This window comes from Streptomyces sp. NPDC051578 (genome assembly GCF_044454045.1).
Lineage (GTDB): Bacteria > Actinomycetota > Actinomycetes > Streptomycetales > Streptomycetaceae > Streptomyces.
In genome coordinates this window covers 363,791-409,971 of record NZ_JBITDH010000004.1, presented here as the reverse complement: position 1 = coordinate 409,971, position 46,181 = coordinate 363,791, and the positions used below count along the sequence as shown (strand labels likewise).

Here is a 46,181-nt window from a genome sequence, read left to right as displayed (position 1 = left end):
CGGGCCCATGCCCAACCGGTGCGGTACGTCCAGCCGATGCCGACATGCCCGCTGGTGCAGGCACGTCCGGTCGGCGCAGGCACGCCTGGTCGGCGCAAGCACGTCCGGTCGGCGCAAGCACGCCCAGTGGCGCGGGCCCATGCCCAACCGGTGCGGTACGTCCAGCCGATGCCGACATGCCCGCTGGTGCAGGCACGTCCGGTCGGCGCAGGCACGCCTGGTCGGCGCAGGCGCGCCTGGTTGGTGCGGGGCACGCCCGGTCGGTGCGGGCACGACCAGGACCTGGGCGGGCCGTCTGCTCGGGCGCGCGGCGTCGGCTACGGCAGCTCCCCGGGTACGCCCGGTACGGGGGTCTCCGCCGCGGGTCGGGCCGGGGCTAGTGGGAGAGCGCCTCGACCGCCTGCTTGGCCTCCAGCAGGTCGGAGCCGGTGGCGCGGCGGTGGGCGCGGATGGCCTCGACCGTGCGGCCGTCGCGGGCCAGCGCCCGTACCTCGTCCATCCCCGCCGGCTCCGGCTCCTCGATGCCGAAGTGCTCCAGCACCAGGCCCAGGCGGCGCTCCAGGCGGTCCGCCCGGCGCTCCAGGGCCTTCATCCGGAGGGTCACCGTCGAGGTGACCCACGCCGTCGTGACGATCAGCGCGAGCAGCAGGTACAGCACGGTCATTCGGGTCCTCCGGGGATCAGTCCGTGATCTTGAAGGTACTCCAGCTGCGCCCGAACGGACCATTCCGCGATCGGCCAGAGCGACCGGTCGACATCTGCGTACACGTAGGCCACGACCGCCTCCGGGGTGAGGAAACCGTTCTCCACGGCGGTCTCGACCTGCGCGAGGCGGTGCGCGCGGTGGGCCAGGTAGAACTCGACGGCCCCCTGCGCGTCGTCCAGGACCGGCCCGTGACCCGGGAGCACCGTGTGGACCCCGTCGTCGACGGTCAGCGAGCGCAGGCGGCGCAGGGAGTCCAGGTAGTCGCCGAGCCGGCCGTCGGGGTGGGCTACGACGGTCGTGCCGCGCCCGAGGATGGTGTCGCCGGTCAGGACGGCACGGTCGGCGGGCAGGTGGAAGGAGAGCGAGTCGGAGGTGTGGCCGGGCGTCGCCACGACGCGCAGCTCCAGGCCGCCGACCCGGATGCCCTGGCCCGCCGAGAGTCCCTCGTCGCCCAGGCGCAGCGCCGGGTCGAGGGCGCGCACCTTGGTGCCGGTGAGCTCGGCGAAGCGGCCGGCGCCCTCCGCGTGGTCGGGGTGGCCGTGCGTGAGCAGGGTCAGGGCGACCCGCTTGCCCGCCTCCTCGGCGGTACGGATGACCGCCCGCAGGTGCCCCTCGTCCAGCGGGCCCGGGTCGATGACGACGGCCAGGTCGGAGTCCGGCTCCGAGAGGAGCCAGGTGTTGGTGCCGTCCAGGGTCATGGCCGAGGCGTTGGGGGCCAGGACGTTGACCGCGCGGGCGGTGGCGGGCCCGGAGGAGACCACTCCGCGGGGCTGGCCCGGCAGGCTTGCGGCGTCGGTCATGCGGTGGCACCTCCGGGGCGTCCGAAGCGGACGCGCTTGGTGAACTCATCGTGCCCCGGCCAGCTGAGCACCACATCCCCGCCCTCCAGGGCGGCCTGCGCGAGGACCGGGGTCAGGTCCTGGCCCGCGGCACCGGCCAGGGCGTGGGCAGCGCTCTCGTAGGGCTCCAGGGACCGCAGGGTGGAGATGGTCGGCGGCATCATCAGCAACTCGCCCTTGTCGTAGCCGGCGGCCGCGTCGGCAGGGCGGATCCACACGGTCCGGTCGGCCTCGGTGGAGGCGTTGCGGGTGCGCTGACCCTCGGGGAGGGCGGCGACGAAGAACCAGGTGTCGTAGCGGCGGGGTTCGAAAGCGGGGGTGATCCAGCGGGCCCAGGCCCCGAGCAGGTCCGAGCGCAGCAGCAGGCCGCGGCGGTCGAGGAACTCGGCGAACGACAGCTCGCGCGCCACGAGGGCCAGCCGGTCGGCCTCCCAGTCCTCGCCGGTGGTGTCCCCGACGACGGTGTCGGGGGCTTCGCCGGCGAGCAGGACGCCGGCTTCCTCGAAGGTCTCGCGGACGGCTCCGCAGACGATCGCCTGGGCGGTACGGGGATCCGTGCCGAGCCGGTCCGACCAGTCCGCGAGGCCGGGTCCCGCCCAGCCGACGAGGTGGTCCTCGTCGCGGGGGTCGACCCCGCCGCCGGGGTAGGCGTAGGCGCCGCCGGCGAAGGCCATGGATGTGCGGCGGCGCAGCATGTGCACGACGGGACCGTCGTCGGTGTCGCGCAGCAGCATCACGGTGGCGGCGCGTCTGGGTTCGACGGGGGTGAGGGTGCCGTCCGCGAGCGCGCGGATGCGGTCGGGCCACTCCGGCGGGTACCACTGGCCGCCGGCGGGCGTGGCTCCCTGCGGATGCGGCTGCTGCTGTCCCTGCTCACCGTTGGGCATGGCCGGATGCTACGGCCATCCGCGCCGATGTTCGAGGCCCACCCCGGCCGGCCCGACCCGCGGGGGCCGCTTCGGTACGAGCCTCGGACCGCGGCCCGGGTCCGCCGCCGGGGTCCGTCCCGGGCCCTGGGGGCGAAGGCCTGCGCGGCCGGCGACCGGACAGGTTGCGCCTGTCCGGAGCCACGCAGGAGCGGAGCCGGGCCCGAAGCCCGCACGGCGGTGACGTCGGTCCACGTTCGGAGGCCGCAGGCGCCGGAACAGCCAAAGGTCCGGGCCACGACCCGGACACTCCCAAGCACCCCCAGGCTCGGCGCCCCCGGAGTCCGGAGCCGACCTGGGCCGCAGCCCAGGAGCCCGCTCGTGCCGAAGCAGGGCCCTGCGGCCCGGAGCCAGACTGGTCCGAACCCACGAGCCGGAGCCACGCCGGGCCGCAGCCCCGCGAGCCCGCTCGGGCCGACAGGCACCGCATCCCGCAGCGCGGTAGCCGCCTCGGGCCGAATGGGCCCTGTGGGCCGGGGCCCGGGCCGGTAGGCGGCGCGGGTGTGGCCCGCGCGGGTTGCCGGACGCGGGTGGGCCTCCGGGGGTCAGGCCTCCGGGGTGAGTTCGACCTGGATCTCGACCTCGACCGGGGCGTCCAGGGGGAGGACCGCCACGCCGACCGCGCTGCGGGCGTGGACGCCCTTGTCGCCGAGCACCGCGCCCAGCAGCTCGCTCGCACCGTTCAGCACGCCCGGCTGCCCGGTGAAGTCGGGGGCCGAGGCCACGAAGCCGACGACCTTCACGACACGCGCGATCTTGTCGAGGTCGCCGATCAGCGACTTGACGGCCGCCAGGGCGTTCAGCGCGCAGGTCGCCGCCAGCTCCTTGGCCTGCTCCGCCGAGACCTCGGCGCCGACCTTGCCGGTGACCGGCAGGCTGCCCTTGACCATCGGGAGCTGGCCGGCGGTGTACACGTACACGCCCGACCGCACGGCCGGCTGGTACGTGGCCAGCGGCGGCACGACCTCCGGCAGGGTCAGGCCGAGCTCGGCCAGCTTCGCCTCGACCGTCCCGCTCATGCGGCCTTCTCCCGCTTCATGTAGGCCACGAGCTGCTCGGGGTTGTTCGGCCCGGGCACGACCTGGACGAGCTCCCAGCCGTCCTCGCCCCAGGTGTCCAGGATCTGCTTGGTGGCGTGTACCAGCAGCGGGACCGTCGCGTATTCGAACTTCTTGGTCATGGGAGCGAGGGTAGTGCCTGTCGCCCGGGCCCCCCGCCCGCCCTCGTCGCACGGCCCGCACGACGGCCCGGGAGCGACCCGCGGACGACCGGGGAGCGACCCGGAACCCGCCCCGGGATCCGACCCGGGATCCGACCCGGGACCTGAACCGGAAAGCGGCCCGGAAAGCGGCCCGCGACACGAACCGTCCGACCGACTCGTTAGGCTCGGACGCTGTGAGCAGGCTCCAGGTGGTCAGCGGCAAGGGCGGCACCGGCAAGACCACGGTCGCCGCCGCACTCGCTCTCGCCCTCGCGCGCGAGGGCAGACGGACTCTGTTGGTGGAGGTCGAGGGCAGGCAGGGCATCGCACAGCTCTTCGGGGCGGAGGCGCTCCCGTACGAGGAGCGGAAGATCGCCGTGGCGCCGGGCGGCGGCGGTGAGGTGTACGCGCTCGCGATCGACGCCGAGCGGGCGCTGCTGGACTACCTCCAGATGTTCTACAAGCTGGGCTCGGCCGGCCGCGCCCTCAAGAAGCTCGGTGCGATCGACTTCGCGACGACCATCGCGCCCGGCCTGCGCGACGTCCTGCTGACGGGCAAGGCCTGCGAGGCGGTGCGGCGCAAGGACAAGACCGGGCGGTACGTCTACGACCACGTGATCATGGACGCCCCGCCGACCGGGCGCATCACCCGCTTCCTGAACGTCAACGACGAGGTGGCGGGCCTGGCCCGGTTCGGGCCGATCCACAACCAGGCGCAGGCCGTCATGAAGGTGCTCAAGTCCCCCGAGACGGCCGTCCACCTGGTCACCCTGCTGGAGGAGATGCCCGTCCAGGAGACGGCGGACGGGATCGCCGAACTGGAGGCTGCGGGGCTCCCCGTGGGTCGGGTCGTCGTCAACATGGTCCGCCCGCACCATCTGGACGAGGAAGCCCTGGGCGCGGCGGCCGGCGAACGGCGCGCCGACGTGGCCAAGGCCCTGTCCCGCGCGGGTCTGGGCGGCTCGCGCCGTGGCGGCCTGGCCGAGCGGCTGGTGGACCCGCTGCTGGCGCAGGCCGCGGAACACACGGGCCGGGTGAAGCTGGAGCGGGAGCAACGGACGGTGCTGGAGGGGCTGGACGTGCCGACGTACGAACTCCCCTTGCTCGGCACGGGCATGGATCTGGCCGGGCTGTACGAGCTGGCGACGGAACTGCGCAAGCAGGCGGTCGACGCATGAGCGGGCCGACGACGAGCGAGAAGCCGGTGGGTGACGAGATGGGCCTGGACACTCCGCCCGTGCTGGCGGTCGACGCGCTGCTGGACGACTTGAAGACCCGGATCATCGTGTGCTGCGGCTCGGGCGGCGTCGGCAAGACCACCACCGCTGCCGCACTCGGCGTACGGGCGGCGGAGCGCGGCCGGAAGGTGGTCGTGCTGACCATCGACCCGGCGCGCCGGCTGGCCCAGTCGATGGGGATCGCCTCGCTGGACAACACGCCCCGCAAGGTCGCGGGCGTGTCGGGGGACGGCGGCGAACTGCACGCCATGATGCTCGACATGAAGCGCACGTTCGACGAGATCGTCGAGGCGCACGCGGACGGCGAGCGGGCCCGGGCCATCCTGGCGAACCCCTTCTACCAGTCCCTGTCGGCCGGTTTCGCCGGTACGCAGGAGTACATGGCGATGGAGAAGCTGGGTCAGCTGCGGGCGCGGGACGACTGGGACCTGATCGTGGTCGACACCCCGCCGAGCCGGTCCGCGCTGGACTTCCTCGACGCGCCGAAGCGTCTGGGGTCCTTCCTGGACGGGAAGTTCATCCGGGTGCTGATGGCTCCGGCGAAGGTCGGCGGGCGGGCCGGGATGAAGTTCCTCAACGTCGGCATGTCGCTGATGACGGGCACGCTGAGCAAGCTGATGGGCGCCTCGCTGCTCAAGGACGTACAGACCTTCGTGGCCGCGATGGACACCATGTTCGGCGGCTTCCGGACCCGTGCGGACGCCACCTTCCGGCTGCTTCAGGCCCCCGGTACGGCCTTCCTCGTGGTCGCGGCGCCGGAACCGGACGCCCTGCGCGAGGCGGCGTACTTCGTGGAGCGGCTGGCGGCGGAACGGATGCCGCTCGCCGGCCTGGTGCTGAACCGGGTCCACGGCAGTGACGCCGGACAGCTCTCCGCGGAGCGGGCGTTGGCGGCCGCAGAGAATCTTGAGGACGCCGGCATTGTCGATCAGGAGTCCGGGAAAGCTGGACTTCGTGACTCGGACACCGGCACCACCGAGACCGGCACTCCCGAGAAGGGCACCACCGGCACCTCCGAAACCGGCACCTCCGAAACCGGCACCTCCGACACCGGCATTCCCGGCACCGGCTCCCCCAGCGCCGACGCGGACGCGGCCGATGTGGACGACGCCAATGTGGACGACGCCGATGTGGACGAGATCACCGCGGGACTGCTGCGCCTGCATGCCGAGCGGATGCAGGTGATCGCGCGCGAACAGCGCACGCGTGACCGCTTCACCTCACTGCACCCCGAGGTGGCGGTGGCCGAAGTGGCCGCCCTGCCCGGCGATGTGCACGACCTCGCCGGGCTACGGGCCATCGGAGAGCGGCTCGCGACCGGGGTACCGGCCGGAGCGTAGGCGTTCGTACGAGGGCGGGCGCGGGCGGTTGACCCGGCTGCCGCGTAGTCGCGGGCGGTTGACCCGGCTACGGCGTACGGTGCGGACGGGGTCTACCCGGCTGCCGCGTACGTCTCGTACGGAACGTCGATCTCCGCGTCGACATCCATGGTGAGGATGCCCGTACTGCGTTCGTACTCCGTGCGGGCGGTTTCGAGCAGCCGTCGCCACGAGGTGACGGTGGGACGCCGGCGCAGCAACGCGCGACGCTCCCGCTCGGTCATGCCGCCCCATACTCCGAACTCGACACGGTTGTCGAGCGCGTCGGCCAGGCACTCGGTCCGCACCGGACACCCGGTGCACACCGCCTTGGCCCTGTTCTGTGCCGCTCCTTGAACGAACAGTTCATCCGGATCGGTAGTGCGGCAGGCTGCCTGCGCACTCCAGTCGGTAACCCAGCCCATCCCGGCGCCGTCCTCTCCCGAATCGAGGCTCCCCCACGGCGGTAGCGGCATATTCACCGCTGCCAGTTGAGGACGTTACGGAAGGCGAGCACAGCGCAACACCCCCGACGGGCCCAATCTTGAATGGTCCGAACGGACTATGGGTAAGCGGCAGATCACCCGACGGAGTGATCGGACGACATGCCCGGCCATTCCGGCGATTCGGGTGAAATCGGAGAATCCCCGCCCGGTGCCGTCCGAGTGAACGGCGAGATTCGGACATCAGTCCACCGCATTCGGCAAGGGTGAAAATCAAGCCGAGGGGTTGATGTCGCGCCGCGCTGCTGTGACAGTTGGGGCCAGCTTAGGCCAAGGCATTCGCGCGTGTCCGGCGAATGAGAACGTAGGCTGCCCTCCATGGGAAAGAAGCGCTCGGGCGGCGGGCTCACGGGGCCGCAACAGGCCGCCAAGTTCCTCGGGGTGTCGGTTCTCTCCGGAGTCGTACTGGCCGGCATCGCGATCCCGGGCGCCGGTGCCCTGGGCCTCGCGGCCAAGGGGACGGTCGAGGGATTCGACGAGATCCCGGCCAATCTCAAGACGCCTCCGTTGAGCCAGCGCACCACGATCCTGGACGCGGAAGGTGGCTTGATCGCCACGGTCTATTCGCGCGACCGGCAGGTGGTGCCCCTGACGGCCATCTCCCCGTACATGCAGAAGGCGATCGTCGCCATCGAGGACTCGCGTTTCTACGAACACGGCGCGGTCGACCTCAAGGGCATCCTGCGCGCGGTCAACCGCAACGCGCAGGAAGGCGGCGCGGCGCAGGGCGCGTCCACGCTCACGCAGCAGTACGTGAAGAACGTCTTCGTCGAGGAAGCCGGTGACGACGAGTCGAAGGTGCGCGAAGCGCAGGAGAAGAGCCTCGGCCGGAAGATCCGGGAGCTGAAGTACTCGATCCAGGTCGAGGAGGAACTCGGGAAGAAGAAGATCCTCGAGAACTACCTCAACATCACCTACTTCGGGCAGCAGGCGTACGGAATCGAATCGGCCTCGCAGCGCTACTTCAGCAAGCCGGCCAAGGACCTGACGCTGGAGGAGTCCGCGCTGCTGGCCGGAGTGGTGCAGTCGCCGACCCGCTACGACCCGGTCAACGACTCGCAGGAGGCGATGAAGCGCCGCAACGTCGTCCTCCAGCGGATGGCCGACATGAAGGACATCTCGCAGGCGGAAGCCGACGAGGCGAAGCAGAAGCCCGTCACGCTCAAGGTGACCCGGCCCAAGAACGGCTGCATCACCGCCGTGAAGGGCGCCGGATTCTTCTGTGACTACGTGCGCAACACGTTCCTGACCGACCCCGTGTTCGGCAAGACGCGAGAGGAGCGCGCCAAGCTCTGGAACCAGGGCGGCCTGACCGTCCGCACGACGCTCGACCCGCAGTCGCAGGAGTCGGTCAACGATTCCATCAAGGACCACGTCCACCAGGACGACAAGGTCGCGACGGCCGTCACCCTCGTGCAGCCCGGAACCGGCCGGGTGCTCGGCATGGGCCAGTCCAAGCCGTACGGCTTCGGCAAGGACGAGACGCAGATCAACTACTCCGTCGACAAGCGGATGGGCGGCTCGAACTTCGGCTTCCCGACCGGCTCGACCTTCAAGCCGTTCGTCGCGGCCGCGGCCATCGAGCAGGGCGTGCCGGCGACCAAGGTGTACGCCTCCCCGCACGACATGGAGTACCCGAGCGGCGTGCAGACCTGCGGTGACAAGCCGTGGGTCAACGACAGCAAGCCCAAGGACCGGGTGGAGAACGAGTCCGAGTCCGAGATCGGGCCGTACGGGATGAGGGAGGCGATGGCCAAGTCGGTCAACACCTACTTCGTCGAGATGATCAGCGACATCGGGCTGTGCCCGGTCACCGAGATGACCACCAAGCTCGGTGTCATCCCGGCCGACGGCGCCAAGCTGCCGGAGGTCCCCGCCATCGCGCTCGGAACCCAGGGCATGTCCCCGCTGACCATGGCCAACGCCTACGCCACCTTCGCCAACCGGGGCGTGCGCTGCACCCCGGTCGCCATCGAGTCGATCACCGACGCGCACGGCAAGGCGCTCGCCGTCCCGAAGTCGCAGTGCGAGCGGGTGATGTCGGAGAAGACGGCCGACACCATCAACACCCTGCTGCTCGGCGTGGTCGACTCCGGTACGGGTGCCCAGGCGGGTCTGACCGACCGGCAGAGCGCGGGCAAGACGGGTACCACCGAGAACCGCTACAACGCCTGGTTCGTCGGGTACACCCCGAACATGGCCGGTGCGACGTGGGTCGGCTCCGCGGGCCTCAAGCAGGTGTCGATGGAGAACATCACCATCGGCGGCGAGTTCTACGACAAGGTCTACGGCGGCGGGCTGCCCGGCCCGATCTGGAAGCAGGCGGTGACGGGCGCGCTGGCGGGCCGGGAGAACCTGCCCTTCTCGACGGTGTTCGTCGGGGACTCCTCCACCCCGTCCGGCGGCGCGCGCGGCAACCGGCCGCCGACGCAGCCGAGCAACCCGGCCCCGGCCAAGCCGGGCAAGCCGGGCAAGCCCGGGCGGGACGGCAAGCCGGGTGACCGCGAACCGGGCGGCGCCGGAACCACGGGCGGGGGCGTTCCCGTCGACCCCTTCCCCGAAATCCCCCTGCCGCCGGGCACGATCGGCGGCGACGTCCAGTAGCCCGTGTACGAAAGGGGAGGCCCCCGCCGGATCCGGCGGGGGCCTCCCCTTTCGTACGGGCGGTGCCTACGAGAGCTGCTGCTTGACGGCGGCGGCGACGCGGCCGCCCTCCGCCAGCCCGGCGACCTTCGGGTTCACGATCTTCATGACGGCGCCCATGGCCCGCGGCCCCTCGGCCCCCGCGGCCTTCGCCTCGGCGACGGCCTGCGCGACGATCTCGCGGAGCTCCTCGTCCGTGAGCTGCTTGGGCAGGTACTTGTCGAGGAACTCGCCCTCCGCGAGCTCCCGCGCGGCCGACTCGGCGCGTCCGCCCTGGCTGAACGCCTCCGCCGCCTCGCGGCGCTTCTTCGCCTCCTTGGCGATCACCTTGAGGACTTCGTCGTCGGAGAGCACGCGCGCTTCCTTGCCCGCGACCTCCTCCTTGGTGATGGCGGCGAGGGTCAGTCGCAGCGTGGACGAGCTGAGCTCGTCGCGCGCCTTGATGGCAGCGGTGAGGTCTTCCTGGAGCTTGGCCTTGAGCGTGGTCATGCCCCGAGTCTGCCAGGTGCGGTGGCGCCGGCGCCCGCCGGTTTTCCGCGGGGGTGACGCGGGGTGCGACGATGGGGTCATGCGTGCGCGTTACGGAGTACCTCTGAAGGTCACCGCCGGTATCGCGGCGGTGGGGGCCGCGGGTGTGGCCTATGCCGCCGGATTCGAGGCCCGGTCGTTCCGGCTGCGCCGGGTGACCGTGCCCGTCCTCCCGGCCGGCATGCGGCCCCTGCGGATACTGCAGGTGTCGGACATCCACATGGTCGGCGGCCAGCGCAAGAAGCGGGCGTGGCTGCAGTCGCTCGCGGGGCTGCGTCCGGACTTCGTGGTGAACACCGGCGACAACCTCTCGGACACGGACGGCGTGCCGGAGGTGCTGGACGCCCTGGGGCCGTTGATGTCCTTCCCCGGCGCCTACGTCTTCGGCTCGAACGACTACTACGGCCCCCGGCTGCGCAATCCGGGCCGCTACCTGATCGAGAAGGCACAGGGCCGGCACGGGCTGAACGGCAACAAGCCGGTCGTCGGCGCCGTCCACAACCCGTGGGAGGAGATGCGGGACGCCTTCGACGCGGCCGGCTGGCTGAACCTGACGAACACGCGGGCGCGGATGAAGCTGGACGGGCTGGAGATCGCCTTCACCGGCCTGGACGACCCGCACATCAAGCGCGACCGCTACGAGACGGTCGCGGGCGGACCGGAGGCGGACGCGGACTTCTCCATGGCGGTGGTCCACGCCCCGTACCTGCGCGTCCTCGAAGCGTTCACCGCCGACCGCTACCCGCTGATCCTGGCCGGCCACACGCACGGCGGGCAGCTGTGCGTCCCGTTCTACGGGGCGCTGGTGACCAACTGCGACCTGGACACCGACCGGGTCAAGGGCCTGTCCACGCACACGGCGGCGAACGGCAACCGCGCCTACCTCCACGTCTCGGCGGGCTGCGGCACCAACCGCTTCACCCCGGTCCGCTTCGCCTGCCCCCCTGAGGCCACCCTGCTGACCCTGACCCCGGCCCGCCCGGCCTGACGGCCCGCGACCGCCCCGTGAAAACCGGATTTCGTCTCCGGCCGAGGGTCCGCTAAAGTAATCGATGTCGCCAGGACAGCACACGCTGCACGGGTGACGATCGGGGTGTAGCGCAGCTTGGCAGCGCGCTTCGTTCGGGACGAAGAGGTCGTGGGTTCAAATCCCGCCACCCCGACTTCGCAAGACCAGACAAGGGCTTGATCCGCATCGCGGGTCAGGCCCTTCCTGCGTCTGGGGGGACGGCTCGGATGCGTCGGAGGCGGCTCGGCCGTGCGGTCCGGTCCGTCCCGGGCGACCGGCGTGGCTGTCGTCGCCGAAGGTCCTGCGGACCGAGGTGCTCGGCGGCCTGGTGGTCGCGCTGGCGCTGGTCCCCGAGGCGATCTCCTTCTCGACCATCGCCGGGGTCGACCCGGCCGTCGGCTTGTTCACCTCGTTCACCATGGCGGCGATGATCTCCGCGGCGAGGGGCGCCGTCGCGCTCGTGATCGCCGTGCTCAACCGCGATGGTCATCTTCGCCGAGCGCGTCGCGCACCTGGCCACCCTCACCTCCGGGACGGACCCGCGGGCCGGCGAGCTGTTCTTCGCCTCCTCCGACGACCTCGTCGGCCGGTTCGACTACGCCCGGGACCCGCAACGGGTCGTCATCGACCTGTCGTCCGCCCCTAGAGGGGACGCCTCGTCCGTCGCCGCCCTCGACGCCAAGTACCGCAGGCGCGGCAAGGACGTGGACATCGTCGGCCTGGACGAGCGCAGCGCCCTGCTGCACGGGACGCTCAGCGGCGAGCTGTCGGTGTGAGCCGGGCGGGCTATAAAGTAGACGGTGTCCACATCTAGGGAAGCGGAGATCCACATGGCTCCACCGGGCACCGGACCACCCCCGCAGGAACCGCCGCGGAAGCGCACCACCTACCGGCACGGGAACCTGCGCAACGCCCTGCTCGACGCCGCGCTGGAACTGGCGCGGGAGGGCGGCCCCGAGGCCGTGTCGCTGCGCGAGGTGACCCGGCGCGCCGGGGTGTCGCCCAACGCCGCCTACCGGCACTTCGCCGACCGCGGGGCGCTGGTGCACGAGGTCTCGCAGGCGGCCATGGCGCGGGTGGCGCTCGCGATGGAGGCCGAGATCGCGGGTCTCGCGCCGACCGGGGACCCCGCCGCACGGGCGCGGGCCCGCTTCCGCGCCGTGGGGGCGGGGTACATCCGCTTCGCCGTCGCCGAGCCGGGCTGGTTCCGTACGGCCTTCCACGTCCCGGCCGACATGACCTACGCCACCGACGCCTCGGCCGCCGGAGCCGGCGGGCTCACCCCGTTCGAGCTGCTCGGAGCCGCGCTGGACGCCCTCGTGGAGACGGGCGTCCTGCCGCCCGGGCGCCGCCCCGGGGCGGAGTTCCTCGCCTGGTCGGCGGTGCACGGGCTGGCGGTGCTGGTCATCGACGGACCGCTGCGCGGGGTGACCCCGGAGCAGGCGCACGACGCCGGCCAGGACGTGATCGCCATGATCGAAAGGGGGATCTGAACGCTTCCCTGCCGGGCCGGCCGATTCGCCGCGGGACCGTGCCCGCCGCGGTGCGGGCCTCCGCGCCGCCCCGCACCGCCTGCCGCCCCGCACCGCCGGCCGCCCCGCAAGGCCCGCCGCCCCGCATGGCCCGCGGCCCCGCATGGCCCGCGGCGGGGCTATGTCGGGGTGAAGTCCACGTCCGTCGGGCCGGCTTCGCCCGGCCAGGCCAGCAGGCGCGTCGGCGCGGGCGGGCTTTCGGCGAGGACGGTGCCGCGCGAGACGACGTACCGGGGACGGACCTGACGGCGGACGGCCTCCTGCGGGGAGTCGGCCGGGACCAGCAGGAACGAGGCCGGCGCGCCCGGTGCGATGCCGTACTCGGTGCCGGACAGGCCGAGGACCCGCGCCGCACGGTCCGTCACCATCGAGAAGGCCACCGGGATCTCGTCGGCGCCCGTCAACTGGGCGGCGTACAGGCCGACCAGGGCGGTCTGCAGCGGGTTCCCGGTCCCGAGCGCGTTCCACGGGTCCATCACGTCGTCATGGCCGAAGGCCACGTTCACACCCGCCGCCAGCATCTCCTTGACCTGGGTGAGGCCGCGCCGTTTGGGGTAGCCGTCGAAGCGGCCCTGGAGGTTGAGGTTGGCGAACGGGTTCGCCACCAGGTTGATCCCCGAACGCGACAGCAGCCGCTGGAGTTTGAAGCTGTATCCACCGCCATAGGAGCCCATCGCCGTCGTGTGGGAGGCTGTCGCCCGCTCCCGCAGGCCCGAGCGCAGCGCGAGCGTGGCCAGTACCTCCACGAAGCGGGACTGCTCGTCGTCGATCTCGTCGCAGTGCGCGTCGACGCGCAGCCCGTACTCCTCGGCCAGCGCGAAGGCGGTACCCAGCGAGGCGACCCCGTCCTCGCGCGTGTCCTCGAAGTGCGGGATCGCGCCGACGACGTCCGCCCCGCGCCGGACCGCCTCGCGCAGCAGCGCCGCGCCGTCGGGGAAGGAGACGATGCCCTCCTGCGGGAAGGCCACGATCTGCAGGGTCATGACGTCCCGCACCCGGTCGCGGACCTCCAGCAGCGCGTCCAGCGCGGTCAGCGCCGGATCGGTGGTGTCGCAGTGGGTCCGTACGTGCAGCACCCCCTGGGCGGCCTGCCAGCGCAGCACCTGCGTGGCCCGGGCGATCACGTCCTCGCGGGTCAGGGTCTTCTTGCGCTCGCTCCAGCAGGCGATGCCCTCCCAGAGGGTGCCGGACGCGTTGGGGCGCGGCTCGCCCGCGGTCAGGGCGGTGTCGAGGTGGATGTGCGGCTCGACGAACGGGGGCGTGAGCAGAGCGCCGTGCGCCTCGATCAGCACGCCCGTCGCCGGTGGTTCCTTCTGGTCGTCGTACGGGACGACGCGCGCGATGCGCCCGTCCTCGGACACCTCCACATCGGACAGGCCGTGTGCGTGCAGCAGCCGGGCACCCCGGACGATCATCCGCATGCCGTCAGAGTAGGGGCACGGGCCGCGCCGGGGCCGGGCCTCGTGCCGCATGGCCCGCACGTCCGGAGCCACCGGGGCGGCCGCCGCCCGTTCGGCGTACTCGGCATACCGGCGCCCGGTACGGCAAGGTGGGGCCATGACCAGCGACACCGATGTGACCTCCGCACCGTCCCCCGAGATGCCGGACTGGGAGAAGCGTTTCCGGGCCCCGCGCGTCGGGCTGCCCGAATGGGCCGAGGACGCCCCGGACCGCTCGCTCTTCGTCTCCAACGCGACCGGGACCTACGAGCTGTACGCCTGGGACCGCGCCACCGGCGCCCAGCGGCAGGCCACGGACCGCCCCAACGGCACCACCGACGGCACCCTCTCCCCCGACGGCGAGTGGATCTGGTGGTTCTCCGACACCGACGGCGACGAGTTCGGCACCTGGGTGCGCCAGCCCTTCGCTGGCGGCCCCGACGAGCCGGCGACCCCGGGCCTGGCGCCCTCGTACCCGGCCGGGCTGGCCATCGGCCGGGACGGCACGGCCGTCGTGGGCCGCTCCACCGACGAGGACGGCACCACCATCCACGTCGTACGGCCCGACGGGAGCGCCCCGGCCGTCATCTACCGCCACCGCGAGTCGGCGGGCGTCGGCGACCTGTCCCGGGACGGGACCCTGATCGCGATCGAACACACCGAGCACGGCGACGCGATGCACTCGGCGCTGCGCGTGGTCACCCTGGACGGCTCCACCGTCGCCGAGCTGGACGACTCCGAGGGCGGCACCGAGGAGCTGGGCCTCGGCGTGCTCGGCTTCGCACCGGTCGCCGGTGACACCCGGCTGCTCGTGGGTCACCAGCGGCGGGGCCGCTGGGAGCCGATGGTGTGGGACGTGGCGACCGGCGCCGAGGAGGAGCTGGCGGTCGATCTGCCCGGCGACGTGGGCGCCGAGTGGTACCCGGACGGGTCCGCGCTGCTGATCCACCACGAGTACGAGGCCCGCAGCGAGCTGTGGCGCTACGACCTGGCCGTGCGGGAACTCGTACGGGTGGACACTCCGCGGGGGTCGGTCTCGGGTGCGACGGCCCGGCCGGACGGGTCGGTGGAGTACCAGTGGTCCTCGGCCGCCGAGCCGTCGGCGATCCGGTCCACGGCGGGCGGGGTCGTGCTCGACCCGCCCGGCTTCCGGCCCCCGGGTTCGGTCCCGGTGGAGGACGTGTGGGTGGAGGGCCCGGGCGGGCGCGTCCACGCGCTGGCGCAGCGGCCCGTCGGCCACGGCGAGGGCCCCTTCCCGACGGTCTTCGAGATCCACGGCGGGCCCACCTGGCACGACAGCGACGCCTTCGCCGCGACCCCGGCCGCCTGGCTGGACCACGGCTTCGCGGTCGTCCGCGTCAACTACCGCGGCTCGACCGGGTACGGCCGGGAGTGGACCGACGCCCTCAAGCACCGCGTCGGCCTGATCGAGCTGGAGGACATCGCGGCGGTCCGTGAGTGGGCCGTCGGCAGCGGCCTCGCCGACCCGCAGCGGCTCGTCCTGTCGGGCGGTTCCTGGGGCGGTTACCTGACGCTGCTGGGCCTGGGCACCCAGCCCGACGCCTGGGCGGTGGGACTGGCCGCCGTGCCGGTCGCGGACTACGTGACCGCGTACCACGACGAGATGGAGGCGCTCAAGTCCCTGGACCGCACGCTCTTCGGCGGCACGCCCGAGGAGGTCCCGGAACGGTTCGAGGCGTCCTCGCCGCTGACGTACGTGGACGCGGTGAAGGCTCCCGTCCACATCGCGGCGGGCGTGAACGACCCGCGCTGCCCGATCCGGCAGATCGACAACTACGTGGAGCGGCTCGCGGCGCGCGGGGCGGTGCACGAGGTGTACCGGTACGACGCCGGGCACGGCTCGCTCGTGGTGGAGGAGCGGATCAAGCAGGTCCGGATGGATCTGGAGTTCGCCCTCAAGCACCTTCCCGCCTGACCCGGCACCGGTGATCCGGTGCACCCCCCGTACCGTGGTGGGGTGCACCGGTTTCTCCTGACCCCGCGCTGGTGGGGGATCAACGTCTTCGTCGCGCTCGCCATCCCCTTCTGCCTGTTCATGGGGACCTGGCAGCTCGGCCGCTTCGAGGACCGCGTCGGCGACCACCGGGAGGCCACCGGCCGGCAGGCGGCCGACCAGGCCGCCGCGCCCCTCGACTCGCTGCTGCCGGTGGACAAGAAGACCTCCGGGAGGCTGGCGTCCACGGCCGGGGTGTACGGGGAGCAGCTCCTGGTCCCCGAGCGGGACCTCGACGGCAGGAGCGGCTTCTACGTGCTGAGCCTGCTGCGGACCGACTCCGGCAAGGCCCTCCCGGTGGTCCGGGGCTGGCTGCCGGGCGCGGCGGACGCGGCGAAGGCACCGGCCGCGCCGGGTGGCCGGGTGGAGGTCACGGGCGCGCTCCAGGCGTCCGAGAACTCGGGGACGAAGGGCGTGCACGCCCAAGGCGGCCTGCCCGCCGGGCAGCTGGGGGTGATCGGCGCGGCGACGCTGGTGAACCTGGTGCAGGAACCGCTGTACGACGCGTGGCTGACGGTGCAGACGCCGGTGGACGGGATGCTCCCGGTGCCCGCGAAGGCGCCGGACAACACCGGTCTCGACTTGAAGGCCTTCCAGAACCTCGGCTACACGGGCGAGTGGTTCGTCTTCGCCGCCTTCGTGCTGTTCATGTGGTTCCGCTTCTACCGGCGCGAGGTGGAGACCCTGCGGGACGCGCAGGCCGGCCTGGTGCCGGAGCAGCCGCGGCCCGCCGCTACCGCGTCGGCGTCAGGGGAATGACCCCCGTCCGGTAGACCGTGCCGCCGCAGGCCGCCGGGATCGTCGTCTGGGTCGTCGGGGCGCCCGCCGCCGGGGTGTGGGACACCTCGACGCCGGTCGGGGCCGGGTCCGTGCTGCCGCCCAGCGGGTCGGCGGCCGAAGCCGGGTCGGTGGCGGCCGGCGCGCCGCTCCCGCCCTGTGCGGGCTTCGCCGACGGGTCCGCGGTGCTCGCGGGGCAGGAACGCTGCGAGGGCACCCAGGCGAACCGGACCTCGTACGCCGCGTTCGGCTGAAGGACGACCGACCGGGACTCCGCGGACGGGTCGGGGAGCAGCGCGCTCGCCGGGTCGCCCGCGGTGTGGCCGACCACGGTGACCGCCGGGCTCTTCGCGGGCGGCGGGGCGTCGGCCGCGGGGGCCGCCGTCACGGTGCCCGGGCCGGCGGCGAGGCAGCCCCGGTCCGAGACGTTGGTGACCTTGAAGCTGCCGTACACCGTGCCGTCGGCGCCGGGGGCGCGGGCGCTGCCCAGCACGCCGAGCTGCCCGGCGGTGCATTCGGGGACGCCCCGTACCGCTCCGAGCGGGGGCAGCTGGGGGTTCTCGGCGCCGGGGGTGCCGGTCGAGGTGCTGCCCGCCGTCGGGTCCGCGACCGTACCGCCCGAGGGGGAGCCGCTCGGGCGGGGGGCGGGGCCGGTGCCGGTGCCGCCCGGCTCGGGGTGCACGCCGGCGGGGCCCGTGGACTTGGAGTAGGCCCCGGAGCCGTTCTGGTGCGGGTCGGAGGAGCCGCCGGTCCTGCCGCCCCGCGGCTCGCCGTGTCCGGCCATCGCGGGGTGTCCGGCGGCGCTGCTGCTCGCGGTGCCGCTCATGCGCAGGGCCGTCGGGACGGCGGCCCCGGCGAGGAGTACGGCCGCGGCCGCGCCGACGAGGGCCCGGCGCTTGCGGGTCCGGCGGGCGGGGACCGCGTGGCGCAGCCGCTCCAGGGCGTGCTCGGAGGGCTCCAGGTCCTGCACGGCCCCGCTGAGCAGGTCGCGCAGCCGCTGCTCGTCCAGCGTCCGGGGCGTGGTGTGGTCGTCCTTCATGACTGCGCAGCCTCCATCGCCACCCGCAGCGCGGCAATGCCCCGCGAACCGTACGCCTTCACCGAGCCGAGCGACACGCCGAGCGTCTCGGCGACCTGCGCTTCGGTCATGTCCGCGAAGTACCGCAGCACCAGCACCTCGCGCTGCCGTCGCTGGAGTCCGCGCATCGCCTTGATCAGGTCGTCGCGCTCCAGCTGGTCGTACGCGCCCTCCTCCGCGCTCGCCATGTCCGGCATCGGCTTCGAGAGGAGTTTCAGCCCGAGGATGCGGCGGCGCAGCGCCGAGCGCGACAGGTTGACGACGGTCTGGCGGAGGTACGCCAGCGTCTTGTCGCGGTCCCGGACCCGGTTGCGGGCCGAGTGGACGCGGATGAAGGCCTCCTGGACGACGTCCTCGCAGGAGGCGGTGTCGTCCAGCAGCAGCGCGGCGAGCCCGAGGAGGGAGCGGTAGTGGGCCTGGTAGGTCTGGGTGAGGTGGTCGACGGTCGTGCCGGCGACCACGGCCTTGTCGGGGGCGGACCCGACGGGCTCCCCGACGGCCCGCGCGGGCGCCACGGCCTCCCCCACGGCTCGTGTGCCCGGCACGGTCTCCGCGCTGTCGCGGGGTGCGGGGACGCGGCCGCCTCGGGCCGGCAGGGCCGCCGCGGGTACGCCGGCCGGCGGGACGGGAAGGATCACCGGGAACCCACCGGGCGCGGGAGCCGGGACGCGCCGGCGCGCCGGAGCGGTGCGTGCCGGGGCGACGGCCGCCGCAGCGGTGCGTGCCGCGGCGCCGCGCGCCGGAGCGATCGTGAAGTCGAGCAATGCCTCTGCCACGCCCGTTGGACGCACGTCGCCCCGCCGGGGTTGTACGCGCCGGGCGGACTGGCCGGCCATGTCCCCGTTGCCCTCATGCGCACCCGATCTTCCCGTTCGCCCCGTTTATCCAGGCGGCAGTCGGGCCATCACCTTGATCGAGGGATCGCCACCGATCCTACAAAGTGAATTACGCGAATTCACCCGCGATCAGTTCCGCGATCTGCGTCGCGTTCAGCGCCGCACCCTTGCGCAGGTTGTCCGCGCAGACGAAGAACTCCAGGGACCGGTCGTCGTCGAGCGACGCCCGCACCCGGCCCACCCAGGCCGGATCCGTCCCGGCCGCGTCCACCGGCGTCGGGAACTCCCCCGCCGCCGGATCGTCCACGAGGACCACCCCGGGCGCCGCCTCCAGAGTCTTGCGGGCCTGCCCGGCGTCCACCTCCCGATCGAACCGGGCCCGTACGGTCAGCGAGTGCCCCTCCAGCACGGGAACCACCACGCAGGTCACCGCGATCGGCAGCTCCGCCAGCTCCAGGATCCGGCGGGTCTGCGACCGCACCGCCAGCTCGTGCGAGGACCAGCCGCCCTCGCGCAGTTCTCCCGACCAGGGCACCACGTTCAGCGCGAGCGGGGCCGAGAAGGGACCGGTGTCCTCGCCCACGACCCGCCGCACGTCCCCGGGCTGCTCCCCGAGGGAGGTCCCGGCCACCAGCGACAGCTGTCGGCGCAGCGCCTCCGTCCCGGCCCGGCCCGCGGCGCTCGCGGCCTGGTACGAGGACACGGCCAGGTCGGCCAGCCCGTAGTCGGCGTGCAGCGCGCCCAGGGCGGCGATCATGGTGGCGGTCACGCAGTCGGGGCCCGCGACGATGCCGCGCGGCCGCACCCGTACGGCGTGCCCGTTCACCTCCGGCACCACCACCGGCACCTCGGGATCCTCCCGGAAGGCCGCCGACTGGTCCACGGCCACGGCCCCGCGCGCCGTCACGACGGGGGCCCACTGCGCGGACACCGCGGGCGGGGTCAGGAACAGCACCACGTCGCCCGCCCCGAGGCCGTCGAAGGCGTCCTCGTTGAGGGCGAGCACCTCGGTCTCCCGTCCGCGCACGGCCAGCACGCGGCCGGCGGAGCGCGGCGAGGCGATCAGGCGGATGTCGCCCCAGATGTCGGCGCGCTGGGACAGTATCCCGAGGACGACGGAGCCGACCGCTCCGGTCGCCCCGACCACGGCGAGCGCCGGGGCCGGGGCGGACCGGGTGCCGGTCATCGTCCGGTGCCCCCGTAGACGACGGCCTCGTCGCTGTCGGAGTCGAGGCCGAAGGCCGTGTGCACGGCGCGGACGGCCTCGTTGACGTCGTCCTGGCGGGTCACGACCGAGATGCGGATCTCGGAGGTCGAGATCAGCTCGATGTTGACGCCCGCGTCGGACAGCGCCTGGAAGAACGAGGCGGTGACGCCCGGGTTCGTCTTCATGCCGGCGCCGACCAGGGAGATCTTGCCGATCTGGTCGTCGTAGCGCAGCGAGTCGAAGCCGATCGCGCCCTTCGCCTTCTCCAGGGCGTCGATGGCCTTGTGGCCCTCGGCCTTGGGGAGGGTGAAGGAGATGTCCGTCAGCCCGGTCGAGGCGGCCGACACGTTCTGGACGATCATGTCGATGTTGATCTCGGCGTCCGCGATCGCGCGGAAGATCGCCGCGGCCTCGCCCGGCTTGTCCGGGACGCCGACGACCGTGATCTTGGCTTCGGAGACGTCGTGCGCGACTCCGGAGATGATGGCGTGCTCCACCGGCTCGTCCCCTTGCGGATTCTCGTTGCTGACCCAGGTGCCCGGCAGTCCGGAGAAGGACGAACGGACGTGGATCGGGATGTTGTAGCGGCGCGCGTACTCGACGCAGCGGTGCAGCAGCACCTTGGAGCCGGAGGCCGCGAGCTCCAGCATGTCCTCGGAGGAGATCCAGTCGATCTTCCGGGCCTTCTTCACGACGCGGGGGTCCGCGGTGAAGACGCCGTCGACGTCGGTGTAGATCTCGCAGACCTCGGCGTCCAGCGCGGCGGCCAGCGCGACGGCGGTGGTGTCCGAACCGCCGCGGCCGAGCGTGGTGATGTCCTTGCTGTCCGCCGACACGCCCTGGAAACCGGCGACGATGGCGATGTTGCCCTCGTCCAGCGCGGTGCGGATACGGCCCGGCGTGACATCGATGATGCGCGCTTTGTTGTGGACGGAGTCGGTGATGACACCTGCCTGGCTGCCGGTGAACGACTGGGCCTCGTGGCCCAGGTTTTTGATCGCCATGGCCAGCAGGGCCATGGAGATCCGCTCTCCCGCGGTCAGCAGCATGTCGAACTCACGACCGGCAGGCATCGGGGATACCTGCTCGGCGAGATCGATCAGCTCGTCCGTCGTGTCGCCCATCGCGGATACCACGACGACCACTTGGTGGCCGTTCTTCTTGGCATCCACGATCCGCTTGGCGACGCGCTTGATGCCCTCGGCATCGGCTACGGAGGAGCCTCCGTACTTCTGCACGACAAGGCCCACGTGCGCTCCTCGCTCAATCCAGTACTGCGGTCAGTCACGCAGTCTAACGAGCGACCGGAATCCGACCGGCCCGTACCACATCATGAGATGTTCACCTCATCCCAGGACCGCGCCCGCCGCGAGGGTCTAAACGCGTCCGATGCCGCCCAGTTCCTGCGCCATGACCTCGCCCGCCTGCTCCGCGAGGTCGTCCTCGGCGAGGTCCTCGTCCGTGTCCAGGCCGTCGAGCGCGTCCAGCGGCTGGTCGAGGCGGACGTGGGCCACCAGCGACTGGAGCGCGCGCAGGGTCGCCGAGGCCGTCGAGCCCCAGTTGGAGAAGTAGGAGAACTGCCACCACCACAGCGCCTCCGTGGTCCGGCCCGCCCGGTAGTGCGCGAGTCCGTGCCGCAGGTCGGCGATGACGTCGGCGAGGTCGTCGGAGATCCGGTGCGCGACCGGCGCCTTGCGCGGCTCGTAGGGGTCGAAGACCTCCGAGTACACGTCGACCGGGTCGAGCATGTACGCGAACCGCTCGCGCAGCTCGTCCACATCCGGCTCGGGGCCCAGGTCGGGCTCGTAGCGCTCGTCCGGCAGGACGTCCTGGTACGCGCCCAGCCGACCGCCCGCCAGCAGCAGCTGCGAAACCTCCAGCAGGAGGAACGGCACCGCGCTGTCCGGGTCCTCGCCCTTGGCCACCTCGGTGACCGCGACGATGAAGGACTCGATCTGGTCCGCGATCTGGACGGCGAAGTCGTCCGGATCCTGGCCAATGGCGTGCAGCGTTGCGTCAGACATCGAGAAGTCGCCTTCCTTCAAAGGCCCGCCCGAGCGTGACCTCGTCCGCGTACTCCAGATCTCCCCCGACGGGGAGTCCGCTGGCCAGGCGGGTGACTTTCAGGCCCATCGGCTTGATCATGCGGGCGAGGTAGGTGGCGGTCGCCTCGCCCTCCAGGTTCGGGTCGGTGGCGAGGATGAGCTCGGTGACCGTGCCGTCCGCGAGCCGCGCCAGCAGCTCCCTGATGCGCAGATCGTCCGGGCCGACGCCCTCGATCGGGCTGATCGCGCCGCCGAGGACGTGGTACTTCCCCCGGAACTCGCGCGTCCGCTCGATCGCGACCACGTCCTTGGGCTCCTCCACCACACAGATGACCGACGGGTCGCGGCGCGGGTCGCGGCAGATCCCGCACCGCTCCTCCTGCGCCACGTTCCCGCACACCGCGCAGAACCGGACCTTGTCCTTCACTTCGAGCAGCGCGTGCGCGAGGCGGCGGACGTCGGTGGGCTCGGTCTGCAGGATGTGGAAGGCGATCCGCTGCGCGCTCTTGGGCCCGACGCCGGGCAGCCTGCCCAGTTCGTCGATCAGGTCCTGGACCACGCCTTCGTACAACGGAATGCCTTCTTTCGGATTTCAGATGTGTGGGTGCCGGGGGCGTCGGCTAGAACGGGAGGCCGGGGATCCCGCTGCCGCCGCCGAAGCCCTGGGCCAGGGGGCCCAGCTTGGCCTGCTGGAGCGCCTGCGCGTTCTCGTTGGCCGCCTGGACCGCCGCGACCACCAGGTCCGCGAGGGTCTCGGTGTCCTCGGGGTCCACGGCCTTGGGGTCGATCACGAGGGCGCGCAGCTCACCGGAACCGGTCACGGTCGCCTTGACCAGACCACCGCCGGCCTGGCCCTCGACCTCGGCCTGCGCCAGCGCCTCCTGCGCCGCGGCGAGGTCCTGCTGCATCTTCTGGGCCTGCTGGAGCAGCTGCTGCATGTCGGGCTGGCCACCACCGGGAATCACAGGGCACTCACTCCATCACTGCGGGAACAACGGATGCTTCTCAACGCTTGGTCAATCCGAGCCTACGTGCTCCCCGCGCGCAGCGCCCTACGCCGTGAGGACCAACTCTTTCGAGTGAGAGTGCGGGGGTGCCCGCACCTGCTGGAGCCCTCCTTGCGAGCGGAAATCGCGGGATTCGTTGTCCATCGCGCGTCATTCGAAGGTAGGAAGTGCATGCGCACCATTGCGCACACGCGCACCACCACACGTCAGCGCAGGCAGAGGGAGTGCCGGGTGAGTCAGCCGGAGATGCAGCCCGAGGGGCCACCCCGGGATCCCGCAGAGGACGGCGACCTGACCGGCCGGCCGTTTCCTCTCGGGGACTGGGGCGAGCCCGCCGAGCGGCTCGACGAGCTCTACCGGCGGGTCGAGGCCGACGCCCTGCGCACCGCGGAGTGGTACCTGGCCGACCGGGCGTGGAAGCGGCGCGGGGCGCGCTCGCTGCGCGTGGGGGCGGCGGCCGGAGCCGTCGTGGGGGCCTCGATGCCGCTGCTGGAGCTGACGGGCTCCGCGCCGGGGGCGGCCTCCTACGGTTACCTGTGCCTGCTGCTCGGCGCGGCCTGCCTGGCCTGCGACCGGTTCTTCGGGCTGACCTCCGGGTGGATGCGGGATGTGGCCACGGCGCAGGCCGTGCAGCGCCGGCTCCAGACCCTCCAGTTCGACTGGGCCTCGGAGAACGTGCGGGAGGTGCTGGGCCCGACCGAGGGCACGGCGAGCGAGGCGGCGGAGCGCTGCCTGACCGTCCTGCGGCGGTTCTCGGAGGACATCACGGAGCTCGTGCGCTCGGAGACGGCGGACTGGATGGTCGAGTTCCGGGCCGGACCGGCCCCGCTGGTCATGCAGTCGCTGGGCTCGGCGGCCTCCCGGCCGGACCCGGGCGTCCCCCCGGCCCGCTTCGCCCTCCCCCCGGGCACCCGCCCGAACATGCCGCGCCAGCGGCCCCCGGAGCAGCCCCGCTGAGGCCGGACCGGGGGTGCCGCGGCGCGGCCGGCGCCCTCGGCTGAACACGTGGCCGGCGCGCTCAGGTGAAGGCGCGGCCGGCGCGCTCAGCTGAAGATGATCATCGATCCTTGGCCCAGGCTCCGGGTCGCCGCCGCGTGCAGTCCGAGCCACACGTGCCGCTCCCGCGCGAAGGGGCTGTCGTCGTACGGCATCGGCCCCGCCGGCTCCTCCAGCGAAGTCGGACGGCCCGGCGGTGCGGGGGCAGCGGGCGGATTACCCGGGTCTATCCCGATCGCGGGCGCCACGAAGGCCAGCTCCCGCAGCAGCCCCTGCGCGGAGCCCAGCGGTCCGCCCCCCGCCAGCAGCTCCTCGTCGGCCAGCGGAGCGGGGAAGTCCACCGGGACGTACGCCCCCGCGTGGTCGTAGTGCCATACGAGGTGCGACTGCTGGGCCGTGGACTCGAACATCTCCAGCAGCTGCTCGTAGTCACCGCCGAGCTCGTCCACCGGCGTCACCGGCAGCCCGCACACCTGGAGCAGGTACGCCCGGCGCAGGAAGTGCAGGGCGTCGTAGTCGAAGCCGGCCACCGGGGCGACGTCGCCGCTCAGGCCCGGCATGTAGGCGAAGACCGGGACGGACGGCAGGCCCGCCGCGCCCAGCGCCCTGTCGTACGAGGCGATCTCTTCCGCGAAGGGGTTGTCGGGGCTGTGGCACAGCACGTCGACAAGGGGGACCAGCCACAGGTCACAGGCCACGCGGCCTCCGATCAGTCGTTGCCGCCGATCGGGCAAGCGTAATGCGCCGGACACGCTCCGCGAAGGGGTCGGCGGCCACCGGGTCGCGGGCCGTGGCGACCGGCCGGCCGGTGCTACAGCCCGGCGGCCCAGTCCAGGCCGTGTTGGTTGTACGCGTGCACGATGCGGCGCGCCTCCCCGGCGTCCGCCCGGGTCACCGCGTCCACCAGCTCGGCGTGGCCGTCCCACAGCGCCCGCCGCATCTCCTGCGCCGTCGCCTTCTGGAGGTGGGGCACGGAGAAGACCCAGCACTGGATCCGGATCCGGTGCAGGAACTCGGAGATGTACGTGTTCCCGACCAGCCCGCTCAGCTCCCGCCAGAACCGCAGGTCGTAGCCGATCAGCACTTCGAGGGAACCGCTCTGCGCGGCCCGCCGGGCCTCCTCGGCGCGGCGCCGCACGGAGACCAGCAGCTCGCCCGAGCCGATCGCCGTGCCGCGTTCGACGAGCCGGCGGAAGATCCCGTCCACGACCAGGATGCGGGCCTCGACCATGCCCCGGTAGTCCTCGACGCTGTAGGTGCGCACCCTGAAGCCCCGGTGCTGCACCGACTCCAGGAGGCCCTGCGCCGAGAGGTCCACCAGCGCCTCGCGCACGGGGGTCGCGGAGACCTCGTACGTCTCGGCGATCTGCTTGACCGTGAACTCGGTGCCGGGGGGCAGGCGCGCCGCGAGCACCTCGTCGCGCAGCGCGTCCGCTATCTGCCGCCGAAGTGTGTTGCGGGTGACAGCTCCGCTGCCTGGCATAGGTGTCCGTCTCCTCGGTAGGACTTCGGACACCTTAGGCCAGCCGATCCGGCCGAAACCGATCGGTACGCGGGAATTAAACGGACATAGCGCCCGATATTCGGGCGCTATGTCGCGCGTGTGTCCGGCCTTCGGCCGTCAGCCGGCCGTGGTGTGGCGATCGGCCACGTCGAGCGCCGCGTCCAGCAGGGCCAGACCCTCCTTGGCCTCCGTCTCCGTGACGGTGCAGGGCGGGACGACGTGGGTCCTGTTCATGTTGACGAACGGCCACAGGCCGGAGGCCTTGCAGGCGGCCGCGAACTCGGCCATCGGCCCGTTGTCGGCGCCGGCCGCGTTGTACGGGACGAGCGGCTCGCGGGTCTCCGCGTCCCGTACGAGTTCCACGGCCCAGAAGGCACCGAGGCCCCGGACCTCGCCGACCGACGGGTGCCGCTCGGCGATGGCGGCGAGGCCGGGGCCGATCACGTCCTCCCCGATGCGGGCGGCGTTCTCGACGATGCCCTCCTCCTCCATCGCGTTGATCGTGGCGACGGCGGCGGCGCAGGCCAGGGGGTGGCCGGAGTACGTCAGTCCGCCCGGGTAGGGGCGGGTGGCGAAGGTCTCGGCGATCGCGCCCGAGATGGCGACGCCGCCGAGCGGGACGTAGCCGCTGTTGACGCCCTTGGCGAAGGTGATCAGGTCGGGGGTGACGTCCCAGTGCTCGGCCGCGAACCACTTGCCGGTCCGGCCGAACCCGGACATGACCTCGTCCAGGATGAAGACGATGCCGTACCGGTCGCACAGCTCGCGCACCCCGGCCAGGTAGCCGGCCGGCGGGGTCATGATGCCGGCCGTGCCCGGCACGGTCTCCAGGATGATCGCCGCGATGGTCGCCGGCCCCTCGAAGGCGATGGTGTCGGCGAGGTGGGCGAGGGCGCGGGCGCACTCCTCGGCCTCGGTGGTCGCGTGGAAGGGCGAGCGGTAGAGGAAGGGCCCCCAGAAGTGCACGACACCGGCGGCGGCCGTGTCGGAGGGCCAGCGGCGCGGGTCGCCGGTGAGGTTGATCGCGGCGGCGGTGGCGCCGTGGTACGAGCGGTAGGTGGAGAGCACCTTCTGGCGGCCGGTGTGCAGCCGGGCCATCCGTACGGCGTTCTCCACGGCCTCGGCGCCGCCGTTGGTGAAGAAGACCTTGTCGAGGTCGCCGGGGGTCCGCTCGGCGATGAGGCGTGCGGCCTCGGAGCGGACGTCGACGGCGAAGCCGGGGGCGAGGGTGCAGAGCCGGGCGGCCTGCTCCTGGATCGCGGCGACGACCTTCGGGTGCTGGTGGCCGATGTTGGTGTTGACCAGCTGGGAGGCGAAGTCGAGGAAGCGGTTCCCGTCGTAGTCCCAGAAGTACGACCCCTCGGCACCTGCGATGGCCAGGGGATCGATCAGGGCCTGGGCGGACCATGAGTGGAAGACGTGGGCGCGATCGGCGGCCTTGACTGCCGCGCCGGTGACATGAGGGGTCATGCGGCCACGCTAGGAGCGCCCGGACCCGCAGGACATCGGCGGACTGTATGCGGGTGGGGGCCCGCCCTCGGCAGTCTGTCTGCGGTCGGGCCGGAGGCTTGGCAGCCTCCTGTCAATATGACAGCATGTTGTCATAACAAGGGAGGTCCTCCGGTCAGGAGCCGGGGACCCGCCCTCCCGAGGAGGCGAGCACCATGAGCGACACCCCGCGGCAAGCGCCCCGCAAGCCGGTCCACCTCGCGGTCTACGACACGTACGCGGACTGGGAGACCGGCCACACCACGGCGCACCTCACCCGGCGCGGCCACCGGGTCCGTACGGTCGCCTTCGCCGCCGAGGAGCCCGTCACCACGATGGGCGGCGTCCGGATCCGGCCCGACCTCGCCCTGGCCGGGCTGCGCCCCGAGGACTCCTCCCTGCTGATCCTCACGGGCGCCGCGCTCTGGGACACCGGGGACGCGCTGGCGCCGTTCGCGGCGAAGGCCCGCGAGTTCCTGGCGGCGGGGGTGCCCGTCGCCGCGATCTGCGGAGCGACGGCCGGCCTCGCCCGCGAGGGCCTGCTCGACGGGCGCCGGCACACGAGCGCCGCCGCGGAGTACCTGGCGGCGCAGCCCGGGTACGGGGGCGGCCCCGAGTACGTCGAGGCCGACGCGGTCACGGACGGCGACCTCATCACGGCGGGGCCGACCGAGCCGGTGGCGTTCGCCCGCGAGGTGTTCGCCCGGCTGGACGTGTACGAGCCGGTCGTCCTGGACGCCTGGTACCGCCTCTTCCACGACTCGGACGCCACCGCGTACCCGGTCCTGGCGGCCGCGACGGACCCCGGCGATGGCTGAGGCGGGGGCGTCGGCGGGGGCGGGGTCGGCGGTCGGGGCGGGGTCGGCGGTTGGGGCGGGGGCTGAGGCGGGGCGGGCTCCGGTGGTGCCGGGGCGGGCGCGCCAGGACCTGCTGAGCCGTACCGCCCTCGGGGTCTTCCGGCTGAACGGCCAGTTCCTGACCGTCTCCGAGGAGCTGGCCCGCCCGGCCGGGCTGACGGCGGCGCGGTGGCAGGTGCTGGGCGCGGTGCTCCGCGAACCCCTGCCGGTCGCCGGCATCGCCCGCGTCATGGGCATCACCCGCCAGAGCGTCCAGCGCATCGCCGACCTGCTGGCCGCGAACGGTCTCGCCGAGTACGTACCGAACCCCGCCCACCGGCGCGCGAAGCTCCTGCGGCCGACGGAGGAAGGCCGCGCGGCGATCGCCCGTATCGCTCCCGGCCATGCGGCTCTGGCGGACCGGCTGGCGGCGGAACTGGGTGAGGAGGCCTTCGCGGAGACGGTCCGGACCCTGGAAAGGCTGTCCCGCGCACTCGACGCACTGGCGGACCCGTCGTCTGCCGGCCCCCGGGAGGAATAGGGGGCCGCACCGATTGTGTCGAAGTCAATAAGCCTGCAAGCGAAGCTTGTTGCGCGCCGTGACCGCGTCGCAGACTGCCGCACATGGAGCCGTTGGACGTAGTGGCACGACTGTGGGAGCGGATCGAGGCGCGCGACTGGGACGGCGTCGCCAAGCTGGTCGCCGAGGACGCCGTGATCGAGTGGCCCGTCAGTGGTGAGCGGATCGTGGGCCGGGCCAACTTCATCGCCGTCCTCGCCGAGGACGACGACGTGGACGAGGTGCCGGTGGAGGTGCTGCGCGTACTCGCCGACGGGGACCTCGTCGTCACGGAGGTGGAGGTACGGCAGGAGCACGTGGTCTACCGGGCCGTCTCGCTGTGGACGGTGCGGGACGGGGAAATCGTCGGAGCCAGGGAGTACTGGACCAGCCCGGGCCAGGACCCGGCGCCCCGCTGGCGGGCGGGCTACGTGGAGCCGTTGCTCGCGGACTGAGCCGCGGCCGCCGTCGATCCGCCGGCCTCGCGCCTGCGGCCTCGCGCCTGCGGCCCCGGGCCCCGGCGCCGTCGGGCCTGAGCGGCAGTCGAGGTGCGGCTGCCAGACTGGGCCGCGTGTACACCCAACTCCTCGCCGCGACGGGCGTCCTCACCCTGTTGACCCTCGTCCCCGGGCCGGACATGGCGATCGTGACGAAGCGGGCCGTCTCGCACGGCCGGGCCGACGGGCTGCGCACGGTCGGCGGGATCTCCGTCGGCCTGCTCCTCTGGGGCGCCCTCACCGTCGCCGGACTCGCGGCGCTGCTCGCCGCGTCGGCCGAGGTGTACCTGGTGGTCAAGCTCGCAGGTGCGGCCTACCTCTGCTCCCTCGGCGTCCAGTCGCTGCGTCACGCGGGCGCCGAGCCGGCCGTACGGGCAGAGCGGGCGGACCCGCCCGGGGGCAGCGCCTGGCGCACGGGCCTGATCAGCAACGCGCTCAACCCGAAGATCGCCGTCTTCTACACGGGCCTGCTCCCCACCCTCGCCCCGGCCGGTCTGCGCCCGGCGGTGGGGATGGCGCTGCTCGTGGCGGTCCACGTGCTGCTGACGCTGCTCTGGCTCGGCACGTACGTCTACGTCCTCTCCCGCGCCCGGCGCTTCTTCACCCGCCCGCGCGTCCGCCGGGCCCTGGACCGGGTGACGGGCGCGGTCCTGATCGCCTTCGGGATCCGGGTGGCGACGGCGGCCTCCTGACCGGTCACCGGGATGATGCTCCGTCAAGGTCGCCGCTCCATAGAAGCGGAGGGGACTCGTTGTGGCTCGGAAGTAGGGGGCGTCATACCTGAGAGCTACTCGCGAAGGCCGCTCCGCAGCGGGACGCCGACGATGGGTGTTGATCCATAACTTCGGTACCAGAGAAGAGCGCGACGCTCTCCCGGACCGAAGGACCCCTCATGAACACCACTGGCAGCCGCCTGCGCCGCACCGTGCTGGCCGGCCTCATCGCGGCGGCCGTGGTGCTCCCCCTCTCCGCCGCAGCGTCCCCCGACGTACCGGCGCCGAAGCCCGTCGCCTTCGCCGGTACGGCCACTCCGGAGATCCGGTACACCGCGAACCTCGGCAACATCGCCGATGCGGCCCGGATGGCGCAGGAGGCGGGCCGTACCGGCCGGGCGGCGAAGTTGCGGGCCATGGCCCAGGGTTCGGACGGCTCCGGCCCGCATTTCCTCTCCTTCGACGGCCGCGGTGGGGGCCGGGCCGTCGAGGTGCTCGGCGATCTGGAGAGCGCCGACCGGGTCACCGTTCTGGTGCCCGGGTCCGACACCACTTTGGACACCTACCACAGATTCCGTGCCGGGGCGGTCGCCCTTGAACAGCGCCTCCAGGCCGAGCACCCGAACTCCGCCGTGGTCGCCTGGCTCGGGTACGACACCCCCGGCACGGTCAGCACCACGGTCCTGACGGCCGCCCGCGCCGACGCGGCCGCCGCCGAACTCGGCCCTTTCGTTTCGGGCTTGGCAGATCTCAGCCGCCCCGGCACCCGGATCTCGCTGCTCTGCCACTCCTACGGTTCGGTGGTCTGCGCCCGTACGCGTACCGGCCCCGAGGTCACCGACCTGGTGCTCTACGGGAGCCCGGGGACCGGGGCCGCGTCCGTCTCCGAGCTGCCCACCCGGGCCCAGGTGTGGGCCGGGCGGGGAAGCGCCGACTGGATCGGCGACGTCCCCCATGTGCGGTTCGGCGGTGTCGGGTTCGGCACCGACCCCGTCGATCCGGCGTTCGGCGCCCGTGCCTTCGCCGCCGGCCGGGCCGGGCACAGCGACTACCTGCGGCCCGGTACCGCGTCCCTCGACAGCCTGGCCCGCATCGTCATCGGGCCTGCGGCCACCGCCGCACCCGCCACCGCCGCACCCGCCACCGCCGCGCCCGCCCCTGACGCTCCCGCTGCTGCCGCTCCCGCCGCTCCCGCCGCTGCTCCCGCCACCACGCCGGAGGTCCCTCATGCGTAATGCCTACGCCCGCTGGTCCCGGCTCGCGGACCGTGTCCATGCCGGGACCCCGGCTTCCCGGGACCGTTCCGTGGACGCGTTGCGGGCCCTGGCCATCCTCGGCGTGGTGCTGGGCCACTGGCTCGTCACCGCGCTGACCACGGCCGAGGGCGGCCTGAGCAGTACGAGCCCGCTCGCGCACATGCCCTGGCTGGCCCCGGTCTCCTGGGTGTTCCAGACCCTGTCCGTGTTCTTCCTGGTCGGCGGTCATGTCGCTGCCCGGGGGCACGCCTCGGCCCGGGAACGCGGAGTTCCGTACCGCATCTGGGTCGGGCAGCGGCTGGGCCGGCTGTTCCGGCCGGTGGCGGCGGTGCTCGCGCTGTGGGGCGTCGCGTCCGGCGGGATGCTGCTGGGCGGGGTGGCTCCGGACACGCTCCACACCCTGCTGGGGCTCGTCCTGTCCCCGCTCTGGTTCCTGCTGGTGTTCGCCGCGCTGACCGCCGCGACCCCGCTGGTAGGGCGGCTCCACCCGGTGTGGCCGCTGGCCGTGGTCGCGGGCGTGGATGTCTGGCGGTTCGGCTTCGGGGGACCGGGTTGGGTCGGCTGGGTCAATGTCGCCGCCGGCTGGCTCGTCCCCTTCACCCTGGGCGCTGTCTGGTCCCGCGGCGCGTTCGCCCGCCGCGGTCCGGCGGTGGTACTGCTCGCGGCGGGCGCCGTCGCCACGGCCGCGCTGGTCCTGTGGGGCGGGTACCCCGCGTCGATGGTGGGGGTCCCGGGCGCGGCGGTCTCCAACCTGAACCCGCCCACCCTCGCCGCCGTGAGCTTCGGCCTGGCCCAGTGCGGGCTGGCCCTGCTGGTCCGTGAGCCGCTCGCCCGAGCCATGCGCAGGCCCCGGGCGTGGGCGAAGGTGGCGCTGCTGAACCTGTCCGCGATGACCGTCTTCCTCTGGCACCAGACCGCGATGATGGCCGTCACCGCCGTCGGGCTCCTCGTCTCGGCGGACCTGCCCGGGCTGCACACCGTGCCCGGGTCCCTGGAGTGGATAGCGTGCCGGCTGCTGTGGCTGCCGCTGTTCGCCGCCGCGCTCGCCATCTGCTGGGCCGCGTTCCACGTGTACGAGCAGGGCGCGTCCCGGCGCCGCGACCCCGCCGTCCGAGCCCCGTCCAGGCCCCGCGACCGCCGCGGGGCTCCGGCCATGGAGGTCACCCGTGCCTAGGCTGACCGGTGTGAATGCCCAGAACGCGTCCCCGGATCCGGCGCCCGCGACACCCGGCCCTGCCCTCAGGGGCCTGGCCGGGGAGTTGTTCACCTTGCGGAAGGATCCGTTGCCCGCCATGGCGCGGCCCCGCTGGCTGGCCCGGCTGCCTCACGTCCTGGTCGTCTACGCGGCGGTGCTCTTCGGTTTCCTCACCTCCCTGCAACTCCAGGACCACTACCACGTCCACGATCCGAGCATCGTCCTGCTGTCGCTCTTCACCGGCTTCGCCATCGTCAGCGCGCTGTTCCGGCCCGTCGCCGCCTGGTGGCTGGGCCTGCTGACCTCCGGCTTCATCGCCTGGGAGATCCGCGACCACGTCGGGCAGGGCCAGATGTGGCCCTGGACGGCCATCGGGCCGTTCGCCCTGGCGCCGCTGATCCTGCTCGTGGCCCTGCGCGTACCGCCCCGGGTGACCGTCGCGGTCACAGGTGTCTCCGTCGGCTGCACCGCCGTGGCCGAAGGGTTCTTCCGGCCGGAAGGAAGCACGAGCAGTTCGGTCATCGCGCTCCTGGTCTTCGGATTCGCCGCACTCCTCGGATACGCGCTCCGGGCGACGCGGCTGGCCCGCGGCCAGCTCGTCGTGCAGGAGACCCTGACCGAGGAGGAGCGGGCCCGGCGGACCCTGCTGGAGGAGCGCAGCCGTATCGCCCGGGAGCTGCACGACGTCGTCGCGCACCACATGTCGGTGATCTCCATCCAGGCGCAGGTCGCCCCGCACCTGGTGGAGAACCCGTCGGAGGAGCTCAAGGAGAACCTGGCGGGCATACGGGAGAACGCGTTGGAGGCCCTGACCGAACTGCGGCGTGTCCTCGGCGTGCTGCGCTCGGAGCATCCCGACGATCCGGCGAACCCGCACCATCCGCAGCCCACCCTCGCCGAACTCGACGGCCTCGTGGACAACGTGCGTGGAGCCGGGCTGGAGGTCACCACCGAGACGGCAGGTATACGGCGGCCCCTGACACCCGGTGTCGAGCTCACCGCGTACCGGATCGTGCAGGAGGCACTGAGCAACTGCCTGCGCCACGCCCCGGGCTCCCGGGTGGAGGTGGGGATCGCCTACGGTCCGCGCGAGTTGCACCTGTGCATCGCCAACAGCGCCCCGACCCGGGCGGCCGCGCCGTCGCCCGGCGCCGGGCACGGGTTGCTGGGGATGCGCGAAAGGGCGGGCATGCTGGGCGGTGAGCTGGCCGCCGGCCCACGTCCCGACGGCGGGTACGAGGTGAGCGCCGTACTGCCCATGGATCTGCCCGGGTTCGCCGTGCCCGGGACCGAGAAGACGGAGAAGGCCTCATGACCGCCCCGATCAAGGTGATGATCGCCGACGACCAGATGATGGTCCGGCAGGGGTTCACCGTGCTGTTGAACGCCCAGCCCGACATAGAGGTCGTCGGTCAGGCCGTGGACGGCGCCGAGGCGGTCACGAAGGTCGCCGAACTCCGCCCCGACGTGGTGCTGATGGACATCCGCATGCCCGGAATGGGTGGCATCGAGGCGACGTCCGTGATCACCGCCGACCCTGCGGCCGCCGTCAAGGTGCTCGTCCTGACCACCTTCGACCTGGACGAGTACGTGTACGAAGCCCTGCGCGCCGGGGCCTCCGGCTTCATGCTCAAGGACGCCTCGGCCGACCAGCTCGCGGAGGCGGTGCGGGTGGTGGCGGCCGGTGAGGCACTGCTGTCGCCGAACATCACCAAGCGGCTGATCACCGAGTTCTCCCGGCTCGGGGCGCCCCGCGCCCCCTCCCGGGCGCGGATCGACGAGCTGACGGAGCGGGAGACCGAGGTGCTGTCCCTGATCGCGCAGGGCCTGTCCAACGCGGAGATCGCCCAGCACCTCGTCGTGGCCGAGCAGACCGTCAAGACGCATGTGAGCCGCATCCTGGTGAAGCTGGGCCTGCGCGACCGGACGCAGGCCGCGGTGTTCGCCTACGAGACGGGCCTGATCCGTCCGACGGGCTACTGATCCACCCCCGTAGTACTTGAGGGGGAGCTGCGGATATCCCCATCGGTGGCGACGCGGACCACGGGGGCGCGGACCTACGGTTCTTGCATGACCGAGACGACCACCGGGGGGACAGCCCGGACACCGGAATTGCGGATGGCTTCGGGGCTCTTCGAGATCCTGCGCCAGGACCTGATCAGCGGCGCGTTCACCTACCGGCCGCTGCCGCCGATGCGGGTGGACGGGCCGCTGTTGCAGTTGCTGCCGGCGCGCATACGCGCGAAGGCCGGCTACCTGCCGCACGCGCTGGTGGGGTGGGTGGCGCTGATCGTCGTACTGGCCACCAACGTCGACTCCCACGGTGTGTCGCAGGCCCTGCTGCTGCTCATGGGTCTGATGGCGGCGGCGCCGGTCCTGATGACGCTGGTGCGGCCCGTGGGGGCGTTCTGGGCGGCCTTGGCCGTGACTGCGGTCCTCTCACTCGTCCAGGACCGGGATCTCACCTGGCCCTGGTCGCCGGGGACCTTCGCCGCCTACCTCGGGGTGATGGCCGTCGTGGCCATGCGGAGCCGGCCCCGGGTGGCCTGCTGGCTGTGGGTGGTCACCTTGGTGTTCGGGGCGGCGATGCCGGTGCTCGTCAGCAGCTACGAGTCGAACGTGGCTCCCATGGCGTTCGTCTCCGCCCTCGTCCTGCTGACGGTCACCGTCCTCAACACCCGTCGGCAGGCGGAGCGGGAGGTCGTCGCGCAGCAGCAGGTGACCGCCGTCGAGCGGGACCGGCGCACGCTCCTGGAGGAGCGGACGACCATCGCGCGCGAGCTGCACGACGTGGTGGCGCACCACATGTCGGTGGTGGCGATCCAGGCGGAGGCGGCGCCGTACCGGGTGAAGAACCCGCCGGCCGAGCTGGAGGCGGCGTTCGCCACCATACGGGAGAACGCGGTGGCGGCGCTGACGGAACTGCGGCGGGTGCTCGGGGTGGTGCGCTCGGCGGACTACGAGGCGCCGGACGCGCCGCAGCCGACGCTGGCCTCGCTGGACGGGCTGCTGGCCAATGTGCGGGAGGCCGGGCTGAGCGTGGAGAAGACGGTCACCGGAGCGGTACGGGAACTGCCGCAGGGCGTGGAGCTGTCGGCGTACCGGATCATCCAGGAGGCGCTGAGCAACTCGCTGCGGCACGCGCCGGGCGCGGCGGCCCGGGTGGAGGTGTCGTACGTGCTGGGCGGTCTGGGGATACGGGTCGTCAACGGGCCGCCGACGGAAAGGTGCTTCCGTCGCCGGGCGCGGGGCACGGGATCACCGGGATGCGGGAGCGGGTGGCCATGCTGGAGGGGGAGATGACGGCCGGGGAGACGGAGGCCGGAGGGTACGAGGTGGCCGTGTTCATACCGGTGCGCCGGCCGACGGAGCCGCAGGCGTCGTCCTCGCCGTCGTCCTCCCCGTCGTCCTCTCCTGCCCCGTCGTCCGCGCCTTCCCCGTCGCCCTCGCCCTGGCCGTCGCCGTCGCACTCGCGGGACTCGCAGGAGCGGTCGGCATGACGATCAAGGTGCTGATCGTGGACGACCAGATGATGGTCCGCGAAGGCTTCTCCGTCCTGCTGAACGCGATGGAAGGCATCGAGGTGGTCGGCGAAGCGGTCGACGGCCTCCAGGCCCTAGCGCAGGTGAACGCCCTGCGGCCGGACGTGGTGCTGATGGACATCCGGATGCCGGAGATGAACGGGCTGGAGGCGACGCGGCGGATCGTGGCCGCCGACACGGACGCGAAGGTGCTGGTCCTGACGACGTTCGACCTGGACGAGTACGTGTACCAGGCCCTGCGGGCGGGGGCGTCCGGGTTCCTGCTCAAGGACGCGTCGGCGAGGCAGCTGGCTGAGGGGGTTCGGGTGGTGGCGGGTGGTGAGGCGCTGCTGGCCCCTTCGGTGACCAAGCGGCTGATCTCGGAGTTCTCGAAACTCGCGGAGGCGCCGAAGCTCGCGGATCCGGCCGGGGTGACGCAGCTGACGGAGCGGGAGACGCAGGTGCTGATCCTGATCGCCCAGGGGTTGGCCAACGCGGAGATAGCGGACCGGCTCGTCGTGGCGGAGTCCACCATCAAGACCCATGTGAGCCGGATCCTGGTCAAGTTGGGTCTGCGCGACCGCACCCAGGCGGCGGTGTTCGCGTACGAGACACGGCTGGTGACACCTGCCTGAGGGGTGATCAGGTGCACCGGCCTCCGGCGGGAGAGGGTGCCGATCGCGGCGAAGGGGGTGATGGGGTGTGATGTCGATCTAGGCTTCGGGGATGCGCTTTGATCCGTGGGATGCCGCGTTCGTCGCCGATCCGTACCCCGCTTACCGGGAGTTGCGCGAGCAGGGGCGGGCGGTGTGGTCGCAGGCCACGGGGCAGTGGCTGGTGCCGCACTACGCCGATGTGAGCGCGCTGCTGCGTGACCGGCGACTGGGGCGTACGTACGTGCACCGCTTCACGCACGAGGAGTTCGGGCGGCAGGCTCCGCCCCCGGAGCACGGGCCCTTCCATGTCCTCAACGGCAACGGCCTGCTGGACTTGGAGGACCCCGCGCACGCGCGGGTGCGGCGGCTGGTGGCGAGGGCCTTCACCCCGCGCACCGTGGAGCGGCTCGCGCCCGCCGTCGAGCGGCTGGCCGGGGAACTGGCGGGCGCGCTGCTGGCCGACGGGGGCGGCGATCTGCTGACCGCCGTCGCCGAGCCGCTCCCCGTCGCGGTGATCGCGGAGCTCCTCGGGATCCCGGAGTCGGACCGCGCGCTGCTGCGGCCCTGGTCGGCGGACATCTGCGGGATGTTCGAGCTCCGGCCGGACGAGGAGACGGCGCAGCGGGCCGTGCGGGCGAGCGTGGAGTTCAGCGACTACCTGCGCGCCCTGATCACCGAGCGGCGCGGGCGTCCCGGGACGGATCTGATCTCCGGTCTGATCGCCGCCCACGACGAGGAGGGCCGGCTCAGCGAGCAGGAAATGATCTCCACCTGCGTCCTGCTGCTGAACGCGGGCCACGAGGCGACGGTCAACACGACCGTCAACGGCTGGTGGGCGCTGTTCCGCAATCCCGCCCAGCTCGAAGATCTCAGGCGCCATCCCGAAAAGTTGTCCACAGCTGTGGATGAACTCATGCGGTACGACACACCCCTACAAATGTTCGAACGATGGGTGCTGGACGAGATCCGGATCGGGGACTCGGTCATCCCGCGCGGCGCCGAGGTCGCGCTGCTCTTCGGGTCCGCCAACCGGGATCCCGCGCGCTTCGAGAACCCCGACGCGCTGGACCTCGTACGCGGCGACAACCCGCACCTCAGCTTCGGGGCGGGGATCCACTACTGCCTCGGTGCGCCGCTGGCGCGGCTGGAGCTCAAGGCCTCGTTCGGCGCCCTGCTGGCAGCCGGCGCGCCGCCGCTGCGGCTCGTGGAGGAGCCGCAGTGGCGGGACGGGTACGTCATCCGGGGGCTGCGGGAGCTGCTGGTCGCCTGCTGAAACGGTGGCCAAAGCAGCCAAGACGGCCAAAGCGACCAAGCCGACTAAGACGACTAAGACGGCCAGGACGGTCAGCGCGGCACGGTCAGGGACCAGGCGGCGGGCCGCAGGGTCCAGGTGCGGCGCCGGAGCGGCCCCGACACGGCCGCGTGGTCGGCGCGGTAGCGGAAGTCCGCGCCCGACACCGTCACCGTCGCGGCCCGCTCCGTCAGCGCCGCGCACCCCGTCAGCCGGACCACCACCTCCGCCTGGCCGCCCGCCTCCCGGGTGACCACCGCGACGTCCTGCACCGGGTGGTCCACATCCGCCAGCACCACCCCGTCCGCCTCCACCCTCAGCCGGTGCACCGGCCCCGCCGGCGCCTGACCCGTCCCCGGCGGGCCCGGCAGGAGCATCCGGAGCAACGACCGGTAGCTCCGTACGGGTGGAACCTGCGCCCGCACCGGAGGCGGGATCCGCAGGCCGCCCAGCACCACCCCGTCGCTGTCGTCCACCAGCAGGTCCCGCGCCCGCACCACCCCGTCCAGCGCCGCCCGCGCCGCCATCACCGCCGACAGCGGCACGCCCAGCGACCCCGCCAGCGTGAGCGAGCCCACCGGCCCCACGGGGATCAGCGACAACGGCTCCCCGGAAAGGTCACGGGAGCGGTGCAGCAAGGTGACCGTGCGTAGCAGCGCCCGGTCGTCACCGACGATCACGGGGCGCCGATGACCCCGGCGGGCGAGTGCCCGCGCGAACTCCTCCGGCGAGTCGGGGAGAGAAACTTTCGCCGCGGCACCCGCGCACAACACATCTTTCGCGATCCGTACGGACTCGCCGTCAAGACGGCGGGCGACCGGGTCGACGAGCACGAGCAGGCCGCCTACCGGCGCGCCCGCATGGCTCATGGTGGGCTCTGGAGCCGACACCTCGGTCCTTCCTCGGGTAGCATCTTTGTGCAAGAGGCCCTTGCGCTATTGCGCCAGGGCCTTCGTCTATTCCGGGGTACCGGTCCGACGGCTCAGCCTGCGGTGTACATCGTCGTACGCCCCCTGACCTTGGACATGCCCCATCCGGAAGAGGTGTACGCCTGTGCCCGCTCTTGTGCTGCTCGGAGCTCAGTGGGGTGACGAGGGCAAGGGAAAGGCCACCGACCTGCTCGGTGGATCCGTTGACTATGTGGTGCGCTACCAGGGCGGCAACAACGCCGGCCACACGGTCGTCGTAGGCGACCAGAAGTACGCGCTGCACCTTCTCCCTTCCGGCATCCTCTCCCCCGGATGCACCCCGGTCATCGGCAACGGCGTCGTCGTCGACCCGGCCGTACTCCTCTCCGAGCTGCGCGGGCTCAATGAGCGCGGCATCGACACCTCGAAGCTGCTGATCAGCGGTAACGCGCACCTGATCACCCCGTACAACGTCACCCTCGACAAGGTCGGCGAGCGCTTCCTCGGCAAGCGCAAGATCGGCACGACCGGCCGCGGCATCGGCCCGACGTACGCCGACAAGATCAACCGCATCGGCATCCGCGTCCAGGACCTGTACGACGAGTCGATCCTCCAGCAGAAGGTCGAAGCGGCGCTGGAGGGCAAGAACCAGCTCCTCGCGAAGCTCTACAACCGCCGCGCGATCGACGCCGCCGCGATCGTGGAGGAGATGCTCCAGTACGCGGAGCAGATCAAGCCGTACGTCGCCGACACCACCCTGATCCTCAACAACGCGCTGGACGAGGACAAGGTCGTGCTCTTCGAGGGCGGCCAGGGCACGCTGCTCGACGTCGACCACGGCACGTACCCCTTCGTGACCTCCTCCAACCCGACCGCGGGCGGTGCCTGCACCGGTACCGGTGTCGGCCCGACGAAGATCAGCCGCGTCATCGGCATCCTCAAGGCCTACACGACGCGCGTCGGCGCGGGCCCGTTCCCGACCGAGCTGTTCGACCAGGACGGCGAGGCCCTGCGCCGCATCGGCGGCGAGCGCGGCGTGACCACCGGCCGCGACCGCCGCTGCGGCTGGTTCGACGCCCCGATCGCGCGCTACGCCACGCGGGTGAACGGCCTGACGGACTTCTTCCTCACCAAGCTGGACGTGCTGACCGGCTGGGAGCAGATCCCGGTCTGCGTCGCGTACGAGATCGACGGCAAGCGCGTCGAGGAGCTGCCGTACTCGCAGTCGGACTTCCACCACGCGAAGCCGATCTACGAGAACCTGCCCGGCTGGTCCGAGGACATCACCAAGGCCAAGACCTTCGCCGACCTCCCGAAGAACGCCCAGGCGTACGTCAAGGCGCTGGAGGAGATGTCGGGCGCCCCGATCTCGGCGATCGGCGTCGGCCCGGGCCGGACCGAGACGATCGAGATCAACTCGTTCCTGTAGGCAGGACCGCACCACACCGGAAGGGGCCGGGCGCAGGCGTGCGCCCGGCCCCTTCGGCGTACCCGGCGCAGCGGTGGACCAGCAGGACGCCGGTCAGGCGGAGCGGTGCCGCAGGACGCCGGTCAGGCGGAGCGGTGCCGCAGGACGCCGGTCAGGCGGAGCGGTGCCGCAGGACGCCGGTCAGGCGGAGCGGTGGACCAGCAGGAGGGTGTAGGTGCCGGTGACCGCGTCGTGGACGGGGGCCAGCGCCGGGGTGTTGCGGCTGTCGTGCTCGTCGAGGTCCGTGCCCTCGTCCCAGGTCCGGCCGTCGTAGACCGCGTGGCGCAGCCGGTCCGCGCGCGAGGACGGGTACACCGCGTGCAGCCTGCCGTCGTACGAGGCCACGGCCGCCCCGCGCCGGCTCGTGTGGCCCTCGCCCAGCGGGGCGGGCTTGTGCCAGGTGCCGCCGTCGTAGACCGCGTGCATCAGGCGGGCGTCGTCCGAGCCGAAGCGGTAGACGAGGTGGATGCTGCCGTCGTGCACGGCGGCGGACAGGTTCGCGGGGTAGGGGCCGGTCTTGTTCCAGACCCGCAGCATCCCGTACGCGGTGTCGCCCCCGGCCGGCTTCTCCCACGGTCCGCGCGCCGTGGGCGCCACCCGGTGGATGATCTTCCCGTAGAGCGGTGCGACGGCGAACAGGTGCAGCGCGTCCCCGTACGAGACCAGCGCCGGGGCGATCGCGTCCTCCAGGGCGGGCGCGGACGGCTCTTCCCCGCCGAGGGGGGTGACGGCGATGCGCGTGCCGCCCGAGGGCTCCGCGAGGGTGTGGGCGCAGACGAGCCCGCCCCGGTGCACGGTCAGCGCCGGGGTCTCGACCGCCTCGCCGAGCAGCCGGTCCTCGGTGACCTCGCCGCGCAGTACGTCCAGCAGTTCCGGCGCGTAGGTGGTCACCCGCAGCGGCAGGTACCGCCCGTCCTGTTGCCGAGCGCCCCGGTGGGCGCAGTACAGCTTGCCCTCGTCGACCGCGATCGCGGGTGCGGCCGCGCTCGTGCGGTCGGCGAACACCTGGTCGGCCTGCCAGCCGCCCGCCGTGCTGTAGACGGAAAGCCAGAGCCCCCGCTCGTCCTCGGCCACTGCATGCTCCCCTTCGCTCGACCGGATGGGAAACCGGACCCGTCCGGAGGGCAACGGCGCGATGTCCCACGCCGCGATCGACCGTAGCCAGGTGGGCATCACCAGCCAACCCACCTGCGGGAAACCGGCCACGTTCAATGATCAACAAGGCCAGAACCAGTCCCCTTGGGCAGCTTTTGTCCAGCCTGGCGGGCTCTGTCACCAGGCGAGCTGCGAGATCTCCTCGGCGACCACCGCGCAGGCGTCGGCGGCCGGGTCGATGAGGGGGAAGTGGCCGACGCCGTCCAGGAGGGTCAGCCCGACCAGCTCGCCCGCCTTGGCCGCCGCGGCCACGTATGCCTCCGCCACCTGCTCCGGGACCACGATGTCCTCCCGGCCCTGCACCACGGCCGTCGCGATGCCCGTCGGGAGGAGCGCGGCCGGGTCCGCGTACGGCAGCCGCTCGTCCCAGTACCGTTCCCCGCCCAGCAGCTGCGCCGACGCCCCGCCGCACACACCGAGTTGCTCCGCCACCGCGAAGTCCGCGATCGGGGCCAACGCCACCACCCCGCGCAGCAGCGGCGGGGCCGGCAGCCGCCAGGGGCTCCCCTCCGGCAGCACGTGACGGGCGGCGGCCCACAGGGCGAGGTGGCCCCCGGCGGAGTGGCCCGTCACCACGATCCGGCGCACATCGGCCTGCGGCAGCGCCTCGGCGGCGAGCCGGGGCAGCGCGTCCATGGCGGCGGCGACGTCGTCGAAGGTCTCGGGCCAGCGTCCCGCGACGGGACCGCCGGCACCCTGGTGCGGAAGCGAACTCCCGCGCCGGTACTCGACGTTGGCGACGGCGAAACCCCGCCGGGCCAGGAAGTCCGCCAGGGGCGTGACGTGGCCGCGGTCATACGGGGCCCGCCAGGCGCCGCCGTGCAGGACCACGACCAGCGGGGCCGGGCCCGCGGCACCACCGCGCGGGGCGTAGAAGTCGACCACCTGGTCGGGGTGCTCCCCGTACGCGGAGCTCGCGTCCGGCTCGACCGGCGGATGGGAGAAGGCCGAAGCGGACTCGGCGGCGTCCCGTTCGACTGCGGGGTCCGTCATCGGCTCAACCTCTCGGTAACGCATGGGGCAAGGGAGAACACTGCAGCAGGAGTTACGGCAGGGACACGTGTTCCGGTGCTCCGGCAGAGCGGGACCGTATCAGGCCTGAACAGGGCGACAGGCGGCGGCCCGGGGTAATGTGGACGCGGGCGGAGCCGAAGCTCCGCCCGCCCAGTGACACACCTCGCGATGTGACGTTTCTCCGCTACGTCACCCGAAGATGTGACCCAGCGTCCTGGCCGCGCGCTCCACATCGGCGAATCCGACGTAGAGCGGGGTGAACCCGAAGCGCAGGACATCGGGTGCCCGGAAGTCCCCGATCACGCCCCGCGCGACGAGTTCGGTCATGACCTCGCGGGCGTTCGCGGTCCGCAGCGAGACCTGGCTGCCACGGCGGGCATGTTCCTCGGGAGTCACCGGTTCCACGGTGCCCGCAGGGACGTACGCGGCCACGCACTCCAGGAAGAAGTCCGTCAGCGCCAGGGACTTGGCCCGCACGGACTCGATCGCGACCCCGTCCCAGGCGTCGAGCGCCGATTCCAGCGCCAGCATCGACAGGATGTCCGGGGTCCCCACCCGGGCGCGCGCCGCGCCCGCCGCCGGGACGTACTCCGCGGTCATCGCGAACGGGTCCGCGTGCCCGTTCCAGCCGGGGAGCGGCGAGTCGAAGGCGGCCTGGTGGCGCTCTGCGATGTACAGGTACGCGGGCGAACCGGGGCCGCCGTTGAGGTACTTGTACGTACAGCCCACCGCGAGGTCGACCGCGTTCTCGTCCACGCCCACGGGCAGCGCCCCGGCGGAGTGGCACAGGTCCCAGACCGTGACGGCGCCGGCGGCGCGGGCCGCACGGGTGAGGACCGGCAGGTCGTGCAGACGCCCGGTGCGGTAGTCGACGTGGTTGAGCAGGACGACGGCGGTGTCCGCCCCCATCGCCGCCGCGGCCCGCGAGGGGTCGACCGGCTCGACCGTCAGGCCGGTCATCCGGGCGGCCGACGCGGCGATGTAGCCGTCGGTGGGGAAGGTGGACGCGTCGACCAGCAGCCGGGTGCGGGAGGGATCCGCGAGGCGGGCGGCGCCGACCAGCGCCTTGAAGAGGTTGACGCTGGTGGAGTCGCCGACGGTCACCTGGCCGGGCGCCGCGCCGATCAGGGGGGCGATCTTGTCCCCGACGCGCCCGGGGGCGGTCCACCACCCCGACTCGTCCCACGAGCGGATCAGGAGCTCGCCCCACTGGCGGCCCACCACATCGGCGGTGGCGGCGGCGACGCCGACCGGGAGGGCGCCGAGGGAGTTGCCGTCGAGGTAGACGACGCCCTCGGGGAGGGTGAAGCGCTCGCGGAGCTTGCCGAGTTCGTCGGCGGCGTCCAGCGCCGCGGCACGCTGGGCGAGTTCACCGGCGGACGGATCAGTGACAGACGGCCCGGCGGACGGCCCGGTGACGGACGGATCAGTGACAGACGGCCCGGTCACGGATGGTGTGACGAACGGCCGGGTCATGCCGGGCATCGGCTCAGACATCGCGGGCATCGGCTCAGACATGGCTGCGCGCCGTCCACAGCTCGGGGAACACGTTCTTCTGCGCGCGCTTCTCCAGCCAGGTCACGCCCGCGGAGCCGCCCGTGCCCGTCTTCGCGCCCATCGCCCGGCGGGTGGCCACCAGGTGGTCGTTGCGCCAGCGCCACACCAGCTCCGCCACGTCCGTCAGCACCTCGCCGAGCCGGTGCAGGTCGGGCTGCCCGTCCGGGTCGGCGTACAGCTCCGTCCAGACGGCCTCGACCTGCGGCGAAGGCTCGTAGCGCTGCGACAGGTCCCGGTCCAGCACGGACGGGGGCACCGGCAGGCCGCGGCGCGCGAGGAGCCGCAGCACCTCGTCATAGAGGCTCGGCTCCTGGAGGGCCTTCTCCAGCTCGGCGTGGACGCGCGGGGCGCCCCGGTGCGGCACCAGCATCGACGCGGACTTGTCGCCGAGCAGGAACTCCATCCGCCGGTACATCGCCGACTGGAAGCCGGAACCCTCACCGAGCGCGGAGCGGTACGAGTTGAACTGGGCGGGGGTCAGCTGCGCGAGCGGGCGCCAGGAGGCGTTGAGGGCCTCCAGCTCACGGAGGGATCGTTTCAGCGCGTCCATCGCGGCCGGGATCCGGTCCTCGCGCAGGGCCTTGGCGGCCGTCTCCCACTCATGGACGATCACCGTGAACCACAGCTCCATGACCTGGGTCGTCACCAGGAAGACCATCTCGCCGGGGTCGTCCGAGCGGAGGTGCTGGAGGTGGGTGAGGACGTCCGCCTGGACATAGTCCTCGTAGGGGGTGGTGCCGGCGAAGTCGAGGTTCGGGGTGTCCGAACCGGCTCCGGAGGCATCAAGGGCTTGCGACATCTCTGTCTCCTCGACACGTGCTTCCGGGTAGCGGTCCGCTCCTTCCGGTGAGGTAAGTGGAGCCCCGGTCCCCTGTTCGCATCATAAACAGAGGTTCCGGGGCCCCTCTAGGCCTGCAGGCCGGGGCGTTACGCGAGCGTGTCCGCGGCCGTCTCGGAGGAGTCCCTCAGGAAGGTCGAGCAGCGCTCGAACTCGTCCTTCTCCCCGATGGCCCCGGCGGCGCGCGCCAGGGCGTGCAGGGCGCGCAGGAAACCGCGGTTCGGCTCGTGCTCCCACGGCACCGGGCCGTGGCCCTTCCAGCCCGCGCGGCGCAGGGCGTCCAGGCCGCGGTGGTAGCCCGTACGGGCGTACGCGTACGACTCGATGGTGCGGCCGGCGGCGAAGGCCTCGTCGGCCAGGGTGGCCCAGGCGAGCGAGGACGTCGGGTGGGCGGCGGCCACCTCGGCGGCCGGGGTGCCCGCGGCGAGGGCCTCGCGGGGGCCGGGCTCGTCGGGGAGGTGGGTGGGGGCGGGGCCCCCGAGCAGGTTCTGGTGAATCGACATGCGCCCAGTCTGGGGTATCGGGCCCGGTCCTCGCCGCCCGGTGGGGGCCGATGGCGGGCCGGTGGTGGGCCGGTGGTGGGCCGGTGGTGGGCCGGTGGTGGGCGCCCCACCACGGCGGGCGGCAGGGGTGTGCCCGGCACACCTCCCCGCGAGGGGGCCCGCGGGCGGACGGTAGGGGTGTCGTCGACGGAGGGGGAGCACGTGAACACCGGCTCGGGGACCGGCCGACCGGACCCCATGGGGGAGGACGTGGTGGGGGAGGCCGTCGAGGAACTGTGCGCCGCGGTGTTCGCGCCGCTGCGGCGCCGCGACCAGCGCGAGCGGGGACGCCAGTACGTACGGGGGCTGCTCGCCGCCGAGGGGCGCAAGTCGATCCGCAACATGGCGCTGCAGACGGGCTCCGGCGGCGCCGCCGAGGAGCAGGCGCTGCACCACTTCATCGCCGGCTCGACCTGGGACTGGCAGCCGATCCGTACCGCGCTGGCGCACTACCTCGCCCGGTCGGCGCCGCTGAGCGCGTGGGTGGTGCAGCCGATGGCGATCCCCCGCGGCGGGGAGCACTCGGTGGGCATCGGCAACCGCTTCGACCCGCACCAGGGCCAGATGTTCCGGGGGCAGCAGGCCTTCGCCACGTGGTTCACCTCGGGCGGTGTGGCGATGCCGGTGCAGTGGCGGCTGTTCCTCGGCGGCGCGGGGCCGGTGGAGTCCGCGGACTCCTACGAGGCCTGCGCGGTCGCGGGGGCGGCGGAGCTCGCCCAGGGCTCCGCGGCGGGCGTACGGCCGGTCGTGCTCGACGTCCCCGACATCGCGACCCGGGCCACGCTGGCCCGCTTCGCGCAGGCCCGGGTCCCGGTGGTGGCGCGCATCAGTCCCGGCGCGCGCCTCGGCGTGGCGGACCAGCGGCTGCCGAGCTACGGGGCGTTGCCGATGGCGGCGCGGGACATCCTGCAGAACGTGCGGGGCATGCGGATGCCGGTGGAGTGGGCGGACCCGGGACGGGTCGGCGCGCGGCGCAACTCGCTCGTGGCGGCGGTACGGGTGTTGCTCGCGGGGCGGGAGATGCTGCTGTTCGGGGAGTGGTCCGATGCGCGGCGCCTGCCGGGGCGGATGTGGGTCACGGACATGACGCGGGTCGCGCCGGGGGCGCTGGTGCGGCTGACGAAGGAGACGGGGACGGTGTCCCTGGCGGCCGGGGCGAGCATGGACCGGGTCGGGCTGCGGGACTTCGCAGGGCGGTCGCTGTCGGGGTGGCACCGGCACGTGACGCTGGCTTCGGTGGCGCACGCGGGGCTGTGGCTGGGCGGCCGCCTGCCGGTGGCCTCGCCGGGCCTCGGCCCGGG

The 46,181-nt window shown here is 72.6% G+C and carries 45 protein-coding genes, 1 tRNA gene and 2 pseudogenes (1 of these 48 cut by a window edge); 24 read left to right on the top strand and 24 right to left on the bottom strand.

The features are described from left to right. Positions 1 to 376: 376 nt before the first annotated feature. The 5 genes from ACIA6C_RS21040 to ACIA6C_RS21020 form a co-directional block, all read right to left on the bottom strand. On the bottom strand, positions 377 to 664 hold the full coding sequence (locus tag ACIA6C_RS21040; RefSeq protein ID WP_361130205.1) for a hypothetical protein: 288 nt from the start codon (positions 662 to 664) through the stop codon (positions 377 to 379). Continuing rightward, positions 661 to 1,506, bottom strand: coding sequence for an MBL fold metallo-hydrolase (locus tag ACIA6C_RS21035; RefSeq protein WP_366079667.1), 846 nt, complete (start codon positions 1,504 to 1,506; stop codon positions 661 to 663). Before ACIA6C_RS21035 ends, ACIA6C_RS21040 begins: the two co-directional genes overlap by 4 nt. Then, on the bottom strand, positions 1,503 to 2,432 hold the full coding sequence (locus ACIA6C_RS21030; protein ID WP_399277829.1) for an NUDIX hydrolase: 930 nt from the start codon (positions 2,430 to 2,432) through the stop codon (positions 1,503 to 1,505). Before ACIA6C_RS21030 ends, ACIA6C_RS21035 begins: the two co-directional genes overlap by 4 nt. Positions 2,433 to 3,016: 584 nt before the next feature. After that, entirely contained in the window at positions 3,017 to 3,490 is a 474-nt protein-coding gene (locus tag ACIA6C_RS21025) for a RidA family protein (RefSeq protein WP_366079665.1), read from the bottom strand. Then, positions 3,487 to 3,651, bottom strand: coding sequence for a DUF4177 domain-containing protein (locus tag ACIA6C_RS21020; RefSeq protein ID WP_136216794.1), 165 nt, complete (start codon positions 3,649 to 3,651; stop codon positions 3,487 to 3,489). Before ACIA6C_RS21020 ends, ACIA6C_RS21025 begins: the two co-directional genes overlap by 4 nt. Before the next feature lie 215 nt (positions 3,652 to 3,866). Here ACIA6C_RS21020 and ACIA6C_RS21015 point away from each other — a divergent pair, with 215 nt between their 5' ends. Beyond that, positions 3,867 to 4,850, top strand: coding sequence for an ArsA-related P-loop ATPase (locus tag ACIA6C_RS21015; RefSeq protein ID WP_366079664.1), 984 nt, complete (start codon positions 3,867 to 3,869; stop codon positions 4,848 to 4,850). Between the two features lie 38 nt (positions 4,851 to 4,888). Beyond that, positions 4,889 to 6,250: an ArsA family ATPase gene (locus tag ACIA6C_RS21010; protein WP_399278026.1), complete on the top strand. Its 1,362-nt coding sequence runs from the start codon at positions 4,889 to 4,891 to the stop codon at positions 6,248 to 6,250. 92 nt (positions 6,251 to 6,342) lie between these two features. Here the strand turns inward: ACIA6C_RS21010 and ACIA6C_RS21005 are convergent, their stop codons facing one another. Then, positions 6,343 to 6,693, bottom strand: coding sequence for a WhiB family transcriptional regulator (locus ACIA6C_RS21005; RefSeq protein ID WP_053676911.1), 351 nt, complete (start codon positions 6,691 to 6,693; stop codon positions 6,343 to 6,345). Positions 6,694 to 7,089: 396 nt separating this feature from the next. Here ACIA6C_RS21005 and ACIA6C_RS21000 point away from each other — a divergent pair, with 396 nt between their 5' ends. Continuing rightward, positions 7,090 to 9,375 carry a transglycosylase domain-containing protein gene (locus tag ACIA6C_RS21000; protein ID WP_399277826.1) on the top strand — a complete coding sequence of 762 codons (2,286 nt, stop codon included), beginning with the start codon at positions 7,090 to 7,092 and terminating at the stop codon, positions 9,373 to 9,375. 66 nt (positions 9,376 to 9,441) lie between these two features. On the opposite strand, the gene ACIA6C_RS20995 is transcribed toward ACIA6C_RS21000, so the two are convergent. After that, positions 9,442 to 9,903: a GatB/YqeY domain-containing protein gene (locus ACIA6C_RS20995; RefSeq protein ID WP_361130223.1), complete on the bottom strand. Its 462-nt coding sequence runs from the start codon at positions 9,901 to 9,903 to the stop codon at positions 9,442 to 9,444. A gap of 79 nt (positions 9,904 to 9,982) precedes the next feature. Between ACIA6C_RS20995 and ACIA6C_RS20990 the strand changes: the two genes are divergently transcribed. From ACIA6C_RS20990 to ACIA6C_RS20970, 5 genes and pseudogenes are all read left to right on the top strand, one after another. After that, positions 9,983 to 10,930 (top strand): metallophosphoesterase, encoded by a 948-nt coding sequence (locus tag ACIA6C_RS20990; RefSeq protein WP_361130226.1) that lies wholly within the window; start codon positions 9,983 to 9,985, stop codon positions 10,928 to 10,930. A gap of 101 nt (positions 10,931 to 11,031) precedes the next feature. After that, positions 11,032 to 11,105 (top strand) — tRNA-Pro (locus ACIA6C_RS20985). Positions 11,106 to 11,264: 159 nt separating this feature from the next. Beyond that, positions 11,265 to 11,330 (top strand): annotated as a pseudogene (locus ACIA6C_RS20980) (hypothetical protein); the annotation flags it as partial. 103 nt (positions 11,331 to 11,433) lie between these two features. Continuing rightward, a complete protein-coding gene (locus ACIA6C_RS20975; protein ID WP_399278039.1) occupies positions 11,434 to 11,727 on the top strand; it encodes a hypothetical protein in 294 nt (97 codons plus the stop codon). A 24-nt stretch (positions 11,728 to 11,751) separates the two neighbouring features. Further along, positions 11,752 to 12,444 carry a TetR/AcrR family transcriptional regulator gene (locus ACIA6C_RS20970; RefSeq protein ID WP_399277824.1) on the top strand — a complete coding sequence of 231 codons (693 nt, stop codon included), beginning with the start codon at positions 11,752 to 11,754 and terminating at the stop codon, positions 12,442 to 12,444. Between the two features lie 158 nt (positions 12,445 to 12,602). On the opposite strand, the gene codA is transcribed toward ACIA6C_RS20970, so the two are convergent. Then, entirely contained in the window at positions 12,603 to 13,904 is a 1,302-nt protein-coding gene (codA, locus tag ACIA6C_RS20965; RefSeq protein ID WP_399277822.1) for a cytosine deaminase, read from the bottom strand. A 136-nt stretch (positions 13,905 to 14,040) separates the two neighbouring features. On the opposite strand from codA, the gene ACIA6C_RS20960 reads away from it, so the two are divergent. Further along, positions 14,041 to 15,858, top strand: coding sequence for a prolyl oligopeptidase family serine peptidase (locus ACIA6C_RS20960; RefSeq protein WP_399277820.1), 1,818 nt, complete (start codon positions 14,041 to 14,043; stop codon positions 15,856 to 15,858). Positions 15,859 to 15,900: 42 nt separating this feature from the next. Then, positions 15,901 to 16,695, top strand: a complete 795-nt coding sequence (locus ACIA6C_RS20955; RefSeq protein ID WP_399277818.1) for an SURF1 family protein — start codon at positions 15,901 to 15,903, stop codon at positions 16,693 to 16,695. Here ACIA6C_RS20955 and ACIA6C_RS20950 read toward each other — a convergent pair. The 7 genes from ACIA6C_RS20950 to ACIA6C_RS20920 all read right to left on the bottom strand — a co-directional run bounded on the left by ACIA6C_RS20950 (position 16,670) and on the right by ACIA6C_RS20920 (position 22,844). Then, positions 16,670 to 17,752 carry a hypothetical protein gene (locus ACIA6C_RS20950; protein WP_399277816.1) on the bottom strand — a complete coding sequence of 361 codons (1,083 nt, stop codon included), beginning with the start codon at positions 17,750 to 17,752 and terminating at the stop codon, positions 16,670 to 16,672. The genes ACIA6C_RS20955 and ACIA6C_RS20950 overlap by 26 nt on opposite strands. Continuing rightward, positions 17,749 to 18,567, bottom strand: coding sequence for a SigE family RNA polymerase sigma factor (locus tag ACIA6C_RS20945; RefSeq protein ID WP_399277814.1), 819 nt, complete (start codon positions 18,565 to 18,567; stop codon positions 17,749 to 17,751). The genes ACIA6C_RS20950 and ACIA6C_RS20945 overlap by 4 nt, the downstream gene beginning before the upstream one ends. A 169-nt stretch (positions 18,568 to 18,736) precedes the next feature. Continuing rightward, on the bottom strand, positions 18,737 to 19,813 hold the full coding sequence (locus ACIA6C_RS20940; RefSeq protein ID WP_399277812.1) for an aspartate-semialdehyde dehydrogenase: 1,077 nt from the start codon (positions 19,811 to 19,813) through the stop codon (positions 18,737 to 18,739). Further along, on the bottom strand, positions 19,810 to 21,084 hold the full coding sequence (locus ACIA6C_RS20935; protein WP_361130288.1) for an aspartate kinase: 1,275 nt from the start codon (positions 21,082 to 21,084) through the stop codon (positions 19,810 to 19,812). Before ACIA6C_RS20935 ends, ACIA6C_RS20940 begins: the two co-directional genes overlap by 4 nt. A gap of 126 nt (positions 21,085 to 21,210) precedes the next feature. Continuing rightward, a complete protein-coding gene (locus ACIA6C_RS20930; RefSeq protein ID WP_366080055.1) occupies positions 21,211 to 21,858 on the bottom strand; it encodes a DUF5063 domain-containing protein in 648 nt (215 codons plus the stop codon). Next, on the bottom strand, positions 21,851 to 22,450 hold the full coding sequence (recR, locus tag ACIA6C_RS20925) for a recombination mediator RecR (protein ID WP_190186040.1): 600 nt from the start codon (positions 22,448 to 22,450) through the stop codon (positions 21,851 to 21,853). The genes ACIA6C_RS20930 and recR overlap by 8 nt, the downstream gene beginning before the upstream one ends. Positions 22,451 to 22,499: 49 nt before the next feature. Further along, positions 22,500 to 22,844, bottom strand: a complete 345-nt coding sequence (locus tag ACIA6C_RS20920) for a YbaB/EbfC family nucleoid-associated protein (protein ID WP_399277809.1) — start codon at positions 22,842 to 22,844, stop codon at positions 22,500 to 22,502. A gap of 288 nt (positions 22,845 to 23,132) precedes the next feature. Between ACIA6C_RS20920 and ACIA6C_RS20915 the strand changes: the two genes are divergently transcribed. Next, on the top strand, positions 23,133 to 23,843 hold the full coding sequence (locus tag ACIA6C_RS20915) for an SLATT domain-containing protein (RefSeq protein ID WP_399278024.1): 711 nt from the start codon (positions 23,133 to 23,135) through the stop codon (positions 23,841 to 23,843). An 86-nt stretch (positions 23,844 to 23,929) separates the two neighbouring features. Here ACIA6C_RS20915 and ACIA6C_RS20910 read toward each other — a convergent pair whose 3' ends face one another. From ACIA6C_RS20910 to ACIA6C_RS20900, 3 genes are all read right to left on the bottom strand, one after another. After that, complete coding sequence (locus tag ACIA6C_RS20910) at positions 23,930 to 24,580, bottom strand: hypothetical protein (RefSeq protein ID WP_361130299.1); 651 nt, start codon at positions 24,578 to 24,580, stop codon at positions 23,930 to 23,932. A gap of 113 nt (positions 24,581 to 24,693) precedes the next feature. Further along, the gene (locus ACIA6C_RS20905) at positions 24,694 to 25,365 is read right to left on the bottom strand and encodes a GntR family transcriptional regulator (RefSeq protein WP_366080053.1); all 672 of its coding nucleotides are present in this window, start codon (positions 25,363 to 25,365) and stop codon (positions 24,694 to 24,696) included. Positions 25,366 to 25,503: 138 nt separating this feature from the next. Beyond that, positions 25,504 to 26,856 (bottom strand): aspartate aminotransferase family protein, encoded by a 1,353-nt coding sequence (locus ACIA6C_RS20900; RefSeq protein ID WP_399277806.1) that lies wholly within the window; start codon positions 26,854 to 26,856, stop codon positions 25,504 to 25,506. A gap of 194 nt (positions 26,857 to 27,050) precedes the next feature. On the opposite strand from ACIA6C_RS20900, the gene ACIA6C_RS20895 reads away from it, so the two are divergent. The 11 genes and pseudogenes from ACIA6C_RS20895 to ACIA6C_RS20845 all read left to right on the top strand — a co-directional run bounded on the left by ACIA6C_RS20895 (position 27,051) and on the right by ACIA6C_RS20845 (position 37,380). Next, on the top strand, positions 27,051 to 27,692 hold the full coding sequence (locus tag ACIA6C_RS20895; protein WP_366080051.1) for a DJ-1/PfpI family protein: 642 nt from the start codon (positions 27,051 to 27,053) through the stop codon (positions 27,690 to 27,692). A gap of 85 nt (positions 27,693 to 27,777) precedes the next feature. Continuing rightward, complete coding sequence (locus ACIA6C_RS20890; protein WP_399277804.1) at positions 27,778 to 28,251, top strand: MarR family winged helix-turn-helix transcriptional regulator; 474 nt, start codon at positions 27,778 to 27,780, stop codon at positions 28,249 to 28,251. Between the two features lie 83 nt (positions 28,252 to 28,334). After that, positions 28,335 to 28,724, top strand: a complete 390-nt coding sequence (locus tag ACIA6C_RS20885; RefSeq protein WP_361130311.1) for a nuclear transport factor 2 family protein — start codon at positions 28,335 to 28,337, stop codon at positions 28,722 to 28,724. Positions 28,725 to 28,840: 116 nt separating this feature from the next. Then, complete coding sequence (locus ACIA6C_RS20880; protein WP_399277802.1) at positions 28,841 to 29,458, top strand: LysE family translocator; 618 nt, start codon at positions 28,841 to 28,843, stop codon at positions 29,456 to 29,458. A gap of 200 nt (positions 29,459 to 29,658) precedes the next feature. After that, the gene (locus ACIA6C_RS20875) at positions 29,659 to 30,714 is read left to right on the top strand and encodes an alpha/beta hydrolase (RefSeq protein WP_399277800.1); all 1,056 of its coding nucleotides are present in this window, start codon (positions 29,659 to 29,661) and stop codon (positions 30,712 to 30,714) included. Further along, the gene (locus ACIA6C_RS20870; protein WP_399277798.1) at positions 30,707 to 31,909 is read left to right on the top strand and encodes an acyltransferase; all 1,203 of its coding nucleotides are present in this window, start codon (positions 30,707 to 30,709) and stop codon (positions 31,907 to 31,909) included. Before ACIA6C_RS20875 ends, ACIA6C_RS20870 begins: the two co-directional genes overlap by 8 nt. Positions 31,910 to 32,027: 118 nt before the next feature. Then, a complete protein-coding gene (locus ACIA6C_RS20865) occupies positions 32,028 to 33,245 on the top strand; it encodes a sensor histidine kinase (RefSeq protein WP_399277796.1) in 1,218 nt (405 codons plus the stop codon). After that, a complete protein-coding gene (locus ACIA6C_RS20860) occupies positions 33,242 to 33,913 on the top strand; it encodes a response regulator transcription factor (RefSeq protein WP_366080045.1) in 672 nt (223 codons plus the stop codon). The genes ACIA6C_RS20865 and ACIA6C_RS20860 overlap by 4 nt, the downstream gene beginning before the upstream one ends. A gap of 87 nt (positions 33,914 to 34,000) precedes the next feature. Continuing rightward, a pseudogene (locus tag ACIA6C_RS20855) lies at positions 34,001 to 35,430 on the top strand (sensor histidine kinase). Further along, complete coding sequence (locus tag ACIA6C_RS20850) at positions 35,427 to 36,086, top strand: response regulator transcription factor (RefSeq protein ID WP_366080043.1); 660 nt, start codon at positions 35,427 to 35,429, stop codon at positions 36,084 to 36,086. Before ACIA6C_RS20855 ends, ACIA6C_RS20850 begins: the two are co-directional and overlap by 4 nt. 91 nt (positions 36,087 to 36,177) lie before the next feature. Continuing rightward, the gene (locus ACIA6C_RS20845; RefSeq protein WP_399277795.1) at positions 36,178 to 37,380 is read left to right on the top strand and encodes a cytochrome P450; all 1,203 of its coding nucleotides are present in this window, start codon (positions 36,178 to 36,180) and stop codon (positions 37,378 to 37,380) included. A gap of 71 nt (positions 37,381 to 37,451) precedes the next feature. On the opposite strand, the gene ACIA6C_RS20840 is transcribed toward ACIA6C_RS20845, so the two are convergent. Continuing rightward, the gene (locus ACIA6C_RS20840) at positions 37,452 to 38,267 is read right to left on the bottom strand and encodes a diacylglycerol kinase (protein ID WP_399278022.1); all 816 of its coding nucleotides are present in this window, start codon (positions 38,265 to 38,267) and stop codon (positions 37,452 to 37,454) included. 184 nt (positions 38,268 to 38,451) lie between these two features. On the opposite strand from ACIA6C_RS20840, the gene ACIA6C_RS20835 reads away from it, so the two are divergent. Further along, positions 38,452 to 39,735 carry an adenylosuccinate synthase gene (locus ACIA6C_RS20835; protein ID WP_399277793.1) on the top strand — a complete coding sequence of 428 codons (1,284 nt, stop codon included), beginning with the start codon at positions 38,452 to 38,454 and terminating at the stop codon, positions 39,733 to 39,735. A gap of 180 nt (positions 39,736 to 39,915) precedes the next feature. Here ACIA6C_RS20835 and ACIA6C_RS20830 read toward each other — a convergent pair whose 3' ends face one another. From ACIA6C_RS20830 to ACIA6C_RS20810, 5 genes are all read right to left on the bottom strand, one after another. Then, a complete protein-coding gene (locus ACIA6C_RS20830; RefSeq protein WP_399277791.1) occupies positions 39,916 to 40,848 on the bottom strand; it encodes a hypothetical protein in 933 nt (310 codons plus the stop codon). A 198-nt stretch (positions 40,849 to 41,046) separates the two neighbouring features. Beyond that, the gene (locus ACIA6C_RS20825; RefSeq protein ID WP_366080039.1) at positions 41,047 to 41,922 is read right to left on the bottom strand and encodes an alpha/beta hydrolase; all 876 of its coding nucleotides are present in this window, start codon (positions 41,920 to 41,922) and stop codon (positions 41,047 to 41,049) included. A gap of 210 nt (positions 41,923 to 42,132) precedes the next feature. Beyond that, a complete protein-coding gene (gene kynU, locus ACIA6C_RS20820) occupies positions 42,133 to 43,440 on the bottom strand; it encodes a kynureninase (protein ID WP_399277788.1) in 1,308 nt (435 codons plus the stop codon). Positions 43,441 to 43,453: 13 nt separating this feature from the next. Beyond that, the gene (locus ACIA6C_RS20815) at positions 43,454 to 44,299 is read right to left on the bottom strand and encodes a tryptophan 2,3-dioxygenase (protein WP_361130344.1); all 846 of its coding nucleotides are present in this window, start codon (positions 44,297 to 44,299) and stop codon (positions 43,454 to 43,456) included. 128 nt (positions 44,300 to 44,427) lie between these two features. Next, a complete protein-coding gene (locus tag ACIA6C_RS20810) occupies positions 44,428 to 44,841 on the bottom strand; it encodes a DUF3151 domain-containing protein (protein ID WP_361130347.1) in 414 nt (137 codons plus the stop codon). Between the two features lie 201 nt (positions 44,842 to 45,042). Between ACIA6C_RS20810 and ACIA6C_RS20805 the strand changes: the two genes are divergently transcribed. Further along, on the top strand, positions 45,043 to 46,181 hold the 5' portion of the coding sequence (locus ACIA6C_RS20805; protein ID WP_399277786.1) for a transposase. The gene runs 46 nt beyond the window's last position; only the first 1,139 of its 1,185 coding nucleotides appear in the window; the start codon lies at positions 45,043 to 45,045; its stop codon lies off the right edge, out of view.

What these genes read in the sequence shown, in the direction of transcription:
- ACIA6C_RS21040 (WP_361130205.1), bottom strand. Translation starts at nt 664, where the DNA reads ATGACCGTGCTGTACCTGCTGCTCGCGCTGATCGTCACGACGGCGTGG.
- ACIA6C_RS21020 (WP_136216794.1), bottom strand. Translation starts at nt 3,651, where the DNA reads ATGACCAAGAAGTTCGAATACGCGACGGTCCCGCTGCTGGTACACGCC.
- ACIA6C_RS20895 (WP_366080051.1), top strand. Translation starts at nt 27,051, where the DNA reads ATGAGCGACACCCCGCGGCAAGCGCCCCGCAAGCCGGTCCACCTCGCG.
- ACIA6C_RS20810 (WP_361130347.1), bottom strand. Translation starts at nt 44,841, where the DNA reads ATGTCGATTCACCAGAACCTGCTCGGGGGCCCCGCCCCCACCCACCTC.
- ACIA6C_RS21005 (WP_053676911.1), bottom strand. Translation starts at nt 6,693, where the DNA reads ATGGGCTGGGTTACCGACTGGAGTGCGCAGGCAGCCTGCCGCACTACC.
- ACIA6C_RS20915 (WP_399278024.1), top strand. Translation starts at nt 23,133, where the DNA reads ATGCAGCCCGAGGGGCCACCCCGGGATCCCGCAGAGGACGGCGACCTG.
- ACIA6C_RS20885 (WP_361130311.1), top strand. Translation starts at nt 28,335, where the DNA reads ATGGAGCCGTTGGACGTAGTGGCACGACTGTGGGAGCGGATCGAGGCG.
- ACIA6C_RS20900 (WP_399277806.1), bottom strand. Translation starts at nt 26,856, where the DNA reads ATGACCCCTCATGTCACCGGCGCGGCAGTCAAGGCCGCCGATCGCGCC.
- ACIA6C_RS20860 (WP_366080045.1), top strand. Translation starts at nt 33,242, where the DNA reads ATGACCGCCCCGATCAAGGTGATGATCGCCGACGACCAGATGATGGTC.
- ACIA6C_RS20845 (WP_399277795.1), top strand. Translation starts at nt 36,178, where the DNA reads ATGCGCTTTGATCCGTGGGATGCCGCGTTCGTCGCCGATCCGTACCCC.
- ACIA6C_RS20870 (WP_399277798.1), top strand. Translation starts at nt 30,707, where the DNA reads ATGCGTAATGCCTACGCCCGCTGGTCCCGGCTCGCGGACCGTGTCCAT.
- ACIA6C_RS20905 (WP_366080053.1), bottom strand. Translation starts at nt 25,365, where the DNA reads ATGCCAGGCAGCGGAGCTGTCACCCGCAACACACTTCGGCGGCAGATA.
- kynU (WP_399277788.1), bottom strand. Translation starts at nt 43,440, where the DNA reads ATGTCTGAGCCGATGCCCGGCATGACCCGGCCGTTCGTCACACCATCC.
- ACIA6C_RS20815 (WP_361130344.1), bottom strand. Translation starts at nt 44,299, where the DNA reads ATGTCGCAAGCCCTTGATGCCTCCGGAGCCGGTTCGGACACCCCGAAC.
- ACIA6C_RS20825 (WP_366080039.1), bottom strand. Translation starts at nt 41,922, where the DNA reads ATGACGGACCCCGCAGTCGAACGGGACGCCGCCGAGTCCGCTTCGGCC.
- ACIA6C_RS21030 (WP_399277829.1), bottom strand. Translation starts at nt 2,432, where the DNA reads ATGCCCAACGGTGAGCAGGGACAGCAGCAGCCGCATCCGCAGGGAGCC.
- ACIA6C_RS20840 (WP_399278022.1), bottom strand. Translation starts at nt 38,267, where the DNA reads ATGAGCCATGCGGGCGCGCCGGTAGGCGGCCTGCTCGTGCTCGTCGAC.
- ACIA6C_RS20975 (WP_399278039.1), top strand. Translation starts at nt 11,434, where the DNA reads ATGGTCATCTTCGCCGAGCGCGTCGCGCACCTGGCCACCCTCACCTCC.
- ACIA6C_RS20875 (WP_399277800.1), top strand. Translation starts at nt 29,659, where the DNA reads ATGAACACCACTGGCAGCCGCCTGCGCCGCACCGTGCTGGCCGGCCTC.
- ACIA6C_RS20865 (WP_399277796.1), top strand. Translation starts at nt 32,028, where the DNA reads ATGGCGCGGCCCCGCTGGCTGGCCCGGCTGCCTCACGTCCTGGTCGTC.
- ACIA6C_RS21035 (WP_366079667.1), bottom strand. Translation starts at nt 1,506, where the DNA reads ATGACCGACGCCGCAAGCCTGCCGGGCCAGCCCCGCGGAGTGGTCTCC.
- ACIA6C_RS20930 (WP_366080055.1), bottom strand. Translation starts at nt 21,858, where the DNA reads ATGTCTGACGCAACGCTGCACGCCATTGGCCAGGATCCGGACGACTTC.
- ACIA6C_RS20960 (WP_399277820.1), top strand. Translation starts at nt 14,041, where the DNA reads ATGACCAGCGACACCGATGTGACCTCCGCACCGTCCCCCGAGATGCCG.
- ACIA6C_RS21000 (WP_399277826.1), top strand. Translation starts at nt 7,090, where the DNA reads ATGGGAAAGAAGCGCTCGGGCGGCGGGCTCACGGGGCCGCAACAGGCC.
- ACIA6C_RS20950 (WP_399277816.1), bottom strand. Translation starts at nt 17,752, where the DNA reads ATGAAGGACGACCACACCACGCCCCGGACGCTGGACGAGCAGCGGCTG.
- ACIA6C_RS20940 (WP_399277812.1), bottom strand. Translation starts at nt 19,813, where the DNA reads ATGACCGGCACCCGGTCCGCCCCGGCCCCGGCGCTCGCCGTGGTCGGG.
- ACIA6C_RS20850 (WP_366080043.1), top strand. Translation starts at nt 35,427, where the DNA reads ATGACGATCAAGGTGCTGATCGTGGACGACCAGATGATGGTCCGCGAA.
- ACIA6C_RS21010 (WP_399278026.1), top strand. Translation starts at nt 4,889, where the DNA reads ATGGGCCTGGACACTCCGCCCGTGCTGGCGGTCGACGCGCTGCTGGAC.
- ACIA6C_RS21025 (WP_366079665.1), bottom strand. Translation starts at nt 3,490, where the DNA reads ATGAGCGGGACGGTCGAGGCGAAGCTGGCCGAGCTCGGCCTGACCCTG.
- ACIA6C_RS20990 (WP_361130226.1), top strand. Translation starts at nt 9,983, where the DNA reads ATGCGTGCGCGTTACGGAGTACCTCTGAAGGTCACCGCCGGTATCGCG.
- codA (WP_399277822.1), bottom strand. Translation starts at nt 13,904, where the DNA reads ATGCGGATGATCGTCCGGGGTGCCCGGCTGCTGCACGCACACGGCCTG.
- ACIA6C_RS20995 (WP_361130223.1), bottom strand. Translation starts at nt 9,903, where the DNA reads ATGACCACGCTCAAGGCCAAGCTCCAGGAAGACCTCACCGCTGCCATC.